50 protein-coding genes and 1 pseudogene (1 of these 51 only partly in view) are annotated in these 56853 nt (G+C 71.0%); 27 read left to right on the forward strand and 24 right to left on the reverse strand.

Annotated features, from left to right (window positions below; all coding sequences use genetic code 11):
- Positions 1 to 212, reverse strand: a pseudogene (locus tag ACFY0U_RS00005) (cytochrome ubiquinol oxidase subunit I); the annotation flags it as partial.
- Positions 209 to 1168 carry a cytochrome c oxidase subunit II gene (gene coxB, locus ACFY0U_RS00010; protein WP_388627782.1) on the reverse strand — a complete coding sequence of 320 codons (960 nt, stop codon included), beginning with the start codon at positions 1166 to 1168 and terminating at the stop codon, positions 209 to 211. The gene coxB and the pseudogene ACFY0U_RS00005, both read right to left, overlap by 4 nt.
- A gap of 269 nt (positions 1169 to 1437) precedes the next feature.
- Between coxB and ACFY0U_RS00015 the strand changes: the two genes are divergently transcribed.
- A complete protein-coding gene (locus ACFY0U_RS00015; protein ID WP_388627785.1) occupies positions 1438 to 2814 on the forward strand; it encodes a cysteine desulfurase/sulfurtransferase TusA family protein in 1377 nt (458 codons plus the stop codon).
- Between the two features lie 59 nt (positions 2815 to 2873).
- Here ACFY0U_RS00015 and ACFY0U_RS00020 read toward each other — a convergent pair whose 3' ends face one another.
- Positions 2874 to 3848, reverse strand: coding sequence for a carbohydrate kinase family protein (locus ACFY0U_RS00020; RefSeq protein ID WP_388627788.1), 975 nt, complete (start codon positions 3846 to 3848; stop codon positions 2874 to 2876).
- Positions 3849 to 3979: 131 nt separating this feature from the next.
- On the opposite strand from ACFY0U_RS00020, the gene ACFY0U_RS00025 reads away from it, so the two are divergent.
- Together ACFY0U_RS00025 and ACFY0U_RS00030 are read left to right on the forward strand one after the other, a co-directional pair.
- Positions 3980 to 4189: a hypothetical protein gene (locus tag ACFY0U_RS00025; protein ID WP_388627791.1), complete on the forward strand. Its 210-nt coding sequence runs from the start codon at positions 3980 to 3982 to the stop codon at positions 4187 to 4189.
- 151 nt (positions 4190 to 4340) lie between these two features.
- Entirely contained in the window at positions 4341 to 6191 is a 1851-nt protein-coding gene (locus ACFY0U_RS00030; protein ID WP_388627794.1) for a hypothetical protein, read from the forward strand.
- Between the two features lie 109 nt (positions 6192 to 6300).
- On the opposite strand, the gene ACFY0U_RS00035 is transcribed toward ACFY0U_RS00030, so the two are convergent.
- Positions 6301 to 6657, reverse strand: a complete 357-nt coding sequence (locus tag ACFY0U_RS00035) for an iron-sulfur cluster assembly accessory protein (RefSeq protein ID WP_046262614.1) — start codon at positions 6655 to 6657, stop codon at positions 6301 to 6303.
- Between the two features lie 267 nt (positions 6658 to 6924).
- On the opposite strand from ACFY0U_RS00035, the gene nadA reads away from it, so the two are divergent.
- Positions 6925 to 8109, forward strand: coding sequence for a quinolinate synthase NadA (gene nadA / locus ACFY0U_RS00040; protein WP_388627798.1), 1185 nt, complete (start codon positions 6925 to 6927; stop codon positions 8107 to 8109).
- Positions 8110 to 8128: 19 nt separating this feature from the next.
- Here the strand turns inward: nadA and ACFY0U_RS00045 are convergent, their stop codons facing one another.
- The 6 genes from ACFY0U_RS00045 to ACFY0U_RS00070 form a co-directional block, all read right to left on the reverse strand.
- Entirely contained in the window at positions 8129 to 10378 is a 2250-nt protein-coding gene (locus ACFY0U_RS00045) for a protein kinase (RefSeq protein ID WP_388627801.1), read from the reverse strand.
- Between the two features lie 111 nt (positions 10379 to 10489).
- Entirely contained in the window at positions 10490 to 13606 is a 3117-nt protein-coding gene (locus ACFY0U_RS00050) for an efflux RND transporter permease subunit (RefSeq protein ID WP_388627803.1), read from the reverse strand.
- 134 nt (positions 13607 to 13740) lie between these two features.
- Positions 13741 to 14424, reverse strand: a complete 684-nt coding sequence (locus ACFY0U_RS00055; RefSeq protein WP_388627805.1) for a response regulator — start codon at positions 14422 to 14424, stop codon at positions 13741 to 13743.
- Between the two features lie 115 nt (positions 14425 to 14539).
- Positions 14540 to 15760 carry a sensor histidine kinase gene (locus ACFY0U_RS00060; protein ID WP_388627808.1) on the reverse strand — a complete coding sequence of 407 codons (1221 nt, stop codon included), beginning with the start codon at positions 15758 to 15760 and terminating at the stop codon, positions 14540 to 14542.
- 98 nt (positions 15761 to 15858) lie between these two features.
- On the reverse strand, positions 15859 to 16137 hold the full coding sequence (locus ACFY0U_RS00065) for a hypothetical protein (RefSeq protein ID WP_388627810.1): 279 nt from the start codon (positions 16135 to 16137) through the stop codon (positions 15859 to 15861).
- 23 nt (positions 16138 to 16160) lie between these two features.
- Complete coding sequence (locus ACFY0U_RS00070; RefSeq protein ID WP_388627813.1) at positions 16161 to 16955, reverse strand: PspA/IM30 family protein; 795 nt, start codon at positions 16953 to 16955, stop codon at positions 16161 to 16163.
- Between the two features lie 205 nt (positions 16956 to 17160).
- Between ACFY0U_RS00070 and ACFY0U_RS00075 the strand changes: the two genes are divergently transcribed.
- The 3 genes from ACFY0U_RS00075 (at position 17161) to ACFY0U_RS00085 (ending at position 19771) form a co-directional block, all read left to right on the forward strand.
- A complete protein-coding gene (locus tag ACFY0U_RS00075) occupies positions 17161 to 17838 on the forward strand; it encodes a DUF3043 domain-containing protein (RefSeq protein WP_388627814.1) in 678 nt (225 codons plus the stop codon).
- Positions 17839 to 17921: 83 nt separating this feature from the next.
- Positions 17922 to 18623: a class I SAM-dependent methyltransferase gene (locus tag ACFY0U_RS00080; protein WP_388627816.1), complete on the forward strand. Its 702-nt coding sequence runs from the start codon at positions 17922 to 17924 to the stop codon at positions 18621 to 18623.
- Positions 18624 to 18685: 62 nt separating this feature from the next.
- Positions 18686 to 19771, forward strand: coding sequence for a S1C family serine protease (locus ACFY0U_RS00085; protein ID WP_388627819.1), 1086 nt, complete (start codon positions 18686 to 18688; stop codon positions 19769 to 19771).
- 50 nt (positions 19772 to 19821) lie between these two features.
- Here ACFY0U_RS00085 and ACFY0U_RS00090 read toward each other — a convergent pair whose 3' ends face one another.
- Positions 19822 to 20034: a hypothetical protein gene (locus ACFY0U_RS00090; RefSeq protein WP_046262608.1), complete on the reverse strand. Its 213-nt coding sequence runs from the start codon at positions 20032 to 20034 to the stop codon at positions 19822 to 19824.
- 182 nt (positions 20035 to 20216) lie between these two features.
- On the opposite strand from ACFY0U_RS00090, the gene ACFY0U_RS00095 reads away from it, so the two are divergent.
- The gene (locus ACFY0U_RS00095; RefSeq protein ID WP_388627822.1) at positions 20217 to 21419 is read left to right on the forward strand and encodes a bifunctional adenosylcobinamide kinase/adenosylcobinamide-phosphate guanylyltransferase; all 1203 of its coding nucleotides are present in this window, start codon (positions 20217 to 20219) and stop codon (positions 21417 to 21419) included.
- Here the strand turns inward: ACFY0U_RS00095 and ACFY0U_RS00100 are convergent.
- Entirely contained in the window at positions 21408 to 21920 is a 513-nt protein-coding gene (locus ACFY0U_RS00100; protein ID WP_388627825.1) for a methyltransferase domain-containing protein, read from the reverse strand. The genes ACFY0U_RS00095 and ACFY0U_RS00100 overlap by 12 nt on opposite strands.
- A 137-nt stretch (positions 21921 to 22057) precedes the next feature.
- Here ACFY0U_RS00100 and cobT point away from each other — a divergent pair, with 137 nt between their 5' ends.
- Positions 22058 to 23155 carry a nicotinate-nucleotide--dimethylbenzimidazole phosphoribosyltransferase gene (cobT, locus tag ACFY0U_RS00105; RefSeq protein ID WP_388627828.1) on the forward strand — a complete coding sequence of 366 codons (1098 nt, stop codon included), beginning with the start codon at positions 22058 to 22060 and terminating at the stop codon, positions 23153 to 23155.
- Between the two features lie 178 nt (positions 23156 to 23333).
- Positions 23334 to 24008: a hypothetical protein gene (locus ACFY0U_RS00110; RefSeq protein WP_388627830.1), complete on the forward strand. Its 675-nt coding sequence runs from the start codon at positions 23334 to 23336 to the stop codon at positions 24006 to 24008.
- Between the two features lie 214 nt (positions 24009 to 24222).
- On the opposite strand, the gene ACFY0U_RS00115 is transcribed toward ACFY0U_RS00110, so the two are convergent.
- Positions 24223 to 24972: a hypothetical protein gene (locus ACFY0U_RS00115; RefSeq protein WP_388627833.1), complete on the reverse strand. Its 750-nt coding sequence runs from the start codon at positions 24970 to 24972 to the stop codon at positions 24223 to 24225.
- A 60-nt stretch (positions 24973 to 25032) separates the two neighbouring features.
- Here ACFY0U_RS00115 and ACFY0U_RS00120 point away from each other — a divergent pair, with 60 nt between their 5' ends.
- Positions 25033 to 25818, forward strand: a complete 786-nt coding sequence (locus ACFY0U_RS00120) for an adenosylcobinamide-GDP ribazoletransferase (RefSeq protein ID WP_388627835.1) — start codon at positions 25033 to 25035, stop codon at positions 25816 to 25818.
- 67 nt (positions 25819 to 25885) lie between these two features.
- Here ACFY0U_RS00120 and ACFY0U_RS00125 read toward each other — a convergent pair whose 3' ends face one another.
- From ACFY0U_RS00125 to ACFY0U_RS00145, 5 genes are all read right to left on the reverse strand, one after another.
- Positions 25886 to 26662, reverse strand: coding sequence for an endo alpha-1,4 polygalactosaminidase (locus ACFY0U_RS00125; protein WP_388627838.1), 777 nt, complete (start codon positions 26660 to 26662; stop codon positions 25886 to 25888).
- Complete coding sequence (locus ACFY0U_RS00130; RefSeq protein ID WP_388627840.1) at positions 26659 to 27285, reverse strand: spherulation-specific family 4 protein; 627 nt, start codon at positions 27283 to 27285, stop codon at positions 26659 to 26661. The genes ACFY0U_RS00125 and ACFY0U_RS00130 overlap by 4 nt, the downstream gene beginning before the upstream one ends.
- Positions 27282 to 28733 (reverse strand): hypothetical protein, encoded by a 1452-nt coding sequence (locus ACFY0U_RS00135; protein ID WP_388627843.1) that lies wholly within the window; start codon positions 28731 to 28733, stop codon positions 27282 to 27284. Before ACFY0U_RS00135 ends, ACFY0U_RS00130 begins: the two co-directional genes overlap by 4 nt.
- Entirely contained in the window at positions 28730 to 30250 is a 1521-nt protein-coding gene (pelF, locus tag ACFY0U_RS00140; RefSeq protein WP_388627845.1) for a GT4 family glycosyltransferase PelF, read from the reverse strand. Before pelF ends, ACFY0U_RS00135 begins: the two co-directional genes overlap by 4 nt.
- A 136-nt stretch (positions 30251 to 30386) precedes the next feature.
- Positions 30387 to 32414, reverse strand: coding sequence for a hypothetical protein (locus tag ACFY0U_RS00145; protein ID WP_388627848.1), 2028 nt, complete (start codon positions 32412 to 32414; stop codon positions 30387 to 30389).
- Between the two features lie 344 nt (positions 32415 to 32758).
- On the opposite strand from ACFY0U_RS00145, the gene ACFY0U_RS00150 reads away from it, so the two are divergent.
- The 3 genes from ACFY0U_RS00150 (at position 32759) to sucB (ending at position 37818) form a co-directional block, all read left to right on the forward strand.
- On the forward strand, positions 32759 to 34279 hold the full coding sequence (locus ACFY0U_RS00150) for a leucyl aminopeptidase (protein WP_388627850.1): 1521 nt from the start codon (positions 32759 to 32761) through the stop codon (positions 34277 to 34279).
- Positions 34280 to 34567: 288 nt separating this feature from the next.
- Positions 34568 to 35956 (forward strand): dihydrolipoyl dehydrogenase, encoded by a 1389-nt coding sequence (lpdA, locus tag ACFY0U_RS00155; RefSeq protein ID WP_388627853.1) that lies wholly within the window; start codon positions 34568 to 34570, stop codon positions 35954 to 35956.
- Positions 35957 to 36015: 59 nt separating this feature from the next.
- A complete protein-coding gene (gene sucB, locus ACFY0U_RS00160) occupies positions 36016 to 37818 on the forward strand; it encodes a 2-oxoglutarate dehydrogenase, E2 component, dihydrolipoamide succinyltransferase (RefSeq protein WP_388627855.1) in 1803 nt (600 codons plus the stop codon).
- A 66-nt stretch (positions 37819 to 37884) separates the two neighbouring features.
- On the opposite strand, the gene ACFY0U_RS00165 is transcribed toward sucB, so the two are convergent.
- Entirely contained in the window at positions 37885 to 38502 is a 618-nt protein-coding gene (locus ACFY0U_RS00165; protein WP_388627857.1) for a hypothetical protein, read from the reverse strand.
- 261 nt (positions 38503 to 38763) lie between these two features.
- Between ACFY0U_RS00165 and ACFY0U_RS00170 the strand changes: the two genes are divergently transcribed.
- From ACFY0U_RS00170 to ACFY0U_RS00190, 5 genes are all read left to right on the forward strand, one after another.
- Positions 38764 to 39393 carry a GntR family transcriptional regulator gene (locus tag ACFY0U_RS00170; protein WP_388627860.1) on the forward strand — a complete coding sequence of 210 codons (630 nt, stop codon included), beginning with the start codon at positions 38764 to 38766 and terminating at the stop codon, positions 39391 to 39393.
- A gap of 280 nt (positions 39394 to 39673) precedes the next feature.
- Positions 39674 to 42379, forward strand: a complete 2706-nt coding sequence (gene aceE, locus ACFY0U_RS00175; RefSeq protein WP_388627862.1) for a pyruvate dehydrogenase (acetyl-transferring), homodimeric type — start codon at positions 39674 to 39676, stop codon at positions 42377 to 42379.
- Positions 42380 to 42442: 63 nt separating this feature from the next.
- Positions 42443 to 43420 (forward strand): helix-turn-helix transcriptional regulator, encoded by a 978-nt coding sequence (locus tag ACFY0U_RS00180; protein WP_388627864.1) that lies wholly within the window; start codon positions 42443 to 42445, stop codon positions 43418 to 43420.
- Positions 43421 to 43476: 56 nt separating this feature from the next.
- Positions 43477 to 43995 (forward strand): DUF4240 domain-containing protein, encoded by a 519-nt coding sequence (locus ACFY0U_RS00185; protein WP_388630347.1) that lies wholly within the window; start codon positions 43477 to 43479, stop codon positions 43993 to 43995.
- A gap of 25 nt (positions 43996 to 44020) precedes the next feature.
- The gene (locus ACFY0U_RS00190; protein ID WP_388627867.1) at positions 44021 to 44560 is read left to right on the forward strand and encodes a carboxymuconolactone decarboxylase family protein; all 540 of its coding nucleotides are present in this window, start codon (positions 44021 to 44023) and stop codon (positions 44558 to 44560) included.
- A 3-nt stretch (positions 44561 to 44563) separates the two neighbouring features.
- Here ACFY0U_RS00190 and ACFY0U_RS00195 read toward each other — a convergent pair whose 3' ends face one another.
- A complete protein-coding gene (locus ACFY0U_RS00195) occupies positions 44564 to 44776 on the reverse strand; it encodes a hypothetical protein (protein WP_388627869.1) in 213 nt (70 codons plus the stop codon).
- A 370-nt stretch (positions 44777 to 45146) separates the two neighbouring features.
- On the opposite strand from ACFY0U_RS00195, the gene ACFY0U_RS00200 reads away from it, so the two are divergent.
- Positions 45147 to 45494, forward strand: coding sequence for an STAS domain-containing protein (locus ACFY0U_RS00200; protein ID WP_388627872.1), 348 nt, complete (start codon positions 45147 to 45149; stop codon positions 45492 to 45494).
- Between the two features lie 101 nt (positions 45495 to 45595).
- Positions 45596 to 46723, forward strand: a complete 1128-nt coding sequence (locus ACFY0U_RS00205; protein WP_388627874.1) for a lipid II:glycine glycyltransferase FemX — start codon at positions 45596 to 45598, stop codon at positions 46721 to 46723.
- 1 nt (position 46724) lies between these two features.
- Here the strand turns inward: ACFY0U_RS00205 and ACFY0U_RS00210 are convergent, their stop codons facing one another.
- Positions 46725 to 46916 (reverse strand): hypothetical protein, encoded by a 192-nt coding sequence (locus tag ACFY0U_RS00210; protein ID WP_388627876.1) that lies wholly within the window; start codon positions 46914 to 46916, stop codon positions 46725 to 46727.
- 48 nt (positions 46917 to 46964) lie between these two features.
- Entirely contained in the window at positions 46965 to 47936 is a 972-nt protein-coding gene (locus tag ACFY0U_RS00215) for a peptidoglycan recognition protein (protein ID WP_388627879.1), read from the reverse strand.
- Between the two features lie 203 nt (positions 47937 to 48139).
- Here ACFY0U_RS00215 and ACFY0U_RS00220 point away from each other — a divergent pair, with 203 nt between their 5' ends.
- Together ACFY0U_RS00220 and ACFY0U_RS00225 are read left to right on the forward strand one after the other, a co-directional pair.
- On the forward strand, positions 48140 to 49324 hold the full coding sequence (locus ACFY0U_RS00220; RefSeq protein WP_388627881.1) for a MarP family serine protease: 1185 nt from the start codon (positions 48140 to 48142) through the stop codon (positions 49322 to 49324).
- Between the two features lie 49 nt (positions 49325 to 49373).
- Positions 49374 to 50006 (forward strand): TetR/AcrR family transcriptional regulator, encoded by a 633-nt coding sequence (locus tag ACFY0U_RS00225; protein ID WP_388627884.1) that lies wholly within the window; start codon positions 49374 to 49376, stop codon positions 50004 to 50006.
- 184 nt (positions 50007 to 50190) lie between these two features.
- Here the strand turns inward: ACFY0U_RS00225 and ACFY0U_RS00230 are convergent, their stop codons facing one another.
- The gene (locus tag ACFY0U_RS00230) at positions 50191 to 50670 is read right to left on the reverse strand and encodes a GNAT family N-acetyltransferase (protein ID WP_388627886.1); all 480 of its coding nucleotides are present in this window, start codon (positions 50668 to 50670) and stop codon (positions 50191 to 50193) included.
- Between the two features lie 62 nt (positions 50671 to 50732).
- Here ACFY0U_RS00230 and ACFY0U_RS00235 point away from each other — a divergent pair, with 62 nt between their 5' ends.
- Complete coding sequence (locus ACFY0U_RS00235; RefSeq protein ID WP_388627889.1) at positions 50733 to 51629, forward strand: TIGR01777 family oxidoreductase; 897 nt, start codon at positions 50733 to 50735, stop codon at positions 51627 to 51629.
- A gap of 149 nt (positions 51630 to 51778) precedes the next feature.
- On the forward strand, positions 51779 to 53218 hold the full coding sequence (locus ACFY0U_RS00240) for an NAD(P)/FAD-dependent oxidoreductase (protein WP_388627891.1): 1440 nt from the start codon (positions 51779 to 51781) through the stop codon (positions 53216 to 53218).
- Positions 53219 to 53308: 90 nt separating this feature from the next.
- Here the strand turns inward: ACFY0U_RS00240 and ACFY0U_RS00245 are convergent, their stop codons facing one another.
- On the reverse strand, positions 53309 to 54742 hold the full coding sequence (locus ACFY0U_RS00245) for a regulator (RefSeq protein ID WP_388627894.1): 1434 nt from the start codon (positions 54740 to 54742) through the stop codon (positions 53309 to 53311).
- A gap of 216 nt (positions 54743 to 54958) precedes the next feature.
- On the opposite strand from ACFY0U_RS00245, the gene lipB reads away from it, so the two are divergent.
- Both lipB and lipA read left to right on the forward strand, forming a co-directional pair.
- A complete protein-coding gene (lipB, locus tag ACFY0U_RS00250) occupies positions 54959 to 55756 on the forward strand; it encodes a lipoyl(octanoyl) transferase LipB (RefSeq protein WP_388627897.1) in 798 nt (265 codons plus the stop codon).
- Between the two features lie 131 nt (positions 55757 to 55887).
- Positions 55888 to 56853: the 5' portion of a lipoyl synthase gene (gene lipA / locus ACFY0U_RS00255; RefSeq protein WP_388627900.1), read on the forward strand. The gene runs 21 nt beyond the window's last position; the window shows 966 of its 987 coding nt (coding positions 1-966); the start codon lies at positions 55888 to 55890; the stop codon falls past the right edge of the window.

Consider the following 56853-nt stretch of genomic DNA (forward strand, 5'->3'; position numbering starts at 1 on the left):
CGGGCCAGCTCGGCGCGCATGAACAGCGCCAGCAGACCACCGATGCAGAAGAACGCGAACGACGTGACCAGATACAGCGTTCCGATCGTCTTGTGGTCAGTGGTGGTGAGCCACTTGATCACGACGTTGCCGGGCTGCTTGCGCCGGACCGGCAGTTCGTCCGCGTAGTGGGACTCTGCCGCGGCACCCTGGGGTTCGTTGAGGATGCTCACAGGTTGTTCGTCTCCCGGTTCTTCTCGTGGGCGGTCTGCTCGATGCCCGCGGGAACGTAACCGGTCTGCCCCTTCTCGGCGAGTTCCTTGAGGTGCTGCTCGTAGCGCTCGGGAGAGACGACCTTCACGTTGAACAGCATTCGGGAGTGGTCGACGCCGCAGAGCTCGGCACACTTGCCCAGGAAGGTGCCCTCCTTGTTGGGGGTCACCTGGAAGGAGTTGGTGTGCCCCGGGATGACGTCCTGCTTCATCAGGAACGGCACCACCCAGAAGGAGTGGATGACGTCACGCGAGGTGAGGACGAAGCGGACCGTCTTGCCCTTGGGGAGCCAGAGGGTCGGACCCGGGTTGTTGGTCTGCGGGTTCCGCGTGCCGGGCGTACCGACGTCGTAGACACCGCCGGCGTTGGCCGGGAAGTCCTTCTTGAACCGGTCCGGAATAGCGGCCAGGTTCTCGTCGGTCTTCGCGTCACCGGTGGAACCGTCGACGTTCTCGATGTAGTTGAAGCCCCAGCTCCACTGGAAGCCGACGACGTTGACGGTGACGTCGGGCTTCTTCTCGAGGCTCAGGAGCTTCGACTCGTCACGAGCCGTGAAGTAGAAGAGCACCGAGACGATGATGAGGGGGACCACCGTGTACAGCGCCTCGATGGGCATGTTGTACCGGGTCTGCGGAGGAACCTCGACCTTGGTGCGGCTGCGCCGGTGGAACATGGCGCTCCACAGGATCAGGCCCCAGACCAGCACGCCGGTGGCGAGCGCGGCCGCCCACGAGCCCTGCCACAGGGAGAGGATCCGCGGAGCCTCTTCGGTGGTGGGGGTGGGCATACCAAGGCGGGGGAAGTCCTTGTATGTGCAACCGGTCGCGGTCGCCAGGACCAGGCCCGCGGTCATTGCCTGCAGCAGCTTCCGCCGCATCGGGCGCCGCGGCGAGCGGTCGGAGCCGTTGGGACTCACGTAGCGCCTTCCCGAGAGTCTCGCCCGCGCGTATTGGCTGCGGCCTGCCTTACTCGGTGGTCGGTCGCCGCCCTGCGTCGGGCAGGGGTTTGGATGTTTATGCGGACCAAACCCTAGCCGACGCGTTCTGGGGGTTCGCGGGGAGGGGGGCCTAGTGGGGTGGGTGGTTCGCTGGATTGGCGGCTGCGGGTTGCTTGTGGCTGGTCGCGCCCCGCGGCGGAGCCGCAAATCGACACAGGGCCGCGCCCCTGGAGGGTTAGCGTTGCCCGGTGTCTTACTTCGACGCTGCTTCCAGTGCTCCTCTTCATTCCGTCGCTCGTCAGGCGCTGTTGGCCTCGCTGGACGAAGGGTGGGCTGATCCTTCCCGGTTGTATCGGGAGGGGCGGCGAGCGCGGTTGCTGCTGGATGCCGCCAGGGAAGCCGCTGCCGAGGCTGTCGGGTGTCGTCCTGATGAGCTGACCTTCACCTCGTCCGGCACACGGGCCGTACACACCGGAATCGCGGGCGCCCTGGCCGGGCGGCGGCGCGTCGGGCGTCACCTGATCGTGTCAGCGGTTGAACATTCTTCCGTGCTCCATTCGGCCGAAGGGCACGAGAGGGAGGGCGGTTCGGTCACTCGGGTGACGGTCGAGCGGTCGGGGAGGGTGCACCCCTCGGTCTACGCGGGGCAGCTGCGGCAGGACACCGCGCTGGCCTGCCTTCAGTCGGCCAACCACGAGGTGGGGACGGAGCAGCCGGTCGCCGCCGTGGCCGAGGCCTGCCGGGCGGCGGGGGTGCCGTTGTTCGTCGACGCTGCCCAGTCGCTCGGGTGGGGGACGGTCGAGGGTGACTGGTCGTTGCTGGCGGCCAGTGCGCACAAGTGGGGCGGGCCGTCCGGGGTCGGGCTGCTCGTCGTACGCAAGGGTGTGCGCTTCGCCGCTCAAGGGCCCGTGGACGAGCGGGAGTCGGGGCGGGCGCCGGGGTTCGAGAATCTGCCGGCCATCGTCGCGGCGGCGGCCTCGCTGCGGGCCGTGCGGGCCGAGGCGGCCCAAGAGGCGGTACGGCTGCGGGAGCTGACGGAGCGGATCCGGGCGCGGGTGCCGCGGCTGGTGCCGGATGTGGAGGTGGTGGGGGATCCGGAGCGGCGGCTGCCCGGGATCGTCACCTTCTCCTGTCTCTATGTCGACGGGGAGACACTGCTGCACGAGCTGGACCGGGAGGGTTTCTCCGTTTCGTCCGGCTCGTCCTGCACCAGCAGCACGCTGACGCCCAGCCATGTGCTGAAGGCGATGGGAGTGCTGAGTGAGGGGAATGTGCGGGTCTCGTTGCCGCGCGGGGCGACGGAGGAAGACGTCGAGCGGTTCCTGCGGGTGTTGCCGGGGGCCGTGGCCGGGGTGCGGGAGAAGCTCGGGGCCCCCACACCGACGACGGTCGTGAAGGCAGACGAACTGGTCGTGGACGCCCTCGGTAAGCGCTGCCCGATCCCGGTGATCGAGCTCGCGAAGGTCATCGGGGATGTACCAGTGGGCGGCCTGATCAGGGTCCTGTCGGACGACGAGGCCGCACGGTTGGACATCCCCGCATGGTGCGAGATGCGTGAGCAGGAGTACGTAGGCGAGGAACCGGTAGAAAAAGGAACGGCGTACTTGATCCGCCGGTCAAGCTGACCGACTTCAGGGGCGCGGGGAACTGCGCGACCAGCCCCCACGCCCCCGCAGACGATGAACTAGCCCAGATACCCCTGAACCTCGGCCGCGGCCTCATGCCCGTACGCCTTGGTGAACCGCTCCATGAAGTGCCCCCGACGCAGCTGATACTCCTGCGTGCCGACGGTCTCGATCACCAGCGTCGCCAACATGCACCCGACCTGAGCCGCCCGCTCCAGCGAGACCCCCCAGGCAAGTCCCGACAGGAACCCCGCACGGAACGCGTCGCCGACACCCGTGGGATCGGCCTTGCGCTCCTCCTCCGCGCAGCCGACCTCGATCGGGTCCTGACCGTCCTGCTCGATACGGACACCGCGCGAGCCCAGCGTCGTGACCCGGTGGCCGACCTTGGCGAGGATCTCCTCGTCCGTCCAGCCGGTCTTCGACTCGATGAGGCCCTTCTCGTACTCGTTGGAGAACAGGTACGTCGCGCCCTCCAGCAGTATCCGGATCTCGTCGCCGTTCATACGGGCGATCTGCTGGGAGAAGTCCGCGGCGAACGGAATGCCGCGCGACCGGCACTCCTCCGTGTGACGGAGCATCGCCTCGGGGTCGTCGGCGCCGATGAGGACCAGGTCGAGGCCGTCCACGCGGTCGGCGACGGTCTTCAGCTCGATGAGACGGGCCTCGCTCATCGCACCGGTGTAGAAGGAGCCGATCTGGTTGTGGTCGGCGTCGGTGGTGCAGACGAAGCGCGCGGTGTGCAGCGTCTCGGAGATACGGACGGACGCGGTGTCGACGCCATGGCGGTCGAGCCACGCCCGGTACTCGTCGAAGTCGAAACCCGCGGCGCCGACCAGGATCGGCGCGGTGCCGAGCTGGCCCATTCCGAAGGCGATGTTCGCGCCTACGCCGCCCCGGCGTACGTCCAGATTGTCGACCAGGAAGGAGAGCGAGACCGTGTGCAACTGGTCCGCGACGAGCTGGTCGGCGAAGCGGCCGGGGAAGGTCATGAGGTGGTCGGTGGCGATGGAGCCGGTGACTGCGATGCGCACGGCGAGGACTCTCCTGAGGGGAGGGTTTATTGACAGTTCACGCTACCCGGTCGGCACGGGCCTCTGAAGCCGCCAAAACTACCCGATAGTAGATCTTTCTTCGCGGGCTCCGACCTGCATACGGTGCCGTCATGACGAACCTCAAGGTCCACGCCCCCGTTCCGGCCGATCTGGACGGCGATCTCGCGGCGCTGCTGGGCGACTGTGCCCGGATGGCCCCGCACTGGGCGGCTCCCGACCGGGTCACCGCCCTTCCCGTCTCCCCCTCGCTCATCCACGGGGTGACCGTTCCGACGAAGTCCGCCCGGCTGCTGGACGCGATGTCGGACTACGGCGACTGAAACAGCGCCTTCCGGGGAACCATGCGCTCCCCCGCTGCGTCCCATCGCTGTCCCCCGTAAAGGGGATGTGGGATACGACCCTCCCGCCGGCCGTTTTGACAGGGCCGGGTCAGGGTCACTGGGACAGATGCGCGGCCGAAGGAGCGATGCGGTGAACACCGAGCGACCCGACAACGACGACGACGCCGAGGTCGGCAAGGCCACGGGCGCCGATGAGGGTGCCGGGGTCACCGAGATCGCCGACGAAGAGGGCGGTACGGCGGCGGAGGGGGCCCCGCAGGCGGAGACGCCCGGGGAGACCTCCACGGAGGCTGTTCCGGAGGAGGCCTCGGAGCCGGCTGAGGCTTCTGAGGGCACTGAGAGTGCCGATGGCGCTGAGGGTGCCGACCGCGCTGAGACCAGCGAGGGTGTCGAAGCCTCTGCGGATTCCGAGCCCGCCGAAGCCCCTGGTGTCTCCGAGGCTTCCGAAGATTCCGGCGCGTCCGAGCACGAGATCCCCCGGGACGGTGAGCTCGAGGCCCCGCATGCCGCCCGGCGCCGCTCCCCCGTGCTCGTCGCGTCCGTCGCGGCCGCTGTGCTGCTCGTCGGGGGCGGTGGGGCGTATCTCGCCACCTCGGCCTCCGGTGGGCCGGGTGGTGGCGGTACGACGTCCGGGGCGAACGGCGACGACACTCCCCCGCTGCTCCGGCTCGACGGGTACACCGGGGGCGACGGCACCACCGGCATCGCGCCGGGTGAGCCCAACCCGTACGGCGTGACCTATCAGGCCGCCGGCACGCTGCCGGACGGCCCCGGCGAGGCCCCCGTGTACCGGGCGGCCGGCGAGGTCACCAAGGACGACGTGGCCCGGCTGGCGAAGGCGCTCGGGGTGGACGGGACGCCCGTCCTCGAGGGCAAGGCCTGGAAGGTCGGCGGGCAGGAGGCGGCCGGGCCGAGTCTTCAGGTGAACCAGCAGGCGCCGGGGACGTGGACGTTCCACCGGTACGCGCCGGGCACCGACGACTGCCAGAGCGAGACCGTGTGCGCGAGCGACCCCGCCGCACCGGCCGACGACCCGGTGAGCGAGGAGGCCGCGAAGAAGGCGGCGGCGCCCGTTCTGAAGGCGGTCGGGCAGGACGGCGCGAAGGTCGACGCGAGCCAGGTCATGGGCGCCCAGCGGGTGGTGAACGCCGATCCGGTGGTCGGCGGGCTGCCCACGCACGGCTGGACGACCGGGGTCACCGTCAACGCGCAGGGTGAAGTGGTCGGCGGCAACGGCCAGTTGAAGACTCCGGCGAAGAGCGACACGTATCCCGTCGTGAGCGCCGAGAAGGCGCTGGACCAGCTGAACGCGGCGCCGGCGACCGACCACCGCATGGGCATCGGCGGCTGCGCCACCTCCGTACCGCTCAAGGACCGCCTGGAGGCGCCCTGCGGGTCGGAGGGGACGAGCACGCCGAAGCAGGAGACGATCACGGTCGAGAAGGCCGTGTTCGGGCTGGCCTCGCACTACGTGGACGCCCGGCAGGCGCTGGTGCCGTCCTGGCTGTTCGAGGTGCGGGCGTCCGGTGCCCAGGACGGTTTCACGGTGACGTATCCCGCGATCGACCCGAAGTACCTGGCCTCGGCCACACCGTCCGCGGAGCCGACCGACGAGCCGACGGGGCAGCCGAGCCCCCGGCCGACCGGTCCCGACCCCGACCAGCCGACCGCGGCGCCGGCCGAGCGTGATGTGACGGTGGAGGGCTACACCGCCGAGGGCGACGAGCTCACCGTGAGCTACACGGGCGGGGTCTGCGCCGACTACAAGGTGTCGGTGGTCGAGGGCTCCGACCATGTGACGGTGCAGGTGACCGAGACCCCCTGGGAGGGCAAGGTCTGCATCCTGATCGCGAAGATCTACCACGAGACCGTCCAGCTGGACGAGCCCGTGGGCGACCGGAAGGTCGTGGGCACGGACGGCACCGGGATCCCGCTGGAGAAGGCGGGGGCACGGCTGCCGGAGACGTCCGGGGCGCGGTAGTCCGCACGCTCCGGAACACATGAAGGCGGCGGCCCTGTCGGAGGGGGCCGCCGCCTTCACCGTCGTACGGACTCGGCCGACCCCATACGGGTCGGCCGGGTGTACGGACTTAGTTGAACGAGTCGCCGCAGGCGCAGGAGCCCGTCGCGTTGGGGTTGTCGATCGTGAAGCCCTGCTTCTCGATGGTGTCGACGAAGTCGATCGACGCGCCGCCGAGGTAGGGAGCGCTCATGCGGTCGGTGACGACCTTGACTCCGCCGAAGTCCTTGACGACATCGCCGTCGAGGGAGCGCTCGTCGAAGAAGAGCTGGTAGCGCAGGCCCGAGCAGCCACCGGGCTGAACGGCCACGCGCAGGGCCAGGTCGTCACGGCCTTCCTGGTCGAGCAGGGCCTTGACCTTCGCCGCGGCGGCGTCGGACAGGAGGATGCCGTCGCTGACAGTGGTCTTCTCGTCCGATACGGACATCTACATCTCTCCCGGGTTGTACGGAGACTGCTTGCCGACGGTTGCAACCGTCAGGGCCGCGGATTCATTCCGGGCCGAGCGACTTGTCTTTTCGCCTGTTCTTTCATGCTCGCACACCCGCGACGAAGCGAACAGCGGCCCGAAGATCACCCGCCGGTGCGGCACCGGGATTCATGTCACATCGACGTTATGACCATCGTCAAAGTGACGTGAACCGGGTTATGATAGATAACGTCAGATCGACGAAAAGTAGAAAGGGTGCGTGTCGTGACCACCGCCCAGACCACGGAGCTCGACGTTCAGCCGACTCCTCTCGCCCTGCTGCTCCTCGGCCGTGAGGCCGACCCGAAGAGTGAGCGGGGTGTGGAGTGCCCCGGTGACCTGCCCTCGCCGTCCGACCCGGACCTGGTGGAGCGGGCCCGTGCGGCCAAGGAGAAGCTCGGGGACAAGGTCTTCGTGCTCGGCCACCACTACCAGCGCGACGAGGTCATCCAGTTCGCCGATGTCACGGGCGACTCCTTCAAGCTGGCCCGGGACGCGGCCGCGCGCCCGGAGGCCGAGTACATCGTGTTCTGCGGTGTGCACTTCATGGCGGAGTCGGCGGACATCCTGACCGGCGACGACCAGAAGGTCGTGCTGCCGGACCTGGCCGCCGGGTGCTCGATGGCCGACATGGCCACCGCCGAGCAGGTCGCCGAGTGCTGGGACGTGCTGACCGAGGCCGGGATAGCCGAGCAGGTCGTGCCCGTCTCGTACATGAACTCCTCCGCGGACATCAAGGCGTTCACGGGCAAGCACGGCGGCACGATCTGCACCTCCTCCAACGCCCAGCGGGCGCTGGAGTGGGCCTTCGAGCAGGGTGAGAAGGTCCTCTTCCTGCCCGACCAGCACCTGGGCCGGAACACGGCGGTGCGGGACATGGGGATGACGCTGGAGGACTGCGTCCTCTACAACCCGCACAAGCCCAACGGTGGTCTCACCGTCGAGGAGCTGCGCGCCGCGAAGATGATCCTGTGGCGCGGGCACTGCTCGGTGCACGGCCGCTTCAGCCTGGAGTCGGTGCGGGACGTGCGCGAGCGGATCCCGGGCGTCAACGTCCTGGTGCACCCCGAGTGCAAGCACGAGGTCGTGGCCGCGGCGGACTACGTCGGCTCGACCGAGTACATCATCAAGGCCCTGGAGGCCGCCCCGGCCGGCTCCAAGTGGGCCATCGGGACCGAGCTGAACCTCGTACGACGGCTCGCGAACCGTTTCGCGCCCGAGGGCAAGGAGATCGTCTTCCTCGACAAGACGGTCTGCTTCTGCTCCACGATGAACCGCATCGACCTCCCCCACCTCGTGTGGACCCTGGAGTCCCTCGCCGAGGGCAACCTGGTCAACCGCATCGAGGTCGACAAGGAGACCGAGGCGTTCGCGAAGCTGGCACTGGAGCGGATGCTGGCGCTGCCGTAGGGAATCCCGCGGCGCCCGCTCACCCCTCGGGGTGAGCGGGGTCCAGGCTGAAGACCGTCCCGTTCGGTGTGTTCACGACCACCGCCCCGCCGTACAGCGACACCGTGGACTTGGTCGTTTCGCCGCTCGCGAGTCGGTCGGCCTGGGGGCCGGTCTCCCAGAGCAGCCTGCCGGTGCGGGAGTCGAGGGCCGCGACCCGGCCGCTGATGCTGGCCAGGTAGAGCGTGTGGGTGGTGGGGTCGTAGGTGGGCCGGCCCGAGTCCTCGACGCCGGTCCGGGTCTGCCAGAGCTGTTTGCCGGTCAGCGGGGAGACCGCGGTCACCTGGCCGTTGACTCCGGTGATCCAGACGGTGCCGGCGGCGAGCCGGATCGAGCTCTCGGCGGTCTGCGGGAGCTTCGTCGTGGTGGTGGCGCCGGTGTCCGGGTCGATGAGCCGGATCTCGGCGAAGGTGTTCTCCTGCAGACGGGCCGGGCCGGAGCCGGAGCCGACCGCGACGGCGACGGCGAGGCGGCCGTCGACGGTGCCGAGCAGGCCGCTCAGGTTCGGGGTGCTCAGACGTCGGCGCACCGTTCCGTCGGTCTTGTCCAGTTCCAGGAGTACGGCGTCCTTGGACTCGTCGTCCGGGAAGCAGTGCGCGTACAGGCGGGAGCCCGCCGTCCCGAAGGAGCAGTAGTCGTCAGCGGGCAGCTGGGTGGTCCAGCGGTCGGTGCCGGAGCTCGGGGAACGGGCCGTCACCAGCCGGCCACTGGCGTCGGGCGTCATGACGAGGTCGCCTGCCATGAGCTGGTCCGCGCTCGGCCCTCCCCGGCCGCGGGCCCACAGCTCGTCGCCCGTCTCGGTGTCGAGGGCCACGATGCTCGACTTGCTGCTCCCGTCGGACCCGAAGACATCGTGCTGGAGGATCATCGCGTCGTCCCGCACACCGAGGAGCGCGAAGCTGTTCCCCGACGAGTCCGTGCCCTCGGCGGAGGTCGCGAGAGCAGAGCGCCAGACGGTGGCGCCGGTACGGCCGTCCAGGCGGACCGGGAGCACGGTGTTGCCCGCGCAGTAGACCGCGTTCTCGTACGTCTGGCAGACGGCGTCGCTGGTGTCCTCGCCGGCCTGCGCCAGCGGATTGATCTCGCCCAGCCGTGCGGTCTCGAACATCGTCGTCCGCCAGGCCTGCCAGCCGGTGGGGACCGCGGCCCAACGGGTGCCCGCGGCCGAGGAGTCCACCGCCGGTTCGTCGTCGGGGAAGCCCGGCCCGTAGGTCATGTACCACCCCGTCCCCAGGACCAGCACGCCCACCGTGCAGGCCGCCACCAGCAGCGGGCGGCCCCAGCGGCGCCCGGCGCGCCCGGACCGGGGAGCGCGGGTGGCCTTGCCGGGCACCGCGTGGCCGGTCCCGGCGTGGGTCTCCTCGACGGTCCTCAGGTCGCCCAGGCGCAGGGACGTGGTGTCCGGGTCCATGGGGTCGGGCTCGGGCAGGGCCTCGGCGAACTCCTTGGCCAGCACGTCCAGTTGGGGCCGGTCGGCGGCCTCCTTGGCCAGACAGCGCTCCAGGACCGCGCGCAGCGGCTGCGGCACACCGTCCAGTCCGGGCGGCTCGTGGACGACCCGGAAGGCGGTCATGTAGGGACTGTCGGCGTCGAAGGGGCCGCGTCCGGTGGCCGAGAAGACCAGGAGCGCGGCGAGCGAGAAGACGTCCGAGGCGGGTCCGACCGTGCGGGCGTCGGTGAACTGTTCCGGTGACATGAAGGGCGGCGTGCCGATCATCTGGCCGGTCTCGGTGAGGGTGTGGTGGTTCTCGGCGGCGCGGGATATACCGAAGTCGATGACGCGGGGGCCGTCCTCGGCCATCAGGACGTTGGCCGGCTTGAGGTCCCGGTGCACCACCCCGGCCCGGTGGATGTCCTCCAGCGCCTCCACCAACCCCAGGGCCAGCCGCCGCAGTTCGGTGCCCTTGAGGGCTCCGTGGTCACGGATCCGCTCGGCGAGGGAGCTGCCGGGGACGTACTGGGTCGCCATCCAGGGCCGTACCGCCTCCGGGTCGGCGTCCACCACGGGTGCGGTGAAGGCGCCGCTGACCTTGCGGACGGACTCGATCTCCTGGCGGAAGCGGGCGCGGAAGACCTTGTCCTGCGCGTACTGGGCGTGCACCACCTTGACCGCGACGTCACGGCCCGAGCGCGATCTGCCCCAGTAGACGACGCCCATGCCTCCGGAGCCGAGCCGGTCGATGAGCTTGTACCCGCCGACCGATTTCGGGTCGTCCTTGTGCAGTGGCACGACCGGGATCCCCTTCACCGTAAAGCAGTTCGAGCCACAAGATACAGAACGCCCGAACGCCGACGGCCGGGCTCCGGACGGTCGTCGTCCAGAACCCGGCCGTCGCGGCCGTCACACGCCCGCGGGCTCCGGCTGGGCCGGTACCTCCGCCTTCTCGGCCTTCTTCGCCCTCTTGGCCGCCCGCTTCTTCGCGCGGCGCTCCTTGCGGAGCTCCAGCATCGTGTAGAGCGTCGGGACCAGGAGGAGCGTCAGCAGCGTCGACGTGATCAGACCGCCGATCACGACCACCGCCAGCGGCTGGGCGATGAAGCCGCCCTCGCCGGTGACCCCGAGGGCCATCGGGAGCAGGGCGAAGATCGTCGCCAGGGCCGTCATCAGGATCGGGCGGAGCCGGTGGCGGCCGCCCTCGACGACGGCGTCCACCGTCGAGTAACCCTGCTTGCGGTACTGGTTGATGAGGTCGATCAGCACGATCGCGTTCGTCACCACGATGCCGATGAGCATCAGCATGCCGATCATCGCGGGGACGCCCATCGGGGTGTCCGTGATGATCAGGAGGCCGATGGCGCCCGTCGCGGCGAACGGGATGGAGACCAGCAGGATCAGCGGCTGGGCCAGCGAACGGAACGTCGCCACCAGCAGCATGAAGACGATCGCGATCGCCGCGAGCATCGCCAGGCCGAGGTTCTTGAACGCGCTGTCCTGGTCCGAGGTGACGCCGCCGATCGAGGCCGTGGCACCCTCCGGGAGCTTCAGGGCGTCGAGCTCGGCCGTGAGGTCCTGGCTCACCGCGCCCGTGTTGTCGCCCGTCGGCTTGGCGGTGATGGTCGCCGCGCGCTGGCCGTCGATCCTCGTCATCGAGACCGGGCCGTCCGCCAGCTTCACCGTGGCGATGTCGCCCAGCTTCACCGGGCCGAGCCTCAGGTTCCTCAGCTCGGCCAGGGTCCGCGCGGGCTCGGCCGACTTGATGACGACATCGCGCTCGGTGTCGTCCAGGATCGCCTTGGCGGCCGTGGTGCCCTTGACCGCCTCGGCGACGGCCGCGCCCAGGGTCTGGTCGTTGAAGCCCGCCGCCGCGGCCTTGTCGTTGGCCTTCACCGAGATGCGCGGCACGCTCTGCGCCAGGTCGCTCGTCACGTCGGTGACGTCGTCCAGGCCCGCGACCGTCTTGCGGACCTCCTCCGACGCCTCGCGCAGGACGTCCGCGTCGGCCGCCTTCACGACCACGCTGAGGTCCTGGCCGCCGAAGCCGTCGCCGGCCGCGATGGTCGTCGTACCGATGCCGTCGAGCTTCTTCAGGCCCGCCTCGATGCGGTCCTGCACGTCCTCGTACGAGGCCGAGTCGTCCAGCATCACCTGGTACGAGGCCTGGTTGGTGTCCGTGCCGCCGCCGAAGGCCGCCATGAAGCCGGACGAGCCGACGGTGACCTGGTAGTCCTTGACGCCCTTGGTGCCGGCGAGCAGTTTCTCGACCCGCTTGGCCTGCTCGTCGGTGGCCGCCAGGCTGGTGCCGGGCTTCAACTCCTGCTTGACGGTGAGGACTTCCTGCTCGCCCTGGTCGAAGAAGTTGGTCTTCAGCAGTCCGGACATGCCGAACGTGCCGATGAGGATCACCACGGCGATCAGCACACTGGTCAGACGGCGCCGGGTCGCGAACCGCAGGACGGGGACGTAGAGGCGCTGGAGCCTGCTCTTCGCCTCCTTCTCCTCCGCGAGGCGGCGGGCCTCCTCGGCGTCGGCCGGGGTGCCCTTGGGGGCGCGCAGGAACCAGTACGACAGGACCGGGACGACCGTCAGGGACACCAGCAGCGACGCCAGCAGGGCCGCCGTCACCGTCAGGCTGAAGGAGCCGAACAGCTCGCCCACCATGCCGCCGACCAGGCCGATCGGCAGGAAGACGGCGACCGTGGTGAGGGTGGATGAGGTGACCGCTCCGGCCACCTCACGGACGGCGTTGAGGATCGCGGACTCGCGCTCCTCGCCGTAGCCGAGGTGCCTCTTGATGTTCTCCAGGACCACGATCGAGTCGTCGACGACCCGGCCGATGGCGATGGTCAGCGCCCCCAGCGTCAGCATGTTGAGCGAGAGGTCGCGGGTCCAGAGCACGATCAGGGCGAGGACCACCGACAGCGGGATGGACACCGCGGTGACCAGCGTCGAGCGGACCGACGCCAGGAAGACCAGGATGACGAGGACCGCGAAGAGCAGGCCGAGCGCGCCCTCGGTGGTCAGGCCGTCGATGGCCTTCGCGACCGCGGGGCCCTGGTCGCTGACGACGGTGACCGTGGCGTCCGAGCCGAGATCCCCCCGCATGTCGGCGAGCTTGTCCTCGACCGCGTCGGAGATGGCGACCGCGCTGCCGTCCTGGTCCATCGTCACCATGACCGCGAGGCTGGGCCTGCCGTCGGTGCGGGTGAGAGAGTCGGCCGGGGCCTGCTCCTGCTTCACCGTGGCCACGTCACCGAGGCGTACGGGCTTCTTCCCGGCCTGCCCTGTGACCATCAGGTCCTGGATCTGCTCGACCGAGGTGAAGCCGCCGCCGACCTGGACGGTGCGGTTGGCGCCGTCCTCGTCGAAGGAGCCGGCCGGCACGGTCGCGCCGCCCGCCTGGAGGGCCTGGGCGAGGGCGGCCGAGGTGAGGCCCGCCTTCGTCAGCTTCGTGTCGTCCGGGGTGACGGTGACCTGGAGGTCGCGGACGCCGTCGACGGTGACCTGGCCGACGCCGTCGATGGACTTCAGGTCCGGCACGACGGTCCGGTCGAGCTGGTCGGCCAGGGCCTGCTGGTCCTTGTCGGAGGTGACGGCGAGGACGACGGTCGGCATGTCGTCCGTGGAGCCGGCGACGACCTGCGGGTCGACGTCGTCCGGGAGCTGGGCCCGGGCCCGGTTGACGGCCTGCTGGACGTCGGCGACGAGCTGCTTGGTGCCGCTTCCGTAGTCGAAGGACGCCATGATGACGGCGTTGCCCTCACTGGCCGTGGAGGTGACTCCCTCGATGCCGTCGACCGCTTCGAGGCTGTTCTCGATGGGCTCGACGACCTGCTTCTCGACGACGTCCGGCGAGGCGCCCTGGTAGGGGGCCAGCACGGACACCATCGGCAGTTCGATGGAGGGCAGCAGTTGCTGCTTGAGCTGGGGTATCGCGATCGCCCCGAAGGCGAGCACGATGATCGACATCAGGCCTATCAGGGCCCGCTGCGCGAGGCTGAATCTCGACAGCCAGGACATGGGTCAGGGATCTCAATTCTGTGAGCGGCAGAAGTGGCCCCTACACCCTGTGCCCTCCGGGAACACCGATCCGTAGCTCCCAGGTCCATTTCCTTATGCGGCGCATACTCCGGCCGCAGTACGGCGGGTGGAGTTCACTCCACCCTCGGACGTACCAGCCCGGACTCGTACGCGATCACCACGAGCTGCGCCCGGTCCCGCGCGCCCAGCTTGGCCATGGCCCGGTTGACGTGCGTCTTCACGGTGAGCGGGCTGACTTCGAGGCGTTCGGCGATCTCGTCGTTGGAGTGTCCGCCGGCGACCTGGACGAGGACCTCGCGCTCGCGGACGGTGAGCGCGTCGAGGCGGGCGGCGCGGGCGGGGTCCTGGGCCTCGTCGGCCATGTCGCCCTGGGCGAGGAAGCGGGCGATCAGGCCCTTGGTGGCGGCCGGGGAGAGCAGGGCCTCGCCGCCCGCCGCGATCCGGATGGCGCTGAGCAGTTCGTCGGGTTCGCTGCCCTTGCCGAGGAAGCCGGAGGCGCCGGCCCGCAGCGACTGCACGACGTAGTCGTCGACCTCGAAGGTCGTCAGGATGACCACCCGGACCTGGGCGAGGGACGGGTCCTCGCTGATCATGCGGGTGGCGGCGAGGCCGTCGGTGCCGGGCATCCGGATGTCCATCAGCACGACGTCGGCCCGCTCCTCCCTGGCCAGCCGCACCGCCTCCGCCCCGTCGGACGCCTCGCCGACGACCTCCATGTCGGGCTCGGAGTCGACGAGCACACGGAAGGCGCTGCGCAGCAGTGCCTGGTCGTCGGCGAGCAGGACGCGGATGGTCATACGGGGTCCTCTGCGGCGGGCGGGGGCTCGGTGCCACGGCAGGTCGCCGCGGCTGGTCGCCAGGGTTTGGCGTTACGACAACTCGCGCGGGGTGCGTCTGAGTTCCGCGAGTCGGTCATACGGCGTCGTCGGCGGCGCGGCCGCGGGTCTTGACCGGCAGGATCGCATGGACGCGGAAGCCGCCGCCGTAGCGCGGACCGGTGGTGAGGGTGCCGCGCAGGGCGGTGACCCGCTCACGCATGCCCAGGAGGCCGTGGCCGCCGCCGTCGGCCGGGTCCTCCTCGTCCCCGGCGCCGTCGTCGAGGACGGTGATCTCGATGTTCGGTCCCACGCGGACGACGCTGACCTCGGCCTTCGCCTCCGTACCGGCGTGCTTCTGGACGTTGGTGAGGGCTTCCTGGATGACCCGGTAGGCGGCCAGGTCGACGGCGGCGGGGAGTTTGGTGTCGCTGTCGGCGCGGGCCACCTCGACATGCTGGCCGGCGCTGCGGAAGGTGCCGACGAGTTCGTCGAGACGGTCCAGGCCGGGGGCGGGCTCGGTCGGTGCCTCGGGGTCGCCGGACTGCCGGAGCAGACCGACGGTGGCCCGCAGTTCGTTGAGCGCCGAGCGGCTGGCCTCGCGTACGTGGGCGAGAGCCTCCTTGGCCTGGTCGGGGCGCTTGTCCATGACGTGCGCGGCGACGCCCGCCTGCACGTTGACCAGGGCGATGTGGTGGGCGACGACGTCGTGCAGATCGCGGGCGATGCGCAGGCGTTCCTCGGCGACGCGGCGCCGGGCCTCCTCCTCGCGGGTGCGTTCCGCCTTCTCGGCGCGGTCCCGGATGGCCTGGACGAAGGCGCGGCGGCTGCGGACGGCGTCGCCGGCGGTGGCGCCGATGCCGGTCCAGGCGAAGATGCCGAGGTTCTCCTGGGCGTACCACGGGAGGGGGCCGCCGAGCATGGCGGCGGCGGTGAGGACGGTCATCGTGAGCAGGCCGACCCGCCAGGTGGTGGGGCGGTCGGTGGCGGAGGCGACGGTGAACAGGGCGATGACCGCGGACATGGCGACGGGGGCGCGGGGGTCGCCGGTGACGCTCTCGACGATCGAGAAGCAGCCGGTGAGGGCCAGTACGGTCATCGGGGCGCGGCGGCGGAAGACGAGGGCCGCGGCGCTGAGGCCGATGAGGACCAGGCTGAGCAGGTCCGGGGTGCGGAAGCCCCAGGTGACGCCGTCCGGTCCGTGTGGGTCCACGAACGAGCCGGCCACCATGCAGCCGAGGACGCCGGCCGCGAGTACGGCGTCCAGCGCCATGGGATGCGCCTTCAGCTGGTGCCGGACGCGCTCGAGGGTGCTCACGTCTGCCAACGGTACGGGTGCCCCGCGGGGCTTGGAACGGGGGTCAGCTGTAGGTTTCCTGTGGAGTTGCCGGGTGTCGCCGGTGCGGTGGCGCCGGCTCAGCCCGGGATCAGGCCGTCGTCGCTGAGCAGTTCCCGGACCTGTTCCAGGGTCGCGTCCGGGGACGGGAGGATCAGGTCCGAGGGTTCCAGGGCGTCGTCGGGCAGTGGCTCGCCCAGTTCTCGGACCTTGGCGAGCAGGGATTCGAAGGTGCGGCGGAAGCCGGGGCCGTCGCCGTTCTCCATCTCGGCCAGCAACTCGTCGTCCAGTTTGTTCAGCTCGGTGAGGTGGCTGTCGGCCAGTCTCACCTGCCCCTCCCCCATGATCCTGACGATCATGTCGCCCTCCTAAGGCGTGGGCCCTACTGCTTGTCGAAGCGTGGGGTGTCCTGCGGCTGCTGCTGGGACTGCGACTGGCCCGGGCCACCCTCGATGGCCTGCTGACCGCTCGTACCGCCGGCCAGCTCCGCCTTCATGCGCTGCAGTTCCAGCTCCACATCCGTACCACCGGAGAGCCGGTCCAGCTCGGCCTGGATGTCGTCCTTGTGCATGCCGGACTGGTCGTCGAGGGCGCCGGAGGCCAGCAGCTCGTCGATCGCGCCGGCCCGCGCCTGGAGCTGAGCCGTCTTGTCCTCGGCACGCTGGATGGCCATGCCGACGTCGCCCATCTCCTCGGAGATGCCGGAGAAGGCCTCGCCGATCCGGGTCTGCGCCTGGGCCGCGGTGTACGTCGCCTTGATCGTCTCCTTCTTCGTACGGAAGGCGTCGACCTTGGCCTGGAGCCGCTGGGCCGCCAGGGTGAGCTTCTCCTCCTCGCCCTGGAGCGTCGCGTGCTGCGTCTCGAGGTCCGTCACCTGCTGCTGGAGGGCGGCACGGCGGGAGAGCGCCTCGCGGGCCAGGTCCTCACGGCCCAGCGCGAGCGCCTTGCGGCCCTGGTCCTCCAGCTTGGACGACTGCGACTGCAACTGGTTGAGCTGAAGCTCCAGGCGCTTGCGGGACGTGGCGACGTCCGCCACGCCTCGGCGCACCTTCTGGAGCAGCTCCAGCTGCTTCTGGTACGAGTAATCGAGGGTTTCGCGCGGGTCCTCGGCCCGGTCAAGGGCCTTGTTCGCCTTCGCGCGGAAGATCATCCCCATACGCTTCATGACACCGCTCATGGGCTTCGCGCGCCCCCTTCTGACCGAGTCCAGCTTCAGCTCTGCGACAGAACCCACAGTACGGGCCCTGCATCCATTGACGCACTGTTCGGGGACGGATGCGCTCCTCCCCAAGGACGACTGACCAAGGCCTTGCTCCGGCGTAAGGAGTAGGTGACCTTCAGGGTGAGCAGACGGTCACCGGACGTCCCCTCTGTCCCCCTGCATGACGACTGGTGTTGCCGGATCGTTCCCCACCGGGCTGGGGTCCAACCCCGGGCACCCCTTACCCTTGGGTTTTGTGTTCCGTAGCCGTTCCACCAAGGACGAGAAGGCCGCCCCCGCCGACAAGGCGCAGGTGACCGACTCCAGTCAGATCCGCCACCCCGAGGCGAAGAAGGGCCGCCCCACTCCCAAGCGGAGCCAGGCCCAGTCGCAGCGTCGCAGCGTGGCCAATACGTCGATGACGCGCAAGGACGCCGCCAAGCGGCAGCGCGAGGAGCGTCGTGCGCAGCTGGAGAAGCAGCGCCAGGCGCTGGCCGGCGGCGACGAGCGGTACCTGCCGGCCCGTGACAAGGGCCCGGTCCGCAAGTTCGCCCGCGACTTCGTCGACTCGCGGTTCAACGTGGCGGAGTTCTTCCTGCCGATGGCCGTGATCATCCTCGTGCTGAGCATGGTGCGGGTGGGCGCGTTGCAGAGCATCGCGCTGCTGCTGTGGCTCGTCGTGATCGTGCTGATCGTGCTCGACTCGTTCCTCACGGGCTTCCGTCTGAAGAAGCGGCTCGCCGAGCGCTTCCCGGACCAGTCCAGGAAGGGCGCGGTCGCCTACGCCCTCATGCGTTCCCTCCAGATGCGTAGGCTCCGGCTGCCCAAGCCGCAGGTCAAGCGCGGAGAGCGGCCCTGAGCACTACGCCGTTCACCGGGGGCGCGGCGGATGCCTGGCTGAGCAGGCTGGGCGGGCTGCGGGATGTCGTACGACAGGAGCTGGTGGCCCGCCAGCTCGACGAGCAGATAGCCGGGCGCTTCCCGGTCGGTCAGCGGCTGCGGGTGCTCGACGTCGGGATGGGCCAGGGCACCCAGGCGCTGCGGCTGGCCCGGGCCGGGCATCAGGTCACCGGACTTGAGCAGGACGCCACGATGGTCGCGGCGGCCCGGGAGTCCCTGTGCGCCGAGCCCGAGGGCATCCGGGAGCGCATGCGGATCATCGAGGGCGACGGCAGGGACACCGGGGTCCACTTCCTGCCGGGCAGTTTCGACGTCGTGCTGTGCCACGGCGTGCTCATGTACGTCGAGGAGCCCGATCCGCTGCTGGCGGGGCTGGCGCGGATGCTCGCGCCGGGCGGGCTGCTGTCGCTGCTCGTGCGGAACGCGGACGCGCTGGCGATGCGGCCGGGGCTGTCGGGCGACTGGGCCGGTGCGCTCGGAGCCTTCGACACCGTGTCGTACACCAACCGGCTCGGGCTCGACGTCCGGGCGGACCGGCTGGAGACGCTGACCGCGACGCTGGCCGGGATCGCGGCGCCGCTGCACGCCTGGTTCGGGGTGCGGGTGTTCACGGACACGGCAGCGGACGGGGCGGAGATCCCGGGCGACGTGGAGACACTGCTGGCCGCCGAGGAGCGGGCCGGGCGGACGGATCCGTACCGTCGGGTCGCGGCGCTGCTGCACCTGTGCGGAGTGCGGGGCTGAGGGTCCGCTCGTTCGGGTGAGCAGTACAAGCCGGACATTCACCCCGTGGAGAGACTCGGGGCATGGACGCTACCCGCCCCCGTGCCCTCCGCCTCGTCGTGCCCGTCGCCGCGCTCGTGTGTTCCCTCGCGCTCGTCTCCGGATGCTCCGACTCCGGCTCCTCCGAGAAGACGTCCTCGCGAAAGACCCAGCCGTCGACCACCCAGGCCGCCGCTCCCGCCGCGGACAGCGATCTCCAGGCCGACTTCCAGAAGGTCATCAGGGATGTCCTGCCCTCGGTCGTGCAGATCCAGGCCGGCGGTGACCTGGGGTCCGGGGTGGTCTACGACGACAAGGGGCACATCGTCACCAACGCCCATGTCGTCGGGGACGAGAAGACCTTCCAGATGACGACCGCCAACAGCGAGGCGGTGCTCACCGCGAAGCTCGTCTACGCCTACCCGGACCAGGACCTGGCCGTCATCAAGCTGGACAGGGTCCCGGACGGGCTGAAGGCGGCGGCCTTCGGGGACTCCTCGAAGGTCGAGGTCGGGCAGATCGTGCTGGCGATGGGCTCACCGCTCGGACTGTCGTCCAGCGTCACGCAGGGCATCGTCTCGGCGACCGGACGGACCGTCACCGAGGGAGGGGCGGACGGCGGTACGGGGGCGACGATCCCCAACATGGTCCAGACGTCCGCGGCCATCAACCCGGGCAACAGCGGCGGCGCCCTCGTCAATCTCGACGGGCAGGTCATCGGCATCCCGACGCTCGCGGCGATCGACCCCGGCATGGGCGACAGCGCGGCGCCGGGCATCGGGTTCGCGATCCCCGCGTCGATGGTGAAGACGGTCGCCGACCAGATCATCGAGGACGGCAAGGTCACCGACTCGGGCCGGGCCGCGCTCGACATCACCGGCCGTACGGTCGTCGACGACAGGTACCGGGCCGCCGGGGTCGCGGTCGTCCAGGTGGAGAGCGGCGGGGCCGCCGACAAGGCCGGCATCGAGGCCGGTGACATCATCACCAAGCTCGGTGACACGGACATCTCGACGATCACGTCCCTGTCCGAGGCGCTGGCGGCGGACTCGCCGGGCGACGAGGTGACGGTGACGTACACGCGGGACGGGGCCGAGAGGACGGCGGATGTGACGCTGGGCGAGCAGTAGGGCAAGGAGAAGGGGCGGCCACGGTCATGGCCGCCCCCTTCGCTCAAGGCCTACGCCTCTTCGGCGTGCAGGCTCATCGGCCCGTAGATCTTCGTACTGTCCTCGAACAGGTGCACCTGGTCGGCGCCGCCCTCCGCGAGGTCCTTCCAGTACTCACCGACCCAGGACTCGGCATCCCCCTGCGTGGTGAACTCCTCGGGCTGCACCGCGGGCTGAACCTCCGTCCCGTCGGCCTTCTCGAATCGCCACGTCCATGCCGCCATACAGGCCTCCCTCTGTGAACACGGTGCCCCGAGCCTATGCGCTCAGCTGGGAGGTTGTACGTCGGCTGCGGATCGGTGGGGGCTGGTCGCGCCCCGCGGCGGAGCCGCCGATGTCACAGACCCGCGCCCCTAAAGGCAACCCAGCGCGCGCAAGATCAGCGGTGACCGGCGAAAATCTAGCCGTGGAACTGACTCTGCTCGGCACCGGTGCTCCCTCAGGACTCCCCCGGCCCCATTGCCCCTGCGCCGCTTGCGCCGTCGCGCTCGGCTCCGACGCCCGGGCCGCCACCGCGCTGCTCGTCGACGGGGCGCTGTTGCTCGATCTGACGCCTGGTGCGGCGTTCGCGGCGGCTCGGGCCGGGCAATCGCTCGGGCAGGTGCGGCAGGTGTTGTTGTCGCATCCGCACGACGGTCCTGCCGTGGAGGTGCCGGCGGGGCTGCCGCAGCCGGGGCGGGTGCCGGACGGGCGGGAGTTGGCGCTGCTGACGGGGCATCGGGTGCGGGCGGTGGCGATGGACGCGCCGGGGACCGGGTACGCGGTGACCGGACCTGACGGGCAGCGGCTGCTCTATCTGCCGCCCGGGGGCGCTCCGGCCGGGCTGGAGGAGAACGGCAAGGACAGCTATGACATGGTGCTCGCCGATGTCGTGGGGCGGCCGGACGCGCTCGCCAAGCTGCGCGCGGTCGGTGCGATGGGGCCGGCCACCGATGTCATCGCCGTCCATCTCGACCACGACGTGCCGCCCGGCGCCGAGTTGCGGCGGCGGCTCGCGGCGGCGGGCGCGCGGGCCGTGCCCGACGGGACGACGCTGGCCGTCGGCGTCTACGAGGACGTACCGGACGTGCCACGGCGGACACTGGTGCTGGGCGGGGCGCGGTCCGGGAAGTCGGTGGAGGCGGAACGGCGGTTGGAGGCGTTCCCGGATGTCCTGTACGTCGCCACCGGCGGGTCGCGCAACGGTGACGGCGAGTGGGCCGCCCGCGTGGCCACGCACCGCGAACGGCGGCCCGGGTCCTGGCGTACGGCCGAGACCTGCGACCTCGTGCCGCTGCTCGCCGACGACGGACCTGCGCTGCTGATCGACTGTCTGTCGCTGTGGCTGACGGACGCGATGGACGCCGTCGGGGCGTGGGACGACGCGGAGTGGGCCGACGGCGGGGAGCGGGAGCTGCGGGAGCGGGTGCGGGAGCTGACGGAGGCGGTGCGGGCGACCCGGCGGACCGTCGTCGCCGTGTCGAACGAGGTGGGATCGGGGATCGTGCCGGCCACCGCCTCCGGGCGGCGTTACCGGGACGAACTCGGGCGGCTCAACGCGGCGTTCGCCGGTGAGTGCGAGCATGTGCTGCTGGTGGTGGCGGGGCAGGCGCTGCCGCTACGAGGGTGAGGGCTCCCGGCGCGCGATCACCCGGGTCGTCCTTGAGAGACGGTCGAGGACGGGGTGCCGGTTCGTCGGGAGGACCGTGCAGTTTTGGGCTTCGAGTTCCGTGCGCAGGGCGTCGGCGGCTTCCGTGGTCTCCATCAGGACATGGCCGCCCGGCCGGAGGAACGTCAGGGCGGCGGCGAGGTCCGCTACCGGGTTCAGGACGCTGACCACGTCGTAGCGGCCGGTGAGGGCCTTGGTGAGGTGCGGGTCCGCCGGACTGCCGAGGTACGCCTCCTCCACCCGCTCCGCCGCGCGGGCCCCGAGTACGGCCGTGGTGGTGTCGAGGCCGTCGAAGGACGTGTAGGGGAACAGGGCCTTGGCCACGGCCGGGAAGCCGGCGTCGCCCGTGCCGACGTCCAGCCAGCTCTCGGGCTCCGGGTCCAGTCTCAGCATCGCGCGGGCCGTCGAGCGGTACCGCCGTCTTTGGTCGAGGTCGCTGACACGGGCGCGCAGGCGTTTCATGGGGGCTCCCTCAGGCATACGACAATCCGCTGCAAAACGGAACGTATGGGATCCCGATCTTGGGAGCAACGACGTCAGGTGCGCGTGGTGGCGATGTGGCGCCGTCCTGTTCGATCGGTGCCGGTACTGTTCGGCGAATGAGCTCGCTTAATCTCGACGACTTCACCGATCTGATCGAGCGCCCCGACGGTGGGGTGCGCCGCGACGCCGAGGCGCGCCGGGAGCGTCAGATCGTGCCGCCCGGGTCGCTGGGCCGCCTGGACGACCTGGGTGAGTGGCTGTCGGCGGCGCAGTCCGCCGTTCCGGTACGTCCGATCGAACAGCCGCGTGTGGTTCTGTTCGCCGGTGACCACGGCATCGCCGAGCTCGGTGTCTCGGCCCGACCTGCGGGCAGCGCCGGGGAGTTGGTGCGCGAGGTCCTGGAGGGCGGGCGGCCGGTGTCCGTGCTCGCGCGGCGGCTCGGGGTGCCCGTGCGGGTCGTCGACCTGGCACTGGACTGCGACCCGGAGTCGCTGCCCGGCGAGGTCGTACGGCATCGGGTGCGGCGCGGCAGCGGCCGGATCGACGTCGAGGACGCGCTGACCCTGGAGGAGGCGGAGGCCGCGTTCCGGGCCGGGGTCGCGGTAGCCGACGAGGAGGCCGACTCCGGCACGGACCTGGTGGTGCTCGGCGATGTGAGCGTCGGCGGGACCACGGCGGCGGGTGTGCTGATCGCCGCGCTGTGCGGGACCGACGCGTCCGTGGTGACCGGACGCGGTGGGCTGGCCATCGACGACCTCGCCTGGATGCGCAAGTGCGCGGCGATCCGCGATGCGCTGCGACGGGCCCGGCCGGTACTCGGGGACCAGCTTCAGCTACTGGCGACGGTGGGTGGCGCCGATCTCGCGGCGATCACCGGGTTCCTGCTCCAGAGCGCGGTGCGCAAGCTGCCGGTCGTGCTGGACGGGGTCGTGGTCGCCGCCTGTGCGCTGGTCGGGCAGCGGATCGCCTTCCGGGCGCCGGACTGGTGGCTGGCCGCGCACAACAGCGGGGAGCCGGGGCAGGCGAAGGCGCTGGACCGGATGGCGCTGGAGCCGCTCCTTGAGCACGGGGTGACGGTCGGGGAGGGCGCCGGCGGACTGCTGGCGCTGCCTCTGGTGCAGGCCGCGGCGGCGCTGGCGGCGGAGCTGCCCGAGAAGCCGGCGGTGGTCGAGGCGGAGGCCGAGGAGCCGGAGAAGGAGGAGAAGGAGGAGTAGCCGGAGGGCAGCAGGGGTGTCAATGTGACGCCTTTGCGTGGATGTCTCCGATCTGCCGGGAAGGTGTGTGAGAGGCCCGGGAGATCCAGATCACGTAGGTGTGGCTCAACTTCGCACGGTTCGGATCGGTCTTCGGACATGGCCGGTGGCCGCACCGTACGTACCTGGAGACGCGCCGATGAAGAGGATCGCCCGCTGGGCCCGTACCGAATGGGGGGCGCTGTACGTCGCGGTGCGCGGGCCGTTGGTCCGGCGGCGCTGGCGGGCGGTGCCGATGGCGATCGGGGCGGTGTGCCTGACGGCGGTGCTGCAATTCGTGCAGAACCAGTCGTGGGGCTACCAGTTCGTGCAGAACGTCGGGGCCGTACGGGCGGAGGATCCGCTGTGGTCGGCCCTGCTGCGGACACCCTTGTCGTTGTTCGTACCCGCGCTGGACCTGCCGGTGTGGGGTGCGCTGGCGCAGATCCTGATCGTGTTCGGCATCGCGGAGATCTGCCTGGGCTGGTGGCGCACACTCCTCATCGCCTACGCCGCCACCCTCGCCGGCACGCTCTACGCCCGCCTCGGCATCTGGCTGGGCCCCGACAGCCCGATCGGCCTCCCGGCCACGGACGCCCAGGTCGTCGACACCGGCCCCTCGGCGGCCGTGGTGGGCCTCGCGGTGTTCCTGGCCTGGCGCTATCGCGCGTACGTCACCGCGAGTGTGGTCATCGCGGCGATGGTGATCGAGGTACTGCTGAAGGACAACCTCGCGGGCAAGGAGCATCTGGCGGCGATCGCGGCGGTGCTGGTGCTGTGCGGGATCGCGGAGGTACGGCAGCGGCGGCGGGCGGGGTGGGTGGCGATGCGGTGAGCGGGCGCGTGCCGGGGGCGCCCGGTCGGCATCCGGTCGGCATCCGCGCTGGCTAGCAGGCGCGTGCCGGGTGCCGCCCGGTCAGCGGCCGCGTCGTAGACCGGAGCATGGGGGTGTCCGGCAGGTGGTCGTGTCGGGTCCGTGGGGCGGTGCCCCGCTTGCGTTCATGCCAGGTGGTCGGGTCCGCCAGAGGTGTCCGGCGGCAGGCAGCGGGTCACGGCAGGGCCTGGGGGTCGGGTTTGCCGCCGATCAGGTCTTCGAGTCTGCGGCGGGGGCCCGCCCAGCGGCGGTCGTGGTGGTAGGCGCGCAGGGTGGCCCTGGCGCGGGCGCGGGGGCGGCGGCGGTAGAAGCGGCGGGCCCAGGGGGAGTTCGGGCGGGCCAGGCGAACGAAGCCGATCAGGCCGACGAGCGGGACGATCACGCTGAAGATCGCCATACGGGCCTTGCCCTTGCTCAGAACGGCAAGGGCGAACAGGAAGTTGACCACCACGGTCGAGATCACGTTGGCCCGGCCCTGGACCTCGTCCTCGCTCAGGTCGTTGACTCCGAACGGCGAGAATCCCGACAGCACCAGTCCGACGAGCGCGGCGGTCAGCACGACCACCTCCACGCTCTTGCGGCCCTCCTCCGTCCAATAGACGTCGTCGAGGTGCAGGATCAGCGCGAACTCGTCCAGCACGAGACCCGCGCCGACACCGAAGACCACCGCCCACACGCCCGCCCCGAAGCCGTGCCGGCCACTGCCGACGGCGCCGAAGCCGCCGACCACGGTCAGGACGACCCCGGGCACCACGTGGTGGATGTGCACCCCGCCGGAGCTGACGTTCCCGAAGGGTCCCTTGCCCGCGCGGATGAGCCGGGTGATGACCCGGGTGACCACGAAGGTGACCACGAAGGAGGTGAGGGCGAGGAGCAGCGGCAGCTTGCCCGGCTCGATGATGTTCCGCTGGAGCCAATGTCCCATACGCGCACTTTATCCAGAGCTGCTGATGACGCCCTCCTGACCGCCGGGTAACCTCCTCCGGTGTCCAAGACTCCCTGGCCCGACGGCCTCCGCTTCGCCTTCGGCACCCTGACCGTGCTCCCGGTCAAGGTGACCCGTTGGGACCGTGACGCCGCGCGCGGGGGCATGCTGTGCGCTCCGCTGGCGGGGGTGGTGGTCGGGGCGGGGGCCGCCGCGCTGGGGGTGCTGCTGCTGGCCCTGGGTTCGGGACCGCTGCTCGCCGCGGTCGGCTCCGCCGCGGTGCCCGCCGCCCTCACGCGCGGGCTCCACCTCGACGGGCTCGCCGACACCGCGGACGGGCTCGGCAGCGGTAAGCCGGCCGAGGACGCGCTGCGGATCATGAAGCAGTCGGACATCGGGCCGTTCGGGGTCATCACCCTCGTCTTCGTACTGCTCGCCCAGGTGGCGGCGTTGGCGCAGGCGTACGGCGAGTCGTGGGCGCGGGGTGTGGTGGCCGCGGTCGTGTCGGCCACGGTGGCTCGGCTGGCGTTGACGCTGGCCGCTCGCCGCGGGGTGCCGGCCGCGCGGCCCGAGGGGCTGGGGGCGGCGGTCGCGGGGGTGGTGCCGGTACGGGGTTCGGTGGTCGTCGCCGTTGCCGTGACGTTGGTGGCGGCGGGTGCGGGGGCGCTCTTCGGGCCGTACGACGCCGCCCGTACGGCTCTCGCGGTGATCGTCGCCCTTGTCTTCGGTGAACTCCTGCTGCGGCACTGCACTCGGCGCTTTGGCGGGGTCACGGGTGACGTCTTCGGTGGGCTCGCGGAGACTGCTGCGACGACTGCGCTCGTGGTGCTTTCGCTAAGTGGCTGAGTGCCGGCTCGTCGTGGCTGGTCGCGCAGTTCCCCGCGCCCCTGGGTGGGGCGCCTTCAGGCCTGTCTCAACATGCTCGGCGCCATACTCCCAACTCGTACTTCTTCAGCATCGAACTCAGCTTCAACCTCCGTGACTCCGCGCAGAACTTGCTCGTCGGCAGTTCGTACTCCACATGGAAGACCGCCTTGCCCGCCTCGATGAACGGCGTGTTGGCCTCGCACTCGTCGTACTGCGCGCACTGTTCGTTGACCGCGAAGTCGAAGTCGTCGACCAGTTCCGGGATCTGGTCCAGGTCGTTCTTCAAGCCGACCGCCATGCCTCGGTCGTGGGCGAGTTTCGCGATGAGGCGGTTGTAGCGGAGTTGGTCGGCGGCCTTCAGGGGGAAGCCGGTGCGGTTCTTGTAGCCGTCCATGTTGTCGGGCTCCACCGCGTCGAAGCCCTTGTCGCGGCACATGTCCATGCGATCCGCCATCAACGGTTCCAGGACGTCCGTCTCGCGGATGTCGAGCCAGTTCTCGCCCTCCCAGCCGTTGCCGCGGCCGATGACCGACTTGGGGAACTTCCCGGCGTCGGGGCGCCAGTCCTCCCAGGCCCCGGTGGACAGGTAGCAGATCACCTTGCGGCCCTTGTCGTGCAGGGCGGTGACGGTGGACTCGGGCTGGTCGAAGCCGTCGATGTCGTAGACCGGGACGTCGACGGAGGTGTCGATCGTCTTGCCGGTGAGCTGCCACTGCCAGTCGAGGCCCGGGGCCGGCTGCCAGCGGGGGCCGGGTTTCGAGTCCGGGCTCGTCGTGCAGGCGGCCAGCAGAAGAAGGGGGACCAGCCAGAAAACGCGTCTCACCGAGCGGGCTCCAGAGTGTGGGGCAACGTACCCCAAGGATGATCTCCCCCTCCGGGGACCGCGCAGTACAGGTCCACCCCTTCCGCCGCCGGATCGACGCCGTCCGGGACGCCGTACACCAGGTGGCACAGCCGTACGTCCGTGCCGCCGCGCCAGGGTCGCGGGGGCTGTCGGCGGTACGTCGACCAGGGGCCCTCGAAGGTGACGAGGACGTCGGCGATGCGGGCGTAGGAGGGGTGTGGTGTGGTGCCGTGGTTCAGAGCGAGGGTGCCGCGGACGGCGGTGGCCAGCCGCCGGTAGTACGCGAACTCCTCCGGGCCCGAGGTGACTTGGTCCAGGAACGCGCCGTCCGTGCCGTACCAGTCGCGGTGGCGGGTGAGGTCACGGACGACGTCGGCGGGTGGTCTGCGGGCGTAGTCCGTGTCGGCGTAGCCCAACACCCGTACGCCCGCGGCCCGCAGTCTCCCGGCGATCTCGGCGAAGGCCGCGTCGGGGGCGTCGCCGGGGCCGTTGGCCGGGTTGAGGACGACGCCGTAGAGGCGGGGTGCGGCCGCGATGATCGCGTCCCATTCGGCGGGGCGGACGGACGGGTGCTCGTAGTACGGGATCAGGAGCGTGCTCATCGGTGGGCCGTCGCCCTTCCCAACAGGGCGCAGACGACGGCGGCTTGGGCCGCGGCCGCCGTGCCGTGGACGGTGAGGGCGACCCAGTGCGGGGTGCCCGTGTGGGTCAGCAGCGCGAGTGTCTGGGCCAGGGCCGCGGTGCAGCAGACCGCCGTCGCGCTGAGGATCGCGCCGAAGGACTGGAGCAGCAGGCCGGTCCAGAGGACCACGCCCAGCACGAGCAGGTCTGGCGACAGGGTGGACAGGGCTAGGCCCAGGGTGAGGAGGGTGACCAGGTAGATGGTCAGGCACTCGATCAGGGTGGTGGCTGTCGTACGCCAGAAGGCTCTTGGGGTGCGGGTGTTGCGCAGGCCGGCGAGGCTGCCGCTGCGGAAGCGGTGGAGGAGCCATTCGGCGGGGCCCATGCTGAGGGTGAGGGCTACGGCGGTCTGGGCTTCGCCCAAGGCTGCGTGGAGGACCAGGACGCCGCTGCCTAGACCGAACAGGGCGTACGGGAGAGAGGAGAAGAGTTGGGGGCCCATTGTCGTCTGTTGGCTGCGGGCTCGTCGTGGCTTGTCGCGCCCACGCGGCGGTAGCCGCAAATTCAGTACAGCCCCGCGCCCCTTGGGCTCGTTCCACCTCGGTGCGATTTCCAGTGACGCCAGAGTCGCCACCGCCAGAAGGGAGCCGAGCAACAGCACGAGTCTTGCCGCCGTCGGCACGGTGTGGACCAACGCCAGGGCCGCGCCCGCCGACATCGGCAACAGGGCGTACAGCAGCGCGCGTTCGCGGCCCAGGACCAGCAGGACTGTTGATGCACCCAAGTACAGGGACTGGCCTGCCGCGAAAGCCACCCCCGCCATGTCGCCCGTGCCCGCGACCAGCAGGGCGATCAGGGCGCCCAGTGCCACGCCGACCGGTGCTCCCAACAGGAGGCTGCGTTTCGCCGCTGCGCGGTCGCCCAGGCCCAGCCAGGAGTACGCGCGGTGGGCGAGGCCCTGGTTCCAGGTCCAGCCGACGAGGGCGCCGGCGAGGAGGGGGATCGTGCCTGCCGGGAGGCCGAAGTCCCTGGGGCCGGTCATCAGCGGGGCGCCCAGGACGTAGCCGAGGCCGGGGAGGGCGAAGACGACGCCTCGCAGGAGGCAGCCCAACAGGCCCACCTGCCAGGGGTCGTGGACCGGGCCATCCGGTTCGGGGTAGCGACGCTCGACGCGTTCGTAGAGCTCCTCGGCGAGGGCGAAGGAGTTCTTGACGCCGTACCGCTCGCGTATCTGATCGTCCGACATGCCGTCGGACTCCAGGAGCGCGGCTATCTCGTCGGGATGGACGGCTGCGGCGACGAAGTCGTCCAGGCGCTCGGCGAGTTCGTCGAGGGGGTCGGGCTGGGCCCAGCTGGGGCTGCGCTGCTTGGGGATGCCGGGCATCGTGTCGGGGCGGGCACCCGGGGGCAGCCAGACGGATCCGCTCACCAGCCGGTCCCGTCCGTCGCGACCGCGGCGTACCAGGGGTCGCGCAGTTCGAGGGTCCAGTCGGCGACGGTCTCCAGCGTGGGCTCGTACACCTCGGGCATACCGGCGAGCTCCTGGTAGATCGTCCGGAAGTTGTCCACGGAGCGGCGCAGTGTGAAGCGGTCGATCACTCTCTGCCGTGACAACTCGCCCAGTCTCAGCCGCCGTTCGTCGTCCCTGAGCAGGGTCAGGGCCGCTGCCGCCAGCTTCTCCGGCTCACGCGGGGGCACCACCAGACCGGTGTCGCCGACCGCCTCGCTGACTCCCCCGACGTCCGTCGACACCGTCGTACGGCCGCAGGACATGGCCTCGATGATGGAGAACGGGAAGCCCTCGGAGATGGAGGAGAGCATGACCACGTGGCCGGCCGCGTACGCCCGCCAGACCTCGCTGATGCGGCCCTCGAAGGTGAGGCCGTCGGTGACGCCGAGTTCGGCGGCGAGCTTCTCCAGGCGGGTCTTGTACGCCTCGCCGCCGGGCGGGACCGGGCCGAAGAGTCTGAGCCTGGTCTCCGGCAGCTCGGCGCGGACCATGGCGTAGCAGCGGATCAGGGTCTCCAGGTCCTTGATGGGGTCGACGCGACCGCACCAGGTGAGGGTCGGGACCTCGGGTTCGGGTCCCGCGTGCGGGAAGGCGGCCGGGTCGACGCCGTTGTAGACCGTGCGGATCTTGTCGGCGTCGGCGCCGCCGCGCTCCTCCCAGCGGCGGTTGTACTGGTTGCAGGGGGTGATGAGGTCGGCGGCCCGGTAGCCGAGGGAGTTGAGCTCGCGGTAGAAGCCGAGCATGAACGCCTTCACGGGCCAGCGTTGGGCGTCGCTCTTGTAGCCGAGGTAGCGCTCGCGCAGGTAGATGCCGTGCTCGGTGAGCAGGAACGGTACGCCGTCCAGGTGGTGGGCGGCGAGGGCGGGCAGGGTGGCCAGGCCGCTGCTCACGGCGTGGGCGACCGAGCCCTCCGGTATGCGGACCCCCAGCGGTCTGAGCGCGTGTTCCAGCAGGTCCGTCGCGGTGAGCGCGTCGTGGACCGTGGGGCGGGCCTCGGCCGTCGCCAGGTGCGGCATCGTCCATATCCACATCAGCGAGCGCAGCGCCGACTCCGTGCGCAAGGCCGCCGACAGGCGTCCCTCGCGAGCGAGTTGGGCCAGCTCGTACAGGGCCTCGCCGAAGTCGCAGGGGGATTCGGGGTCGAGGAAGGAGAGCAGGAGACGCTCGTAGGAGTCGATGAAGCGGCGCCGTGCCCTGCCGTACGGGGCGTGTCTGCGGCCGGGGCGTGGGCCCCAGGTCGGCACCGAGGTGTGGCGGTAGACGTTGGGCGGCAGCTCCCAGGTCACGGGTTCGCGGCCGCTTCCGGTGAGCGACAGGATGTGGAAGTCGACCTCCGGCATGCCCTTGACGAGCTGGTCGCACCAGGTGCTGACGCCGCCGTGGACGTGCGGGTAGGTGCCTTCGGTGAGCATGGTGACGTGACGGCCCGAACGCATGGGCGTGCGGTTCCCCCCTGTTTGCGGATGATGTACGGGGGCTGTGCTCCGGCTACCGCCGCGTCGTGGCTGGTCGCGCCCACGCGGCGGTAGCCGCAAATCGATACAGCCCCGCGCCCCTTGAGGGGCGCCCCCCTTAAGGCAGCTTCAGCGTCAACGCGGACTGTAGCGCCGCCGGCGTGGTCCAGGCCGAGCGCCTTCCCGCGTACGCCGTGCCGAAGGTGGTCGTGCCGAGGAGGAGTTGCTGCTTCGTTCCCTCCGGTGCCGTCACCGGGATCTGGGTCCCGTTCGGGGCCGTGATCGTGACCGTCGCGCCCACCCGGTACGCCGTCACCTTGCCGGAGGCGATCGCGGCCTGCCAGGCGGCTCGGCGCTGGAGTTCGGTGCCGATGGCGGACTGGGCGAGGTTCTGGAGCGGGGTGTTGTCGGCGAAGAGTGCCCGGTAGTCGGTGAGGACCTTGTTCATGACCGGGTAGAGGGTCCGGTCCTCGGCCAGGTTCGACTGGTGGGCGTAGTGCGGGCGCGGGTCGTTGCCGATGGCGTGGCCGAGGGCGGTGCGGGCCTCCTGGGGGACGATGTACGACGTGTAGCCGGTGGCCGGGTCGAGCGGCTCGGCCAGGCAGGTGGAGGACGGGTTGTTCTCGCAGATGCCGCTGCCGCCGTCGGCCTTGGAGGCGTAGATCCAGTTGTACTCGTCGGCCATCTCGGCGTTCGTACCCACGTTGTAGTACACGTTCATCGGGTAGCGGGGCACGGTGAGCGTGCCGCTGCCGACCGAACGCTGGTCCGGTTCACGGGAGTTGTCGGAGGCGGTCCACTTGATGCCGTTGTCGGCGAGGGCGCCGGCGAGGTTGGGGTTGTCGTTCGGCTGCTGCGGCAGTGTCTTGAGGCCCGAGTGCTCACCGGTGACCAGCTCGGAGCGGGTCAGCGGAAGGCCCTTGGAGACACCCCAGTTGTGGTTGTCGCGGATCTCCGCGGAGATGTCGGCCCGGCTCATGTACTGGGTCGTGCCGCTGGCGTTCTTCGCGCAGCTCCACGGCACGGTGGAGGTGTCCTGGACGCAGCCCAGGAAGGGGTGCGTGTAGGTGTGGTTGATCCAGCGGTACTTGGCCTTGTCGGCGAGGAGCCGGGTGGCCAGCGGGTCCGTGCCGCCGTTCTCGGTCTTCCACTGCTCGCCGGAGCCGGCGTTGTAGACCATGTCGAGCGTGAAGCCCTGCTCCTGCTGCCACTGGGCGGCGTAGGCCGCGTCGGCGGCGGTCATCCGGATCGGCGTGGTCCCCTCGCCCTCACCGCCCGCGCAGTCGAAGTCGCCGGGGGTGCAGTTGCGTTCGGTGTCCCAGCGGCTGTCGGGGGCGAAGACGTCGTCGACGTGGACGGCGAAGTAGTTGCGCGCCTGTCCCAGGTGCACCCCTTGGGTCAGCCACTCGACGATGCCGCGGGCGAGGACCCGGAACTGCTGCTGGTACTGGTTGTAGGCGAAGGTCACGACGAGTTCGCGGCGCCCGTCGTGGACGTACTCGCCGACGAGGCTGCCGCGGCCGGAGCCGCCGGGGACGGCGGTGTCGACGTAGCTGGTGAAGCCCGCACCGGGGGTGGCCACATAGCCGTAACTCTCCATCACCGACGGGGAGTTGTCCTCGAAGGTGAGGGCGCCGTCGAGGTATCCGAAGTACCCCGACCTGCCGGCGGCCGTGATGCCCGCCGCCTGTCCGTCCAGTGAGCCGGAGTAGCTGCTGTACTCCAGGCCGACTCCCGGGTGCGCCCAGGTGTAGGCGTCGACCTGCGGGATGCCGTACGTCTTCTCGTACGTCTCCAGCGCGGTCTGTTCGGCCGAACCGGCGCCGAACGGGGCCTCGTTGGGCAGGACGACGCCCTGGTACCTGGCCCGGGGCGTGCCGTTGACCGTGTCGCTGAGGAACGCGGCCGTGATGGCGGGGCGGTTCGCGTCGTTCAGGTCGACGGTGGTGTACGGGATGCCCGTGCTCTTCAGCTGGGCGGTGATGGCCTGGACGGGACTGTCGCCGTTGTCCACGACCAGTACCTTGAGATCGATCCGCGGTGTCGCCGCGGCCGACGCTCCTGGTGCTCCGAGCCCCAACGCCAGTAGCCCGGCGGTGGTCAGGGACGCGGCCGCGCCTCTCCATCTGTGCGCACTCTGCGCCATTGTGTGTGTCCTCCCCCAGAAGATCCCCTTGTGGTAAATCCAAGGATGATCAGTGGAAATCATGCAAAGCGGCGAGCGATGCGCTCACCGGAACACGAGGAGTGTGACTGAGGTCACCGGGAGTGAGGATTGAGAAATGGCCATGACGCCACTCACAGGTGAACGCCCGTAGGAATGAGCGAACCAGCCATACGCGCGTAGGCTCGTTCCGGGTGTTCATCGGCGGGGTGAAGGCCCCGGTCGATGCCGCCCCCTGACGCGGATCTAGGGTCGGCTGTCGGGCCCGGTCGACCCACCCACACTCGACCAACTGAACTTCACACCGGAAGCGAGATTTCACCACCGTGACTGCTCTCACTCTCAGCACCGCCGCGGCGGCCGGCCTGCGGGCCGACGCGATCGTGATCGGTGTCGCCAAGGGCGCCAAGGGCCCGGTCGTCGCACCTGGCGCCGAAGCTGTGGACAAGGCCTACGACGGCAGCCTCGCCGGCGTCCTGGAGACCCTCGGTGCCTCCGGCGCCGAGGGCGAGGTGACGAAGCTGCCGGCGCCGTCCGGCTTCAAGACCCCCCTCGTGGTGGCGGTGGGGCTCGGCCCGGAGCCCGAGAAGGACTCCTCCTTCGACTCCGAGGCGCTCCGCCGTGCCGCCGGTGTCGCCGCCCGCGTGCTGACCGGCTCCAAGAAGGCCGCCTTCGCGCTGCCCCTGACGGACGCCGCCGACGCCGGCGCGATCGCCGAGGGCGCCCTCCTCGGCGCGTACTCCTTCGACGCGTACAAGGAGAACGCCAAGGACCCGAAGAACGGCAAGGCGCCCCTCGCCGAGGTCGCCCTCCTCGGCGGCAAGCCGCGCGACAAGGCCTACAAGGCGGCCGTCGAGCGTGCCCTCGCGGTCACCGAGGAGCTCAACCGGGCCCGTGACCTCGTCAACACCCCGCCGAACGACCTGTACCCGGAGGCCTTCGCGGCCGTCGCGCAGGCCGCGGCCAAGGAGCACGGCATCAAGGTGCAGGTGCTCGACGAGAAGGCGCTGCTCAAGGGCGGCTACGGCGGCATCCTGGGCGTCGGCGGCGGTTCGGCGGCGGCGCCTCGGCTGGTGAAGCTGTCGTACACCTCCTCCAAGGCGAAGAAGCACCTCGCGTTCGTCGGCAAGGGCATCACGTACGACTCGGGCGGCATCTCGCTCAAGCCGGCCGGTCACAACGAGACGATGAAGTGCGACATGAGCGGTGCGGCCGCCGTCTTCGCCGCGATCGTCGCCGTCGCGCGGCTCGGTCTGGACGTGAACGTCACCGCGTGGCTGGCGCTCGCCGAGAACATGCCGTCCGGTTCCGCCGTGCGGCCGGGCGACGTGCTGCGGATGTACAGCGGCAAGACCGTCGAGGTGCTCAACACCGACGCCGAGGGCCGGCTGGTCCTCGCGGACGCGCTGTGGGCCGCCTCCGCGGAGAAGCCGGACGCGATCGTCGACGTGGCGACGCTGACCGGCGCGATGATGCTGGCGCTGGGGAACCGGACGTTCGGGATCATGGCCAACGACGACGCGTTCCGCTCCGCGGTGTACGAGGCCGCGGCCGAGGTGGGTGAGCCTTCCTGGCCGATGCCGCTGCCGGAGCACCTCCGCAAGGGGATGGACTCCCCTACCGCCGATCTCGCGAACATGGGTGAGCGGATGGGTGGCGGGCTGGTCGCCGGGCTCTTCCTGCGGGAGTTCGTGGGTGAGGGCATCACCTGGGCGCACCTCGACATCGCGGGTCCCGCGTTCAACGAGGGCGGGCCGTTCGGGTACACGCCCAAGGGAGGCACGGGTACCGCTGTAAGGACGCTGGTGCGGCTGGCGGAGCTGACGGCCGCGGGTGACCTGGGGTGACGGTCGCCTGAGAGCTCGATGCCTTCGGGGCGTGGGCGACTGCGGACCGGTTGTGGCTGGTCGCGCAGTTCCCCGCGCCCCTAGGTGTCTCACCGAGCTGCCTCTTCACATGTGAGCGTGTGGTGTCTCACACCCCGGCCCGGCGTCTCGTTCTCCTCCGACAAGTGCGAAGATGGGGCTCGGCAGGACAGGGCCCCCACCACAGGGCCGAAGAAAGAGCGGCCGGACACCAGCCGCCGCCCGGTCACTGGAGACCGGCGTACGGCGCACATGCATGGAGGACGTGACGTGGCGAACGACGCCAGCACCGTTTTCGACCTAGTGATCCTCGGCGGTGGTAGTGGCGGTTACGCCGCGGCCCTGCGCGGGGCGCAGCTGGGGCTTGACGTCGCCCTGATCGAGAAGGACAAGGTCGGCGGTACCTGCCTGCACCGAGGGTGCATCCCCACCAAGGCCCTGCTGCACGCGGGCGAGATCGCCGACCAGGCCCGCGAGAGCGAGCAGTTCGGCGTGAAGGCCACCTTCGAGGGCATCGACATCGCCGGGGTCCACAAGTACAAGGACGGCGTGATCGCCGGTCTGTACAAGGGCCTCCAGGGTCTGGTCGCCTCCCGCAAGGTGACGTACATCGAGGGTGAGGGCCGGCTGTCCTCCCCGACCTCGGTGGACGTCAACGGCCAGCGGATCCAGGGTCGCCACGTGCTCCTCGCGACCGGCTCCGTGCCGAAGTCGCTGCCGGGCCTGGAGATCGACGGCAACCGGATCATCTCCTCGGACCACGCCCTCGTCCTGGACCGTGTGCCGAAGTCGGCCATCGTCCTCGGCGGCGGTGTCATCGGCGTCGAGTTCGCCTCCGCCTGGAAGTCCTTCGGGACGGACGTCACCGTCATCGAGGGCCTCAAGCACCTCGTCCCGGTCGAGGACGAGAACTCCTCCAAGCTTCTTGAGCGCGCCTTCCGCAAGCGCGGCATCAAGTTCAACCTGGGCACCTTCTTCTCGAAGGCCGAGTACACCGCCGACGGCGTCAAGGTCACCCTCGCCGACGGCAAGGAGTTCGAGGCCGAGGTCCTGCTGGTCGCGGTGGGCCGCGGACCCGTCTCCGCCGGTCTCGGCTACGAGGAGCAGGGCGTCGCGATGGACCGCGGCTATGTCCTGGTCGACGAGTACATGCGGACGAACGTCCCCACCATCTCCGCCGTCGGCGACCTGGTCCCGACGCTCCAGCTCGCGCACGTCGGCTTCGCCGAGGGCATCCTGGTGGCGGAGCGTCTGGCCGGTCTCAAGACCGTCCCGATCGACTACGACGGTGTCCCCCGCGTGACCTACTGCCACCCGGAGGTCGCCTCCGTCGGTATCACCGAGGCCAAGGCCAAGGAGATCTACGGTGCGGACAAGGTCGTCGCTCTGAAGTACAACCTGGCGGGCAACGGCAAGAGCAAGATCCTCAACACCGCGGGCGAGATCAAGCTCGTCCAGGTGAAGGACGGTGCCGTGGTCGGCGTCCACATGGTCGGCGACCGCATGGGCGAGCAGGTCGGCGAGGCCCAGCTGATCTACAACTGGGAGGCGCTGCCGGCCGAGGTCGCCCAGCTCATCCACGCCCACCCGACGCAGAACGAGGCGCTCGGCGAGGCCCACCTGGCACTGGCCGGCAAGCCGCTGCACGCTCACGACTGACCCTCGGTCGACGAAGCGACGACTCAGACTTCCGCAATTCGTAAGGAGCAACCGAAACCATGGCGGTTTCCGTAACCCTTCCGGCGCTCGGCGAGAGCGTCACCGAGGGCACTGTCACCCGCTGGCTGAAGGCCGAGGGTGAGCGAGTAGAGGCCGACGAGCCGCTGCTCGAGGTCTCGACCGACAAGGTCGACACCGAGATCCCCTCCCCCGCCGCCGGCATCCTGGCCTCCATCAAGGTCGCCGAGGACGAGACGGTCGAGGTCGGCGCCGAGCTGGCCGTCATCGACGACGGCACGGGCGCGCCCGCTGCCGCCCCGGCCCCGGCCGCCGAGCCCGCGCCCGAGCCCGCCGCGGCTCCGGAGCCGGCCGCTGCCGCCCCCTCCACCGAGCAGGCCGCCCCGGCGCCCGCTCCCACCGCCGAGGCCGCCACCGGCGCCGGCTCCGCCGAGGGCACGGACGTCGTCCTGCCCGCGCTCGGCGAGTCGGTCACCGAGGGCACCGTGACCCGCTGGCTGAAGTCGGTCGGCGACTCCGTCGAGGCCGACGAGCCGCTGCTCGAGGTCTCCACGGACAAGGTCGACACCGAGATCCCGGCGCCCACCTCGGGTGTGCTCCTGGAGATCACGGTCGGCGAGGACGAGACCGCCGAGGTCGGCGCCAAGCTGGCCGTCATCGGCGCCCCGGGTGCCGCTCCGGCCGCCGCTGCCCCCGCGGCTCCGGCCGCCCCGGCCCCGGCTCCCGCGCCCGCCGCTCCGGCCGCCCCCGTGGCTCCGCCGGCCCCGGCTCCGGCCCCCGCCGCGCCCGCGGCTCCGCCGGCCCCGGTCGCCGCCGCTCCGGCTCCGGCCGCCCCGGCCCCCGCGCCGGCCGCTCCGGCTCCGGTCGCCCCCGCGGCTCCGGCTCCGGCCGCGACCTCCGGTGACGACGGCGCCTACGTGACCCCGCTGGTGCGCAAGCTCGCCGCCGAGAACGGCGTCGACCTGGCCGCCGTCAAGGGCACCGGCGTCGGCGGTCGTATCCGCAAGCAGGACGTCATCGCCGCCGCCGAGGCCGCGAAGGCCGCCGCCGCTGCTCCGGCTCCCGCCGCTGCCGCCCCGGCCGCCCCCGCCGCCAAGAAGGCGCCGAGCCTGGAGGCCTCGCCGCTCCGTGGCCAGACCGTCAAGATGCCGCGCATCCGCAAGGTCATCGGCGACAACATGGTCAAGGCGCTGCACGAGCAGGCGCAGCTGTCCTCGGTCGTCGAGGTCGACGTCACGCGTCTGATGAAGCTCCGCGGCCGCGCGAAGGACTCCTTCGCCGCCCGTGAGGGCGTCAAGCTCTCCCCGATGCCGTTCTTCGTCAAGGCCGCGGCCCAGGCGCTGAAGGCGCACGCGCCCATCAACGCCAAGATCAACGAGGCCGAGGGCACGATCACCTACTTCGACACCGAGAACATCGGTATCGCGGTGGACTCCGAGAAGGGCCTGATGACCCCGGTCATCAAGCACGCGGGCGACCTCAACATCGCCGGCATCGCGAAGGCCACGGCGGAGCTGGCCGGCAAGGTCCGCGCCAACAAGATCACGCCCGACGAGCTGTCCGGCGCGACCTTCACGATCTCCAACACCGGTTCGCGCGGTGCGCTCTTCGACACGATCATCGTGCCGCCGGGCCAGGTCGCGATCCTCGGCATCGGCGCCACCGTCAAGCGCCCCGCCGTCCTGGAGACCGAAGAGGGCACGGTCATCGCCGTCCGCGACATGACCTACCTGACCCTCTCCTACGACCACCGTCTGGTGGACGGCGCCGACGCGGCCCGTTACCTGACCGCGGTCAAGGCGATCCTGGAGGCGGGCGAGTTCGAGGTCGAGCTCGGCCTGTAAGCCTCAGGAAGCAGTGCTGCCTGTACGGTGCCCCGCCCGGAGCTCTCCGGGCGGGGCACCGTCATGTCAGCGGGGCGTCAGCCGCCTGTCCGACCAGCCCCACAGCAGCTCCACCCACACGTTCGGGACGGACAGCTTGTCGGCGCGGGGGAGTCCCTTCGTGCGGTACGCCTTCAGGACGTCGTAGGTCGCGTCGAGGCAGTCCCGTGACGTGAGCCTCCCGGTCTTCGGGTCGACCCCGACGAGGAACCCGCGCGCCTCGACGGTGCGGATCATCGCGCGGGCGGCCTTGGTGTCGTACGTCGTCGAGTTCGTGCACCGGTAGCGGCTGTACGGATGCTCGGACTCGCCCGGGTAGTGGGCGTCCCGGGACATCTCGCTGAGCATGCGGTCGTACGAGCCCTCCGCGTGCCATGCGCCGATGTCGCCGCCGGGCGGGGTGTAGAGCTTGCCGGTCGGGTTCTCGACGGCGCCGTAGACCCAGCGGTCGGTCCCCGCGACCCGGAAGCCCCAGCCGACGTGGCCGAACTTCTGGGCGCCGTCGGGCTTGACGAAGACGCAGGCGCCGCCGCCGGACCCGCCGGTGCCGACCCGGCCCGCCATGCCGGTGACCGCGGCCGGGCCCTCGGGCCTCGTCTCCGCGCGCGTGGATGTGCTCTGGCAGCCCGTCACTGCGATGATCATGCCGATCACGGCCGCGACAGCCGCCCTTCGATGTCCCCCGATGGTCATGCCGTCCCCCAGTCGTCCCCGGGGACACCCGGTGCGGTGGCCCCTGACGAACGCGACACGTCCGGAGGTCACGGGGTTCCGTGTCTTGACAGAACACGTCCGACTGGGAGCGTGTAAGCCTCGTCTCACCTGCGGGGAAGCGCCCCCATGCGCCCCTCCTGGACGGGCACTCGGCCTTATTGTCTAAACGTCAAACGCCCTTAAGGAGCACTCATGACCGCGCCCGTCGTCCACTCGCTGCGCGAACAGATCCGCGAGCACATCGTGGAAGGGATCGTCAGCGGTCGCTGGAAGCCGGGCGAGCGGATCGTGGAGCGACGGATCGCCACCGAGCTGGAGGTCAGTCAGACCCCCGTTCGGGAGGCGCTGCGGGAGCTGGAGTCGCTGCGGCTGATCGAGTCGGCGCCGAACAAGGGCGTGCGGGTGCGGAACCTGACGGCGGCCGACCTGGAGGAGAGCTACCCGGTCCGGGCCGGTCTGGAGGCGATCGCGGCGGAGCTGGCGGCGGAGCGGCTGGCGCAGGACTGCTCGGCGCTTGAGCCGCATGTCCTCGCGCTGTACGAGGCCGACCGCGCGTCCGACGGGACCGGGCAGGTGCGGCACACCGTGGGCTTCCACCGGGAGATGGTCCGCGCCGCCGGGAACTCCGTCCTGCTGCACACCTGGGAGGGGCTCGGCATCGAGGTCTTCACGGCCCTCTCCATCCGCTGGCTGGGCACGGTCCAGCAGTCCTACGCGGAGGAGCACGAGGAGCTCGTCCAGGCGTTCCGGCGCCGGGATCCTCGTATCGCCGAACTCGTCAAGGCCCACGTCCTGGGCTGCGCACCGCGCCACGAGCCCTGAGCGGGACCCCGCTCATACGTATCCCCACCTGCGAAAACCTTCAGAAAACACGGCACCCGGTGTCTCTGCCCGAGGCACCCCGTGCCTACTTTCTCGGAATCAAGAGGTTTTGCCCCTCAACCCTTTGATCGATCATCGATCAGGGAGTTACAGTCGCCGACGGGCCTCTACCGAGGCTGACGGCCTCCACCGAGGCTTGAGCCCTGTCCTGCCAAAGACCAAGGGCACCCCCGAACCCTTACCGATGAGGGAACCCCCTTCGACTGAGGAAGGCGGCGACATGACCGACCCCAACGCCATCCAGCCGAGCGAGCTCGACCAGCTCCCGGACCGTGACCCCGAGGAGACCGCCGAATGGCAGGCCTCACTGGACGCGGTCGCCAAGGCTGCCGGCCCGCACCGTGCCGCGTACCTGATGCGCCGCACACTGGAGCGCGCGGAGGGCAACGGCATCGCGCTGCCCAAGCTGCTCGAGACGGACTACGTCAACACCATCCCCACCGCCGCCGAGCCCTCGGCGCCCGGTGACGAGGAGATCGAGCGGAAGATCACCGCGTGGAACCGCTGGAACGCGGCCGCGATGGTCACCCGCGGCTCCAAATACGGCGTCGGCGGCCACATCGCCACCTTCGCCTCCGCGGCCTGGCTCTACGAGACAGGCTTCAACCACTTCTTCAAGGGCAAGGAGGCGGACGGCTCGGGCGACCAGCTCTACATCCAGGGCCACGCCTCCCCCGGCATCTACGCCCGCGCCTTCCTCGACGGCCGGCTCAACGAGCAGCAGCTCGACAACTTCCGCCGCGAGTCGGGCGGCAACGGCCTCCCGTCGTACCCGCACCCGCGTCGCCTCCCCTGGCTGTGGGAGTTCCCGACCGTCTCCATGGGCCTCGGCCCGCTCTCCGCGATCTACCAGGCGCGCTTCAACCGCTATCTGACCAACCGCGGCATCAAGGACGTCTCCGCCTCCCACGTCTGGGCCTTCCTCGGCGACGGCGAGATGGACGAGCCGGAGTCGACGGCGGCACTCGCACTGGCCTCGCGTGAGGGGCTCGACAACCTCACCTTCGTCATCAACTGCAACCTCCAGCGCCTCGACGGCCCGGTCCGCGCGAACTTCAAGATCGTGCAGGAGCTGGAGGCCCAGTTCCGCGGCGCCGGCTGGAACGTCATCAAGACGCTGTGGGGCACCGCCTGGGACGAGCTGTTCCAGCTCGACACCACGGGCGCGCTCGTACGACGGCTCCGCGAGGTACCGGACGCGCAGGTCCAGACGTACCAGACCCGTGGCGCCGCCTACATCCGCGAGGACTTCTTCGGCAAGGACCCGGCGCTCGCCGAGATGGCGAAGCTGCTGAGCGACGACAAGATCCTCGAGTGCTTCCACTTCTCGCGCGGTGGCCACGAGGCGCGCAAGGTCTACGCCGCCTACAAGGCCGCCGTCGAGTTCAAGGGCGCGCCGACCGTGATCCTGGCCCAGACGGTCAAGGGCAACACCCTCGGCGAGGGCTTCGCGTCGAAGAACGCCAACCACCAGATGAAGAAGCTCACGGTGGACGAGTTCAAGACGATGCGTGACCTTCTCGAACTGCCCATCAAGGACAGCGACTTCGTCGACGGGGTCGTGCCCTACGGCCACCCCGGCGCCGACTCCCCCGAGGTGCGCTACCTCCAGGAGCGCCGCGCCGCCCTCGGCGGTCCCGCCCCGGCCCGTCGTACGCACCCGCTCGCCCCGCTGCCCGCACCCGCCGAGAAGGCCTTCGCCTCCTTCGACAAGGGCTCGGGCACGCAGAACGTGGCCACCACCATGGCCTTCGTCCGCCTGATCAAGGACCTGGTCCGCGACAAGGAGACGGGCAAGCGCTGGGTGCCGATCGTCCCCGACGAGGCGCGCACCTTCGGCATGGAGAGCCTCTTCCCGTCCCTGGGCATCTACTCCCCCAAGGGCCAGACGTACGAGCCGGTCGACCGCGACCAGCTGATGTACTACAAGGAGGCCGAGAACGGCCAGATCCTCAACGAGGGGATCACCGAGGCCGGTTCGATGGCCGACTTCATCGCCGCGTCCACCGCGTACTCCACGCACGGTGAGGCGATGATCCCGTTCTACATCTTCTACTCGATGTTCGGCTGGCAGCGCACGGCCGACCAGATGTGGCAGCTCGGCGACCAGCTGGGCCGCGGCTTCCTGGTGGGCGCGACCGCGGGCCGTACGACGCTGACGGGTGAGGGTCTCCAGCACGCGGACGGCCACTCGCCGGTGATCGCGGCGACGAACCCGGCGTCCCTGACGTACGACCCGGCGTTCGCGTACGAGGTCGCGGCGATCGTCAAGGACGGTCTGCGCCGTATGTACGGCGAGGCGGCCCCGGGCGAGGACCCGAACGTCTTCTACTACCTCACGGTCTACAACGAGCCGCTCCCGCAGCCGGCCAAGCCCTCCGGACCCGGCATCGACGAGGGCATCGTCAAGGGCCTGTACCGCTTCAACACGGCGGAGTCGGCGGGCCTGGACGTGGCCGCCGCCAACGCCCCGCGCATCCAGCTGCTGAGCTCCGGCACGGCGATCCACTGGGCGCTGAACGCGCAGAAGCTGCTGGCCGAGGAGTGGGGTGTGGCCGCCGACGTGTGGTCCGCGACCTCCTGGACCGAGCTGCGCCGTGACGCGCTGGAGGCCGACGCGGCCCTGCTGCGCGGCGAGGAGCGGGTGCCGTACGTCCGTCAGGCGCTGCACGGCGCCGAGGGCCCGGTGCTGACGGTCTCCGACTACATGCGCCAGGTCCCGGACCAGATCGCGCAGTGGGTCGAGCAGGACTACTCCTCGCTGGGCGCCGACGGCTTCGGCCTCTCGGACACCCGCGAGGGGGCCCGCCGCCACTTCGGTGTCGACGCCGAGTCGATCGTGGTCGCGGCCCTGGCCCAGCTCGCCCGGCGCGGCGAGGTCAAGGCGACGGCGGTCAAGGAAGCGCGCGAGAAGTACGGCCTGTAGGTCTGTGGTGGTTGTGTGATGAGGCCCCCGCCGTGGCGGGGGCCTCGTTGCATCATGGGCGGTATGCGTGCCGCCCGCCTCATCAAGATGGTCCTGCTCCTCCAGAACCGGCCCTCCATGACCGCCGCCGAGCTGGCGCGGGAGCTGGAGGTGTCCGAGCGGACGATCACCCGGGACGCGCAGGCGCTGTCGGAGGCGGGCGTTCCGGTGTACGCGGACCGGGGACGGGCCGGCGGCTACCGGCTGATCGGCGGCTACCGGACCCGGCTGACCGGGCTGGCGCGGGGTGAGGCGGAGGCGCTGTTCCTGTCCGGGGTGCCCGGGGCGCTGCGCGAGATGGGCCTGGAGGACGCCGCCTCGGCCGCCCGTCTGAAGGTCTCCGCGGCACTGCTCCCCTCCCTCCGGGACGCCTCGAAGACGGCGGCCCAGCGCTTCCACCTGGACGCCCCGAACTGGTGGAGCGAGCCGAAGACGCCCGAGCTGCTGCCCGCGGTCGCCGACGCGGTGTGGGACGACCGCCGGGTCACCGCCCGCTATCGCAAGGGGGCGGGGGAGGTCGAGCGGGAGCTGGAGCCGTACGGGCTCGTGCTGAAGGCGGGGGTCTGGTACCTGTGTGCGCGAGTGACCGATCCGGGCACGTTCCGCGTCTACCGGATCGACCGGTTCACGACGGTGGAACCCTCGGCGGACCGCTATGAGCGCGACGAGGAGTTCGATCTCCCCGCCTTCTGGGAGGACCAGTCGGAGCGGTTCGCGCGGTCGATCCTGCGGGCCGAGGTCGTCGTACGGCTGTCCCCCGACGGAGTGCGCCGACTGCCGTACGCCCTGGCCGACCGGGTCTCCGCCGCGGAGGCGCTGGAGCGGGCGGGGGCGCCGGACGAGGGCGGCTGGGTGACCGTGACGGTCGCCGTGGAGTCGGAGAAGGTCGCCCGTACACAGCTTCTGTCGCTGGGCCCGGAGGTGGAGGTGCTGGCTCCGGAGGATCTGCGGGCACGCTTCGTCGAGGACGCGCGCCGGCTGGCCGGTCTGTACGGGACATAACAATCCGCCGCACTCCACGTGCGCCTCACCCGTCCAGGGCCGATGCTGGACCCGTGATGGACGAGACGGAGTTCTGGGAGCTGGTGGACGCCGCCCGCGGGGCCGCCGAGGGCGACCCCGAGGAGCAGGCTGACGTTCTCATCGACCGGCTCCTCCAGATGGACCCCGAGATGGTCCTGGACTTCGCCCGTCACTTCGAGGCCCGCTACAACCGGGCGTACACGTGGGACCTGTGGGGCGCGGCCTGGGTCCTGCTCGACGGGGCCAGCGACGACGCGTTCGACTTCTTCCGCTGCTGGCTGATCGGGCAGGGGCGCGAGGTGTACGAGGGTGCCGTGCACTCCCCCGACTCGCTGTCCGACCTCCTGGACGACTTCGACGAGGAGATCGACGGCGACGGGGAGGAGCTGGGGTACGCGGCGGACGAGGCGTACGAACAGCTCACCGGCGTCGTCGCGCCGGACCTCGGCATCCCGCCCGCGCCGCCCGAGCCGGAGGGGGCGCCGGTCGACTTCGAGAACGAGCGGGTGCTGTCGGAGCGGTACCCGAAGCTGTGGGAAAGGTTCAGGGGCTGACGTCCAGTACCTCAGGAGGGGGACCATGGCTCGTATCCCGTACCCGGAACATCCCGCCGACGGGGTCGCGAAGCTTCCCGTGCCGCTCAACGCCTTCCGCATGCTCTCCCACGCCCCACCGCTCACCGACACGGCGATCGACCTGGGCCTGGCGGTCCTGCTGGAGTCGACGCTGCCCGTCCGGCTGCGTGAGCTGGTGATCATGGCGGTGGCCGCGGGCACGGAGTGCGCGTACGAAGCGGTGCAGCACCGGCCGATCGCGCTGAACTCGGGAGTGTCCGCCGACCAGTTGACGGCCGTCGCCGAACTGCGCCCCGACGGCCCGGAGTTCGACGCGGCGGACTCGGCTGCGGTCACAGCAACCTTCGAGCTCGTCTCCCGACACACCCTGTCCGAGGGCACGTTGACGGCCCTCCGCGCCTGCTTCACCGATCGCCAGGTCGTCGAGATCGTCACGACGGCCGGCTACTACGTCATGCTGGCGGGCCTCATGAACGGCCTCGGCGTGGACGTCGACCCGTCCGGGGAACGCTTCCTCGGCCTGACGGGCGACGGCCCCGGGTAAGGCTCAGACCGCGGTCGCGCGCCTGCGGCTCGTGTCCGTCGGAATGTACGCCTGGGTCTGGTCGGCCCTCAGGACCACGTGGTGCATCGGGGCCGCGTTGGCCTGGTCGAGGGCGGAGGCCGTGACGGCGGCCGGGCCGAGGACGACGGCCGCGGCGGCGCACAGGGCCGCCCAGGGGCCGCGGGACATCTTGGTGTTGCTGTGACTGCTGTTCATCTTCCCCACCTCCAGTCAGTGCGTATGGCATGACGGTAGGGCGGCAGTTTCGGGGTGATCCGTGAGTCGGCTACGAGGAACCTGTGAGCGCGGCTACGTCGATTCGGCCACCGCCTCAGGCAGCGCGGCCGGGAGAAGGTAGCCCAGCGACTCGTCGACGCGGAATACGGCGCCCGGCGCGGCTCGACCCGGGAGCACCACGCGGAGGCTCGAAGGAGCAGGGGGACGGGGCACGGTCGGCGCACTCGCCGGCGGGCCCGGGCTTCGGTGCCGAACGGCCCCACCGGGAGGTGCCTGTCGGCTACCGTCGGTGGTGAGGACTGGTCAGGCAGCGGCCGTTCCCTGGCTGAACCGCGCTCAGGAGCCGATCGTGCCACTGCCGGTCTTCCACGCCCTCGACCATGTCCTGGTGGCGGGGGTGGACGAGGTCATCGACATCGCCAACGCCGAACACATCCGTACCTCCCTCGTACGCCAACTGCTGCGCGCCCGTGGCCAGGAGGCGAGCACGGTCGTCGTCGACCTGCGCGATCCGTGTCTGACCTCGGCGGGTGTCGATGTCCTGGAGGACATCCGGCAGCTCGCCGACGCGGTGACGGTCAGGCTCCTCGTCGTCGCCCCGCACCCGCTCACCCGCAGCGTCCTGCGCCTCACCGCCGCCGACCGGGATCTGGAGGTCCACCCCCGGCTGACCGACGCCCTGCGGGCGATCCGGTGACCGACGTCACGGACCGCGTCCGGAAGGTTCACCTCTGAACTCTTGACCCGTGCCGTGATCCCCGGCGTACCGTGGCGGCCCCGAACAGGAGCGCCCTGCCCATGACCAGCCCGTACGTGCGGGAGATATCGCGCGAGGATCATCTCGCCCACCTGCGGCTGCACCCCGACGCGAGCCATCTCCAGATCCCCGAGTGGGCCGATGTGAAACCGGACTGGCTGGCGGAGAGCGTCGGCTGGTTCGAGGGCGAGGCACTGGTGGCGGCGGCGCTGGTGCTGTACCGGCCGCTGCCCGGGACACGGCGCTTTCTGGCGTACCTCCCCGACGGGCCCGGGATCGACTGGCGGGACCCCCGGCTGGAGCGCTGGCTGGACCCGCTCGTCGCCCACCTGGAGGCCCGCGGGGCGTTCTCGGTGCGGATCGGGCCGCCGGTCGTCGTACGGCAGTGGGACCCGGGGACCGTCGCGAAGGGGATCGCCGACCCCGCCGTACGCCATCTGAACGACCTGCCCGCCGCCGCCATCGACGGATACGCGCTGGACGCGGCCGAGCGGCTGGGGCGGCTCGGGTGGCGGCGGTGCGAGGAGAGCGACGGGAACGGCTTCGGGCTCGGTCAGCCGCGTTACGGGTGCATGGTCCCGCTCGACGGGCGCACGGCGGACGACCTGCGCGAGGGCCTCGCCCCGCGCTGGGAGCAGTCCTTGCGTACGGCCGAGGGGGCCGGGGTCCGGGTCTCCTGGGGCTCGGCGTCGGACCTGCCCGACTTCCACCGGCTGTATGTCTCGACCGCCGCGCACGACGGGTTCAAGGCCCGGCCGCTGGACTACTTCCGCCGGATGTGGAAGGCCCTGAACGCCGAGGACGACGACCGGGTGCGGCTCTATCTCGCCGAGTACGACGGCGTCGTGCTCTCCGCCGCGCTCATGATCAATGTCGGCCCGTGCTCATGGCACTCCTACGCCGCGTCCGGGCGCCAGGGGCGTCAGCTGCGGCCCAGCAGCGCCCTGTTGTGGCGGATGATGAACGACGCGCGGTCGGCGGGCTGCGAGACCTACGACCTGCGGTCCATCACCCCCGCCCTCACCGAGGACCGGCTGCTGGGGCGCCTGCGCTTCAAGACGGGCGCGGGCGGCTACGCCGTGGAGTACCTCGGCGAGTGGGAACGGCCCGTGGGCAGCCAGGGAAAGGTGCTCCAGCGGGCCGTGCGGGCGTATCTCGGGCGCCGGTGAGTCAGTCGGCGACGACGGTCATGGCGTAGGCCAGCGCGAGGCCCGCGGCCACGAGGGCGACGGCCGCGACGACCGCCACCAGGGCCAGCAGGCCGCTCACGCCGCCGATCGCCTTCCAGGCGAACCGCTCGACGCGCTCCGCCCGCCGGACGGCGTCGTCGTACTCGCTGTCGTCGATCCACGTCTTGGACATGCTGCTCGCCCCTCCCCCGTCGGCACCGTGCCGTCCCCGCCAAGGGTGTCAGAACACGGCCGTGCCCGGTGGCACCACCCGGTCGCCGAGCGTGGAGAGTCCGCCTTGCCGCACCTGTGGACGAGGGGAGGCCGGCAGCCTGCCCTGGAGGCGGGCCGCCGTCTGTCTGATCTCCGGGAGGCGGGCCGAGAGGGCCGCGCCGGGGCAGCTGGTCATGTAGCCGTCCTCGTGGCCGGCGATGGCGGGGAGGGCGGCGGTGGTGCCGGCGCGGTAGCGGCTGAGGCTGTTGCTCGATGTGAGCTTCACGGTCCGGCGCGGGTCCACGTCCGCGAGGCCCAGCTTCCAGGCCGCCAGCGAGGCGATCGCGTCCGTCATCGCCCGCGGTACCGGGACGCCCGCCGTGAAGGTGCCCAGGGCCGCGATGCCGGCCGTGCGGTGGTTGAAGCCCTGGGTGTGGGCGCCGGTGACGGCGCGGTCGACCCCTCCCGCGCGGCCCTCGTAGATCGTGCCGCAGCGGTCGACGAGGAAGTTGTAGCCGATGTCGTCCCAGTCGCGGGCGCCGGTCTGGCCGGCGGCGAGGTAGCGGATGATGCGGGGCGCGTCGGCGCAGTCGTAGGTGTTCGGCGAGTCGGTGTGGTGGATGAAGACGGCGACGACCTTGTCGTCGTAGCGGGCAGGCGGCGGGGTGAGGGCGGCCGTGTTGGCCTCGCCCGTGTCCGCCGCCCAGACCGACCTCGGCACGATGCGCGGCTTCGCCGCGTGGTGGGGTGCGGCGGGGCGGGCCGCGAGGGGGTGTGCGGAGCGGGCCTCGGCCCGGCGCTCGATGCCGTTCGCGCAGAGCACGAGGACCACCACGGCCGCCAGCCCGGGGACACAGGCGAGCAGCAGCAGCACTCCGGTCGGCGGCCGCCATGTCCGCCGTGCCCTCCCGGTCGCCAGGTGGACCTTGCGGCGCGGCGCCCCGGTCCGTATGCGGACCGCTCGCCGCCGTCGTATCCCCCGTGCTCTTCGGACACGCATGGTCCCACTCTCGGCCGGATCCTCCGCGTCCGCGATGTGTGGTGTGCCACCCGGTGGAACCATCGTCCTGGTCCGGGGCGTTTCTCCGGATGCACGCAACTCGTGCACGCACGCGTGGCCGGTTCCGGGCGCCATGCGCGCGTGTCTGCTGATCACTGGGCCCGTCCCCTCCGTAATAAGGGGTCCGAGAGAAAGGCGGCTCCGTGGACCTGCTCGACATCCTGCTGGTGCTGGTGATCCTGGCCTACGCGGCATCCGGTTACCGGCGCGGCCTCGTGGCCGGCTGTGTCTCGCTCGCCGGTTTCGTGGGCGGCGCGATCATCGGCGTGTGGGTGCTGCCCTGGATGATGGACCTGGTGACACCGGGCAGCACGTCGGCGACGGTGACCGCGGTGCTGACCGTGCTGGTCCCGGCCGTGGTCGGGCACGAACTCGCGGGGCGGCTGGCGCTGCGGCTGCGCCGGGAGCTGGACCAGGGACCGCTGCGGGTCGCCGACGGGGTCGGCGGTGCCGCGGCCAACTCGATCGCCGTGCTGATCGTGGCGTGGGTGGCGGCGAGCGTGCTGGGCGCGTCCTCGTCGGCGGTGCTCACCACGGCGATCCAGGACTCACGGCTGCTGGGCGCCGTCCAGAACGCCATGCCGGAGACCACTCCGGGCTGGTTCTCCCGGGCCACGTCCGCACTCACCGAGGCGGGCTTCCCGCAGGTCTTCAACCCCTTCGAGAACGAGTCGACGGCCCGGGTCGCCAAGCCCACCGGCGACAGCGTCACCGCGAGCGCCACGAACGCGGCCAAGCGGAGCACCGTGAAGATCGAGGGCATCTCCGGCACCCAGGGCCGTGAGGGCAGCGGCTTCGTCTACTCCCCCGAGCACGTCATGACCAACGCCCATGTGGTGGCCGGCATCGACGAGCCGACCGTCCGGGTGGGCGGGGTCGGACGGTCCTACGAGGCACGCGTGGTGCTCTTCGATCCGGACAAGGACGTGGCGGTGCTGTACGTGCCCGGCCTGGAGGCACCGGTGCTGCGCTTCGACGACAACGCCGCGCGCGGCGACTCCGCGGTCGTCGCGGGCTATCCGCAGGACGGCGACCTCAACCTCCAGGCGGCCACCGTCGCCAACCGGGTCCAGGCGAACGGCCAGAACATCTACAACGACGGGACCGTGACCCGCGAGATCTACTCGATCCGGTCGACGGTCCGCCCGGGCAACTCCGGCGGTCCGCTGCTGACGACGGACGGCAAGGTGTTCGGGGTCGTCTTCGCCCGCTCCACGTCGGACGACGAGACGGGGTACGTGCTGACCGCCGACGAGGTCGCCGGCGACGCCGAGCGGGCGGCGGCCGCGACGGCGCCGGTGGACACGGGTGACCTGGTCACGTCGTAGCCGGTCGGACGCCCGAAGTGATGTCAGAGCTCCGGCGTAGGCTTCCCCGGTGAGCACCAAGCCCCTCTCACTGACCGAGCGCCGCAAGGCGGCGACCCAGCTCGACATCGCACGCGCCGCCGCCGCGCTGTTCACCGAGCACGGGCCCGACGGCACCACCGCGGAGGACATCGCCGAGCGGGCCGGGGTCGCCCTGCGCACCTTCTACCGGTACTTCCGCAACAAGCAGGACGCCGTCGGCCCGCTGCTGGCCCGGGGCGCCGACCGCTGGCGTGAGCTGCTCGCCGCGTCGGAGCCGGGCACCGCCGGGCTGCCGCGGGCGCTGGAGCGGGCCATCGAGGAGTCGCTGTCCGTGCCGGACGCGCACGCGGCGGAGGGCCTGCGGCAGACGCGGGCGCTGCTGCGGGCGGCCGTGGCCGACCCGGCGCTGCGGGCCGTCTGGTACCGGGTGAACCAGGAGTCGGAGGAGAAGCTGATCCCGGTGGTGGCGAGGCTGGCCGGACCGGACGCCGACCCGCTGGAGGTACGCCTCGCGGCGGCGGCCGCGACGGACGCGATCCGGGTGGCGCTGGAGACCTGGGCGGAGACGGACGCGGACACCGGCGGCCCGGGCTCACCCGCGGAGCTGGCGGTGCGGTGCCTGCGGGAACTGGTGGGCGGCATGCGACTGCTGACGGGCTGACACGCCCGCGCCCTCGTACGGACCAATGCCGTACCCGGGGCCCGGTCCGGGCATACCTCTGATCATCTGCCCTGACCTTGGGAGGCTTCCATGCCCGTCTTCTTCCTGATCTCCCTGCTCGTCGCGGGGGCCGCTCTCTGTCTGGTCGTGCGCAGGCGTCGCACGGCCGCCGAGGCCGACCAGGTCAGAGACTGCGCCCCATGAACACGTCGTCCACGTACTCGCCGTCCAGGAGGAACTCCTCGGGCAGGACGCCTTCCACCACGAAGCCCTCGGACTCGTAGAGCTTGCGGGCCGGGGCGTTGTGCCCGAGGACGCGCAGCGTGATGCGGCGCGCGCCCAGCCGCCTGGCCTCCTCCTGCGCCGCGCGCAGCAGCGCCCGCCCCACACCGGCGCCCCGCGCCTCCTCGGCGACGACCAGGCCCTGGATCTGGCGGACGTGCGCGTTGCAGGCCAGCGGGGTCGGGAAGCCGAGCCGGATGTAGCCGACGAGCAGGCCGTCGAGTTCGGCCACGAGATGGTCGCGCGGGCCGAACCGCTCGCCGTAGAAGGGCTCGTACGGCGGCTGGGGACGCGGCGCGACGGCGTGCAGCGTGGACCAGGTGGCGCGGTCGAGGCGGCCCAGCGTGTCCTCGTCGTCGAGGGTGGCGTGGCGTATGTGCATGTCGGCCACCATACGGCGCACGAGACCGGGCCTTTGTGCGGATCCGGAGCAGAATTGACGCCATGCAGCGTTCCCGAATCGCGGTGGCCGGCGCGTCCGGTCTCATCGGCGGTGCCCTGGTCAGGTCCCTGCTCTCCGACGGACACGAGGTGGTGCGCCTGGTACGCCGGGCGCCGAGAGACGCGGACGAGGTCCGCTGGGACCCCGAGGGCGGGCGGGTGGACACGGGCGGGCTCGCGGGGTGCGACGCGGTCGTGAACCTCGCGGGCGCCGGGGTCGGCGACCGGCGCTGGACGGAGGCGTACAAGGCCCGGATCCGGTCCAGCCGGGTGCTCGGCACCTCCGCGCTCGCCGAGGCCGTCGCCTCGCTGGACAAGCCGCCGCGGGTGTTCGTCAACGGCAGCGCGATGGGCTTCTACGGTGAGACGGGCGACCGGGTCGTCGACGAGAGCGCGCCCGCCGGGGAGGGGTTCCTGCCCGAGCTGTGCGTGGAGTGGGAAGGCGCGGCGGCGCCGGCCCAGGAGGCGGGCGTACGGACCGTGTTCACCCGGACCGGGCTGGTGGTGGCGCGCGAGGGGGGTGCCTGGGGGCGGCTGTTCCCGCTGTTCAAGGCCGGGCTCGGGGGGCGGTTGGGCGACGGGCGGCAGTACTGGTCGTTCATCGCGCTGCACGACGAGGTGGCCGCGATCCGGCATCTCATCGACACCGACGGGCTGTCCGGGCCGTTCAATCTGACCGCCCCGAATCCGGTCACCAACCAGGAGATCACCGCCGCCATGGGCCGTGTGCTGCACCGGCCGGCGCTCTTCACGGTGCCCTCGCCGGTGCTGCGGGCCGTGCTCGGTGAGATGTCGGGGGACGTCCTGGGCAGCCAACGGGTGGTGCCGAAGCGGCTGTTGGAATCGGGGTTCACCTTCGCGTTCCCGGAGATCGAGGGAGCCGTCCGAGCCGCCGCGTGACCGTATGCGACCGGTGTGCGACCGTGCCCTGTTCATGCGCGACTGTTCCTGACCGACCACCGCCTTAACCTCAAGCCGAACTCGGGTATCCCCGGAGGCAGTTGGGGGCATGACGTCTCCACCGGCCGCGCAACCTCGAGGAGGGGCACGTGCTTGAGCCCGCGTACCAGGCGGACGTCGTGATCGTGGGAGCCGGGGTCGCCGGGCTCTCCGCCGCGCATCGGCTGACCAGCGCAGGAGTGACGACCGCCGTCCTGGAGGCCGCCCATGGGGTGGGCGGCCGTATGTCGACGGAGAAGGTCGACGGATTCCGGCTCGACCGGATCGGCCAGCTGCTGTCCACGGCGTATCCGGAACTACGTTTGACACCGGGACTCGACGGACTCGTCCTGCGCCCGTTCGCACCGGGTCTCCTGCTGCACAGCGACGGGCGCCGCCATCGCGCGAGCGCGCCGGCCGCCGCGGGGAGCGCGCGGGGCGCACGGGGCGCACTCCACGCGGTGCGTGCTCTGGCGAGCGCCCCTCGGGCGACGGCGACACCGTGGGGCCGCGCACCCCGGACGGCGGCGTCCCGGAGCCGTGGTCCCCGGCTCGCGCCCGCCTCCGAGGCCGCCGGCGTCGCGCCCCGGGGAACCGCCCCGCTGGGCACCGCCATGGACCAGGCCCGCCTCGGGACCGCGCTCACCCGGATCGCGAACACCCCGGTCGAACGCCTGCTGGGCCGCACCGAGTCGCCCGCCGCCCAGGCCCTGGCCGCCCGCGGCCTGCCCGCCCGGACGATCGACGGCTTCCTGCGTCCGCTGCTCGCCGCGCTGCTGTGCGACCCCGAGCTGACCACGTCCAGCCGGTGCGCCGACCTCGCGCTGCGTGCCTTCGCGGCCGGGCGGCTGTGTGTGCCGGAGGGCGGCGCGGAGGTGCTGCCGGAGCTGCTGGCGCGCTCGCTGCCGGCCGGGACGGTGCACACGGGGGTGCGGGTCACCTCGGTGTCGACGAGCTCGGTGACCACGGCGGAGCACGGCGAGTTCCGCTGCCGGGCGGTACTGCTGGCGACGGACGCCCGCGCGGCGGCGGAGCTCCTCCCGGGCCTGCGCGTGCCGGACTTCCACCCGGTGACGGTGGTCCACCACACGACGGACGAGCCCCCGCAGACGGGCGCCTCGCTGCTGCTGGACGCGGACCGAGGCGGCCCGGTGGCCCACACGGCGGTGGTCAGCCAGGTCGACCCGTCCCGCGCCCCGGCGGGCCGTGCCCTGATCTCCTCGACGGTCCTGGGCCCGCCCCCACCGGACGTCGAGACGGCCGTACGCACGCATCTGTCCCGCCTGTACGGCACGTCCACCACCCGCTGGGAGACCCTCGCCGTCCACCACACCCCCGAAGCGGTACCGGCGATGCGGGCCCCGCACGACCTGCGCCGCCCGGTACGCCTGCTGGCGGGCCTGTACGTGTGCGGCGACCACCGGGACACCAGCACGGTCCAGGGCGCCCTGCACTCGGGCCACAGGGCGTCGACGGCGATCCTGACGGACCTGGGAGCGGCGACCCCGATGCACAGGGCGGAACCTCTCCCGACAACGCAGGCCGCCTGAGACGCGCCCCCAAAGGGGCGCGGGGAACTGCGCGACCAGCCACAACGGAGTCGCGCAGACCCCACAACCTCCGAAGCTACGGCGAGACTCTCACCCCAGCGCCGCGACCTTGTCCCGATACCCCCGCACCGGCGCCGCGTCCTTGTACGGCTCCAACCTCTTCTCGAAGTCCCGCACATACTCGATCGCCCGCACCGACCGCATCTCCACGGCGGCCCCCGCCGCCTCCGCCCCCAACGCACACGCCTGATCGAGCTCACCCAGCCCCAGACGCGCGGAAGCCAACACCACACGGCAGAAGAGCCGACTGCGGGCATACGCGGGTGCCCGCAACTGCAAGGACCGCTCCGCGTGCTGAGCCGCCGCCCGGAACTGCTGGAGATCCCGGTGCGCGTGCCCGAACTCGTCCGCCAGCTGCGCCTCGTCGAAGAACCGCGCCCAGTAAGGGACTTCATCACCCGGCCGAGCCGCCTCCAGCGCCCGCTCGGCCCGTACCAACGCCCCCGTGCACGCCCGCACCTCGCCCAGCACCCCGTGCCCGCGCGCCTCGACCGCGTGCAACAGCGCCTGCACGACCGGCGGGGCGTTGGTGCCGACCCCCTGCTGAGCCACGCGGGCGAGCTGCACCGCCTCCCGCCCGTGCCCGAGGTACACCGCCTGCCGGCTCATCGTGATCAGCACGTACGAGCCGTACGCCCGGTCCCCCGCCGCCTGCGCGAGCCGCAGCGACTGCACGAAGTACCGCTGCGCGAGCCCGTGCGCCGCGATGTCGTACGACGTCCAGCCCGCGAGCCTCGTGAGGTCGGCCGCCGCCGAGAACAGCCGACGGCCGGTCTGCTCGCCGTACATGCCGCGCAGCATCGGCTCGCACTCGTGCTCCAGGTAGCGCACGAGGGCCTGCCGGGCATGGCCGCCGCCGTACATGTCGTCGAGGGAGCGGAACAGGTCGCCGACCGAGCGGAGCGCCGCGATGTCGCCGCCGGTGACCTTCTGTCCCGGCCCGCGCTCCGCGCCGCGCTGCCGGGGCACCGCAGGGCGGCCCTGGGTGGGGACGCGGGCGGGCGGCTCGCCGCGGGCCACCTTGTCGTCGGCCCGCCCGATCAGCCAGTCTCGGCTGGGCACGACGAGCCCCGCCGGGGTGAACGCGATCTTGCGCAGTTCGGCGTGGCTGCCGGAGTCCTTGCGCCACAGACCGCTGACGATGTCGACGGCCTCCTCGGGGGTCGCGGCGAACTCGAGACCGGCGTACACCGGCGCGCACGCGTCGAGCCCGAGGTCCTGTGCGGAGAGCCGGCGCCCGAGCCGCCGGGTGAAGACCTCGGCGATGAGAGCGGGTGTGGTGCCGCGCGGCTGCTGTCCGCGCAGCCAGCGGGTCACGGATGTCTTGTCGTATCTCAGATCAAGCCCGTGTTCGAGACCGAGCTGGTCCACTCGACGGGCGAGCCCCGCGTTGGAGAACCCCGCTTCTGCGATGAGCGCGGCGAGCTGGCGGTTGGGAGTGCGCTGCGCGGGTCGTTCCGTCATCTGGGGTGGTGTCTCCTGCCCGGATTGCCTGTGAGCAGCCCTTATGGCCTCTATAGGACGGCGCGAATGTAGCGGAGAGTGAGCAGACGATCGCACACTTCGACGTTCGTTCATCCGATCGTGTGAGGATTGACCGCACGGCTGACGCGTAACGGCGAGTCGTACAGTGGCGTAGGCACAGTTCGTGCCTTACGACTCTCCGGGGAGGCGCTTGCCGTGAGTGAGCTGCGGTTCGTCCGTATGGGGTTCGGCGCGGACGCCGTCGAGTACCAGGAGGCCTGGGACGAGCAGCGCCGGGTGCACGCGGCGCGGTTCGCGGACGAGGTCCCCGACACCGTCCTGCTGGTCGAACACCCGCCGGTGTATACGGCCGGACGGCGTACTGCGGACAGCGAACGCCCTCTCGACGGCACGCCGGTGATCGACGTGGACCGCGGTGGCAAGATCACCTGGCACGGTCCGGGGCAGCTGGTGGGCTACCCCATCCAGAAGCTGCCGCGTCCGGTGGACGTCGTGGCGCATGTACGACGCCTCGAGGAAGCCCTGATCCGCGCCTGCGCGGAGTTCGGCGTGGAGACCAGCCGGGTCGAGGGCCGCAGTGGCGTATGGGTGCTCGGCGATCCGGTCGAGCGGCGCCCGTCCCTCGGGGGCCTGTCGCTGGACCTCGACCCCCGGCTGCACGACGAGGAGTTCGACCCGCGCATGAACGGCCCGGAGTACGCCCCGTCCAACGCGGGGCAGCGCCGCGAGGACCGCAAGATCGCGGCGATCGGGATCCGGGTCGCCAAGGGGGTCACGATGCACGGCTTCGCGCTGAACGTGAACCCGGACAACCGCTGGTTCGACCGGATCATCCCGTGCGGGATCCGGGACGCGGGCGTCGCCTCGCTCGCCGCCGAACTCGGCCGGGACGTCACGATCGACGAGGCGCTGCCGGTCGTCGAGCGGCACCTGAGGGACGTCCTCGAGAATGCGGATCCGAAGCCGCGGGAGATCGAGAAGGCGACGGCGTAGAGGTCCGCTCCCCGCACCCCTCGGGTGGGGAATGGAGCCCGGGGCCCAGAGGTTGGCCTCACCGGTAGGGCCCTACAAAACACGGGCGTACCCTGGTGTACGCCGAAGAATCGAAGCTACAGGGAGCCGATGTGTCCGCAGTCACACCCGACGGACGCAAGATGCTGCGCCTGGAGGTCCGGAACGCCCAGACCCCCATCGAGCGCAAGCCCGAGTGGATCAAGACCCGGGCGAAAATGGGTCCCGAGTACACCGCGATGCAGAAGCTCGTGAAGAGCGAGGGGCTCCACACGGTCTGCCAGGAAGCCGGCTGCCCCAACATCTACGAGTGCTGGGAGGACCGCGAGGCCACCTTCCTCATCGGCGGCGACCAGTGCACCCGGCGCTGCGACTTCTGCCAGATCGACACCGGCAAGCCCGAGGCGCTGGACCGCGACGAGCCGCGCCGCGTCGGTGAGTCCGTGGTCACCATGGACCTGAACTACGCCACCATCACCGGCGTCGCCCGCGACGACCTGGAGGACGGCGGCGCCTGGCTGTACGCCGAGACGGTCCGCCAGATCCACCAGCAGACCGCCGGGCGCGAGAGCGGCCACACCAAGGTCGAGCTGCTCGCCCCCGACTTCAACGCCGTGCCGGAGCTGCTCCAGCAGGTCTTCGAGTCCCGCCCCGAGGTCTTCGCGCACAACGTCGAGACGGTTCCGCGGATCTTCAAGCGCATCCGCCCCGGCTTCCGCTACGAGCGCTCCCTGAAGGTCATCACCGAGGCCCGTGACTTCGGCCTGGTGACCAAGTCCAACCTGATCCTCGGCATGGGCGAGACCCGCGAGGAGGTCAGCGAGGCGCTCCGGCAGCTGCACGACGCCGGCTGCGAGCTCGTCACCATCACGCAGTACCTGCGCCCGAGCGTGCGCCACCACCCCGTGGAGCGCTGGGTCAAGCCGCAGGAGTTCGTGGAGCTGAAGGAGGAGGCCGACCAGATCGGCTTCTCCGGTGTGATGTCCGGCCCGCTGGTCCGGTCCTCGTACCGCGCGGGACGCCTGTACCAGATGGCCATCGAACAGCGTCAGTTCGCTGCTCCGCAGCGGGGTGGCGCG

The sequence above is a fragment of the Streptomyces sp. NPDC001536 genome (assembly GCF_042894505.1).
Lineage (GTDB): Bacteria > Actinomycetota > Actinomycetes > Streptomycetales > Streptomycetaceae > Streptomyces.

Bases quoted from the DNA above. Each gene is read 5' to 3' on its own strand.
- ACFY0U_RS00025 (WP_388627791.1), top strand. From the start codon at position 3,980: ATGACGAACCTCAAGGTCCACGCCCCCGTTCCGGCCGATCTGGACGGC.
- ACFY0U_RS00145 (WP_388627848.1), bottom strand. From the start codon at position 32,414: ATGGCGCAGAGTGCGCACAGATGGAGAGGCGCGGCCGCGTCCCTGACC.
- ACFY0U_RS00050 (WP_388627803.1), bottom strand. From the start codon at position 13,606: ATGTCCTGGCTGTCGAGATTCAGCCTCGCGCAGCGGGCCCTGATAGGC.
- ACFY0U_RS00230 (WP_388627886.1), bottom strand. From the start codon at position 50,670: ATGCACATACGCCACGCCACCCTCGACGACGAGGACACGCTGGGCCGC.
- ACFY0U_RS00180 (WP_388627864.1), top strand. From the start codon at position 42,443: ATGCGTGCCGCCCGCCTCATCAAGATGGTCCTGCTCCTCCAGAACCGG.
- ACFY0U_RS00245 (WP_388627894.1), bottom strand. From the start codon at position 54,742: ATGACGGAACGACCCGCGCAGCGCACTCCCAACCGCCAGCTCGCCGCG.
- ACFY0U_RS00185 (WP_388630347.1), top strand. From the start codon at position 43,477: ATGGACGAGACGGAGTTCTGGGAGCTGGTGGACGCCGCCCGCGGGGCC.
- ACFY0U_RS00065 (WP_388627810.1), bottom strand. From the start codon at position 16,137: ATGATCGTCAGGATCATGGGGGAGGGGCAGGTGAGACTGGCCGACAGC.
- ACFY0U_RS00100 (WP_388627825.1), bottom strand. From the start codon at position 21,920: ATGAAACGCCTGCGCGCCCGTGTCAGCGACCTCGACCAAAGACGGCGG.
- ACFY0U_RS00205 (WP_388627874.1), top strand. From the start codon at position 45,596: ATGACCAGCCCGTACGTGCGGGAGATATCGCGCGAGGATCATCTCGCC.
- aceE (WP_388627862.1), top strand. From the start codon at position 39,674: ATGACCGACCCCAACGCCATCCAGCCGAGCGAGCTCGACCAGCTCCCG.
- cobT (WP_388627828.1), top strand. From the start codon at position 22,058: ATGAGCTCGCTTAATCTCGACGACTTCACCGATCTGATCGAGCGCCCC.
- ACFY0U_RS00165 (WP_388627857.1), bottom strand. From the start codon at position 38,502: ATGATCATCGCAGTGACGGGCTGCCAGAGCACATCCACGCGCGCGGAG.
- ACFY0U_RS00085 (WP_388627819.1), top strand. From the start codon at position 18,686: ATGGACGCTACCCGCCCCCGTGCCCTCCGCCTCGTCGTGCCCGTCGCC.
- ACFY0U_RS00195 (WP_388627869.1), bottom strand. From the start codon at position 44,776: ATGAACAGCAGTCACAGCAACACCAAGATGTCCCGCGGCCCCTGGGCG.
- ACFY0U_RS00110 (WP_388627830.1), top strand. From the start codon at position 23,334: ATGAAGAGGATCGCCCGCTGGGCCCGTACCGAATGGGGGGCGCTGTAC.
- ACFY0U_RS00235 (WP_388627889.1), top strand. From the start codon at position 50,733: ATGCAGCGTTCCCGAATCGCGGTGGCCGGCGCGTCCGGTCTCATCGGC.
- pelF (WP_388627845.1), bottom strand. From the start codon at position 30,250: ATGCGTTCGGGCCGTCACGTCACCATGCTCACCGAAGGCACCTACCCG.
- ACFY0U_RS00170 (WP_388627860.1), top strand. From the start codon at position 38,764: ATGACCGCGCCCGTCGTCCACTCGCTGCGCGAACAGATCCGCGAGCAC.
- ACFY0U_RS00075 (WP_388627814.1), top strand. From the start codon at position 17,161: ATGACGACTGGTGTTGCCGGATCGTTCCCCACCGGGCTGGGGTCCAAC.
- ACFY0U_RS00215 (WP_388627879.1), bottom strand. From the start codon at position 47,936: ATGCGTGTCCGAAGAGCACGGGGGATACGACGGCGGCGAGCGGTCCGC.
- ACFY0U_RS00115 (WP_388627833.1), bottom strand. From the start codon at position 24,972: ATGGGACATTGGCTCCAGCGGAACATCATCGAGCCGGGCAAGCTGCCG.
- ACFY0U_RS00070 (WP_388627813.1), bottom strand. From the start codon at position 16,955: ATGAGCGGTGTCATGAAGCGTATGGGGATGATCTTCCGCGCGAAGGCG.
- ACFY0U_RS00090 (WP_046262608.1), bottom strand. From the start codon at position 20,034: ATGGCGGCATGGACGTGGCGATTCGAGAAGGCCGACGGGACGGAGGTT.
- ACFY0U_RS00055 (WP_388627805.1), bottom strand. From the start codon at position 14,424: ATGACCATCCGCGTCCTGCTCGCCGACGACCAGGCACTGCTGCGCAGC.
- sucB (WP_388627855.1), top strand. From the start codon at position 36,016: ATGGCGGTTTCCGTAACCCTTCCGGCGCTCGGCGAGAGCGTCACCGAG.
- ACFY0U_RS00190 (WP_388627867.1), top strand. From the start codon at position 44,021: ATGGCTCGTATCCCGTACCCGGAACATCCCGCCGACGGGGTCGCGAAG.
- ACFY0U_RS00130 (WP_388627840.1), bottom strand. From the start codon at position 27,285: ATGAGCACGCTCCTGATCCCGTACTACGAGCACCCGTCCGTCCGCCCC.
- ACFY0U_RS00035 (WP_046262614.1), bottom strand. From the start codon at position 6,657: ATGTCCGTATCGGACGAGAAGACCACTGTCAGCGACGGCATCCTCCTG.
- ACFY0U_RS00210 (WP_388627876.1), bottom strand. From the start codon at position 46,916: ATGTCCAAGACGTGGATCGACGACAGCGAGTACGACGACGCCGTCCGG.